The 54,702-nt window shown below is 61.0% G+C and carries 56 protein-coding genes (2 of these 56 running past the window's edge); 19 read left to right on the forward strand and 37 right to left on the reverse strand.

The features are described 5' to 3' along the window. Nucleotides 1-181: the 5' portion of a LysR family transcriptional regulator gene (locus ACNQ62_RS05840; protein ID WP_418094402.1), read on the reverse strand. The gene continues 716 nt to the left of window position 1, outside the view; only the first 181 of its 897 coding nucleotides appear in the window; it begins with the start codon at nt 179-181; the stop codon falls past the left edge of the window. A gap of 212 nt (nt 182-393) precedes the next feature. Here ACNQ62_RS05840 and ACNQ62_RS05845 point away from each other — a divergent pair, with 212 nt between their 5' ends. The 5 genes from ACNQ62_RS05845 to ACNQ62_RS05865 all read left to right on the forward strand — a co-directional run bounded on the left by ACNQ62_RS05845 (nt 394) and on the right by ACNQ62_RS05865 (nt 5,609). Continuing rightward, nucleotides 394-1,893 (forward strand): CoA-acylating methylmalonate-semialdehyde dehydrogenase, encoded by a 1,500-nt coding sequence (locus tag ACNQ62_RS05845; RefSeq protein WP_418094403.1) that lies wholly within the window; start codon nt 394-396, stop codon nt 1,891-1,893. Nucleotides 1,894-2,010: 117 nt separating this feature from the next. Continuing rightward, on the forward strand, nt 2,011-3,153 hold the full coding sequence (locus ACNQ62_RS05850; RefSeq protein ID WP_306284732.1) for an acyl-CoA dehydrogenase family protein: 1,143 nt from the start codon (nt 2,011-2,013) through the stop codon (nt 3,151-3,153). Further along, the gene (locus ACNQ62_RS05855; RefSeq protein WP_418094404.1) at nt 3,150-4,193 is read left to right on the forward strand and encodes an enoyl-CoA hydratase/isomerase family protein; all 1,044 of its coding nucleotides are present in this window, start codon (nt 3,150-3,152) and stop codon (nt 4,191-4,193) included. The genes ACNQ62_RS05850 and ACNQ62_RS05855 overlap by 4 nt, the downstream gene beginning before the upstream one ends. 2 nt (nt 4,194-4,195) lie before the next feature. Next, on the forward strand, nt 4,196-5,071 hold the full coding sequence (gene mmsB, locus ACNQ62_RS05860) for a 3-hydroxyisobutyrate dehydrogenase (protein WP_418094696.1): 876 nt from the start codon (nt 4,196-4,198) through the stop codon (nt 5,069-5,071). Between the two features lie 97 nt (nt 5,072-5,168). Further along, nucleotides 5,169-5,609 (forward strand): hypothetical protein, encoded by a 441-nt coding sequence (locus ACNQ62_RS05865; RefSeq protein WP_418094405.1) that lies wholly within the window; start codon nt 5,169-5,171, stop codon nt 5,607-5,609. 87 nt (nt 5,610-5,696) lie between these two features. Here the strand turns inward: ACNQ62_RS05865 and uvrA are convergent, their stop codons facing one another. From uvrA to ACNQ62_RS05895, 6 genes are all read right to left on the reverse strand, one after another. Then, a complete protein-coding gene (gene uvrA / locus ACNQ62_RS05870; RefSeq protein ID WP_418094406.1) occupies nt 5,697-8,579 on the reverse strand; it encodes an excinuclease ABC subunit UvrA in 2,883 nt (960 codons plus the stop codon). A gap of 189 nt (nt 8,580-8,768) precedes the next feature. After that, entirely contained in the window at nt 8,769-10,163 is a 1,395-nt protein-coding gene (lpdA, locus tag ACNQ62_RS05875; protein ID WP_180827564.1) for a dihydrolipoyl dehydrogenase, read from the reverse strand. A 107-nt stretch (nt 10,164-10,270) separates the two neighbouring features. After that, nucleotides 10,271-10,837 (reverse strand): DUF924 family protein, encoded by a 567-nt coding sequence (locus ACNQ62_RS05880; protein ID WP_243250013.1) that lies wholly within the window; start codon nt 10,835-10,837, stop codon nt 10,271-10,273. 81 nt (nt 10,838-10,918) lie between these two features. Further along, on the reverse strand, nt 10,919-12,181 hold the full coding sequence (locus ACNQ62_RS05885; protein WP_005852959.1) for an MFS transporter: 1,263 nt from the start codon (nt 12,179-12,181) through the stop codon (nt 10,919-10,921). Between the two features lie 74 nt (nt 12,182-12,255). Further along, nucleotides 12,256-13,320 carry a tRNA preQ1(34) S-adenosylmethionine ribosyltransferase-isomerase QueA gene (queA, locus tag ACNQ62_RS05890; protein ID WP_418094407.1) on the reverse strand — a complete coding sequence of 355 codons (1,065 nt, stop codon included), beginning with the start codon at nt 13,318-13,320 and terminating at the stop codon, nt 12,256-12,258. Between the two features lie 9 nt (nt 13,321-13,329). Further along, on the reverse strand, nt 13,330-16,674 hold the full coding sequence (locus tag ACNQ62_RS05895; RefSeq protein ID WP_418094408.1) for a DUF3971 domain-containing protein: 3,345 nt from the start codon (nt 16,672-16,674) through the stop codon (nt 13,330-13,332). 99 nt (nt 16,675-16,773) lie between these two features. Between ACNQ62_RS05895 and ACNQ62_RS05900 the strand changes: the two genes are divergently transcribed. The 4 genes from ACNQ62_RS05900 to ACNQ62_RS05915 all read left to right on the forward strand — a co-directional run bounded on the left by ACNQ62_RS05900 (nt 16,774) and on the right by ACNQ62_RS05915 (nt 20,049). Next, on the forward strand, nt 16,774-17,235 hold the full coding sequence (locus ACNQ62_RS05900; protein ID WP_418094409.1) for a peroxiredoxin: 462 nt from the start codon (nt 16,774-16,776) through the stop codon (nt 17,233-17,235). Next, nucleotides 17,232-18,041 (forward strand): ferritin-like domain-containing protein, encoded by an 810-nt coding sequence (locus ACNQ62_RS05905; protein ID WP_180827559.1) that lies wholly within the window; start codon nt 17,232-17,234, stop codon nt 18,039-18,041. Before ACNQ62_RS05900 ends, ACNQ62_RS05905 begins: the two co-directional genes overlap by 4 nt. A gap of 189 nt (nt 18,042-18,230) precedes the next feature. Beyond that, entirely contained in the window at nt 18,231-19,559 is a 1,329-nt protein-coding gene (locus ACNQ62_RS05910) for a DUF5930 domain-containing protein (RefSeq protein ID WP_418094410.1), read from the forward strand. After that, entirely contained in the window at nt 19,549-20,049 is a 501-nt protein-coding gene (locus tag ACNQ62_RS05915) for a bactofilin family protein (protein ID WP_005852949.1), read from the forward strand. The genes ACNQ62_RS05910 and ACNQ62_RS05915 overlap by 11 nt, the downstream gene beginning before the upstream one ends. 139 nt (nt 20,050-20,188) lie before the next feature. Here ACNQ62_RS05915 and ACNQ62_RS05920 read toward each other — a convergent pair whose 3' ends face one another. Both ACNQ62_RS05920 and ACNQ62_RS05925 read right to left on the reverse strand, forming a co-directional pair. Continuing rightward, nucleotides 20,189-20,743 (reverse strand): peptidylprolyl isomerase, encoded by a 555-nt coding sequence (locus ACNQ62_RS05920; protein ID WP_418094411.1) that lies wholly within the window; start codon nt 20,741-20,743, stop codon nt 20,189-20,191. Beyond that, the gene (locus tag ACNQ62_RS05925) at nt 20,736-21,242 is read right to left on the reverse strand and encodes a peptidylprolyl isomerase (RefSeq protein WP_009826761.1); all 507 of its coding nucleotides are present in this window, start codon (nt 21,240-21,242) and stop codon (nt 20,736-20,738) included. The genes ACNQ62_RS05920 and ACNQ62_RS05925 overlap by 8 nt, the downstream gene beginning before the upstream one ends. 131 nt (nt 21,243-21,373) lie before the next feature. On the opposite strand from ACNQ62_RS05925, the gene ACNQ62_RS05930 reads away from it, so the two are divergent. The 5 genes from ACNQ62_RS05930 to ACNQ62_RS05950 all read left to right on the forward strand — a co-directional run bounded on the left by ACNQ62_RS05930 (nt 21,374) and on the right by ACNQ62_RS05950 (nt 26,993). Further along, on the forward strand, nt 21,374-22,567 hold the full coding sequence (locus ACNQ62_RS05930; protein ID WP_286779998.1) for a phosphoglycerate kinase: 1,194 nt from the start codon (nt 21,374-21,376) through the stop codon (nt 22,565-22,567). 181 nt (nt 22,568-22,748) lie between these two features. Then, complete coding sequence (locus ACNQ62_RS05935; RefSeq protein ID WP_418094412.1) at nt 22,749-23,048, forward strand: FtsB family cell division protein; 300 nt, start codon at nt 22,749-22,751, stop codon at nt 23,046-23,048. A 177-nt stretch (nt 23,049-23,225) separates the two neighbouring features. After that, nucleotides 23,226-24,236: a pyruvate dehydrogenase (acetyl-transferring) E1 component subunit alpha gene (gene pdhA / locus ACNQ62_RS05940; RefSeq protein WP_005852939.1), complete on the forward strand. Its 1,011-nt coding sequence runs from the start codon at nt 23,226-23,228 to the stop codon at nt 24,234-24,236. A gap of 3 nt (nt 24,237-24,239) precedes the next feature. Then, nucleotides 24,240-25,637: a pyruvate dehydrogenase complex E1 component subunit beta gene (locus ACNQ62_RS05945; RefSeq protein WP_074635088.1), complete on the forward strand. Its 1,398-nt coding sequence runs from the start codon at nt 24,240-24,242 to the stop codon at nt 25,635-25,637. 12 nt (nt 25,638-25,649) lie between these two features. Then, nucleotides 25,650-26,993 (forward strand): pyruvate dehydrogenase complex dihydrolipoamide acetyltransferase, encoded by a 1,344-nt coding sequence (locus tag ACNQ62_RS05950; RefSeq protein ID WP_418094413.1) that lies wholly within the window; start codon nt 25,650-25,652, stop codon nt 26,991-26,993. Nucleotides 26,994-27,130: 137 nt separating this feature from the next. Here the strand turns inward: ACNQ62_RS05950 and cysE are convergent, their stop codons facing one another. From cysE to fabD, 24 genes are all read right to left on the reverse strand, one after another. Beyond that, nucleotides 27,131-27,952 carry a serine O-acetyltransferase gene (gene cysE, locus ACNQ62_RS05955; RefSeq protein ID WP_005852922.1) on the reverse strand — a complete coding sequence of 274 codons (822 nt, stop codon included), beginning with the start codon at nt 27,950-27,952 and terminating at the stop codon, nt 27,131-27,133. Nucleotides 27,953-28,036: 84 nt separating this feature from the next. Then, on the reverse strand, nt 28,037-31,969 hold the full coding sequence (locus ACNQ62_RS05960; protein WP_418094414.1) for a baseplate multidomain protein megatron: 3,933 nt from the start codon (nt 31,967-31,969) through the stop codon (nt 28,037-28,039). After that, entirely contained in the window at nt 31,969-32,415 is a 447-nt protein-coding gene (locus ACNQ62_RS05965; protein ID WP_288960676.1) for a peptidase, read from the reverse strand. The genes ACNQ62_RS05960 and ACNQ62_RS05965 overlap by 1 nt, the downstream gene beginning before the upstream one ends. Then, entirely contained in the window at nt 32,412-33,302 is an 891-nt protein-coding gene (locus ACNQ62_RS05970) for a DUF2163 domain-containing protein (protein WP_418094415.1), read from the reverse strand. The genes ACNQ62_RS05965 and ACNQ62_RS05970 overlap by 4 nt, the downstream gene beginning before the upstream one ends. Further along, on the reverse strand, nt 33,299-33,931 hold the full coding sequence (locus tag ACNQ62_RS05975; RefSeq protein ID WP_005852914.1) for a DUF2460 domain-containing protein: 633 nt from the start codon (nt 33,929-33,931) through the stop codon (nt 33,299-33,301). The genes ACNQ62_RS05970 and ACNQ62_RS05975 overlap by 4 nt, the downstream gene beginning before the upstream one ends. A 12-nt stretch (nt 33,932-33,943) precedes the next feature. Then, on the reverse strand, nt 33,944-34,603 hold the full coding sequence (locus ACNQ62_RS05980) for a phage tail tape measure protein (RefSeq protein WP_418094416.1): 660 nt from the start codon (nt 34,601-34,603) through the stop codon (nt 33,944-33,946). Beyond that, the gene (locus tag ACNQ62_RS05985; RefSeq protein ID WP_340270073.1) at nt 34,603-34,836 is read right to left on the reverse strand and encodes a rcc01693 family protein; all 234 of its coding nucleotides are present in this window, start codon (nt 34,834-34,836) and stop codon (nt 34,603-34,605) included. Before ACNQ62_RS05985 ends, ACNQ62_RS05980 begins: the two co-directional genes overlap by 1 nt. Continuing rightward, nucleotides 34,833-35,147, reverse strand: coding sequence for a gene transfer agent family protein (locus ACNQ62_RS05990; RefSeq protein ID WP_009826749.1), 315 nt, complete (start codon nt 35,145-35,147; stop codon nt 34,833-34,835). The genes ACNQ62_RS05985 and ACNQ62_RS05990 overlap by 4 nt, the downstream gene beginning before the upstream one ends. A gap of 2 nt (nt 35,148-35,149) precedes the next feature. Further along, a complete protein-coding gene (locus ACNQ62_RS05995) occupies nt 35,150-35,590 on the reverse strand; it encodes a phage major tail protein, TP901-1 family (RefSeq protein WP_418094417.1) in 441 nt (146 codons plus the stop codon). A 34-nt stretch (nt 35,591-35,624) separates the two neighbouring features. Continuing rightward, nucleotides 35,625-36,035 (reverse strand): DUF3168 domain-containing protein, encoded by a 411-nt coding sequence (locus ACNQ62_RS06000; RefSeq protein WP_418094418.1) that lies wholly within the window; start codon nt 36,033-36,035, stop codon nt 35,625-35,627. Continuing rightward, a complete protein-coding gene (locus ACNQ62_RS06005; RefSeq protein ID WP_418094419.1) occupies nt 36,032-36,370 on the reverse strand; it encodes a head-tail adaptor protein in 339 nt (112 codons plus the stop codon). The genes ACNQ62_RS06000 and ACNQ62_RS06005 overlap by 4 nt, the downstream gene beginning before the upstream one ends. Further along, nucleotides 36,367-36,963: a head-tail connector protein gene (locus tag ACNQ62_RS06010; RefSeq protein WP_317938000.1), complete on the reverse strand. Its 597-nt coding sequence runs from the start codon at nt 36,961-36,963 to the stop codon at nt 36,367-36,369. The genes ACNQ62_RS06005 and ACNQ62_RS06010 overlap by 4 nt, the downstream gene beginning before the upstream one ends. Nucleotides 36,964-37,119: 156 nt before the next feature. Beyond that, the gene (locus tag ACNQ62_RS06015; protein ID WP_418094420.1) at nt 37,120-38,295 is read right to left on the reverse strand and encodes a phage major capsid protein; all 1,176 of its coding nucleotides are present in this window, start codon (nt 38,293-38,295) and stop codon (nt 37,120-37,122) included. Between the two features lie 4 nt (nt 38,296-38,299). Continuing rightward, nucleotides 38,300-38,914, reverse strand: a complete 615-nt coding sequence (locus ACNQ62_RS06020) for an HK97 family phage prohead protease (RefSeq protein WP_081858784.1) — start codon at nt 38,912-38,914, stop codon at nt 38,300-38,302. A gap of 25 nt (nt 38,915-38,939) precedes the next feature. Beyond that, on the reverse strand, nt 38,940-39,164 hold the full coding sequence (locus ACNQ62_RS06025) for a GTA head formation protein, RCAP_rcc01685 family (protein ID WP_005852894.1): 225 nt from the start codon (nt 39,162-39,164) through the stop codon (nt 38,940-38,942). Continuing rightward, nucleotides 39,157-40,332 carry a phage portal protein gene (locus ACNQ62_RS06030; RefSeq protein WP_418094421.1) on the reverse strand — a complete coding sequence of 392 codons (1,176 nt, stop codon included), beginning with the start codon at nt 40,330-40,332 and terminating at the stop codon, nt 39,157-39,159. Before ACNQ62_RS06030 ends, ACNQ62_RS06025 begins: the two co-directional genes overlap by 8 nt. A gap of 148 nt (nt 40,333-40,480) precedes the next feature. After that, nucleotides 40,481-41,707, reverse strand: a complete 1,227-nt coding sequence (locus ACNQ62_RS06035; protein ID WP_418094697.1) for a DNA-packaging protein — start codon at nt 41,705-41,707, stop codon at nt 40,481-40,483. A 52-nt stretch (nt 41,708-41,759) separates the two neighbouring features. Beyond that, nucleotides 41,760-42,104, reverse strand: coding sequence for a hypothetical protein (locus tag ACNQ62_RS06040; RefSeq protein WP_240790778.1), 345 nt, complete (start codon nt 42,102-42,104; stop codon nt 41,760-41,762). A gap of 210 nt (nt 42,105-42,314) precedes the next feature. After that, nucleotides 42,315-43,499, reverse strand: coding sequence for an endolytic transglycosylase MltG (gene mltG / locus ACNQ62_RS06045; protein WP_037962731.1), 1,185 nt, complete (start codon nt 43,497-43,499; stop codon nt 42,315-42,317). Then, entirely contained in the window at nt 43,499-44,758 is a 1,260-nt protein-coding gene (gene fabF, locus ACNQ62_RS06050; protein WP_074635104.1) for a beta-ketoacyl-ACP synthase II, read from the reverse strand. The genes mltG and fabF overlap by 1 nt, the downstream gene beginning before the upstream one ends. Before the next feature lie 87 nt (nt 44,759-44,845). Beyond that, a complete protein-coding gene (locus ACNQ62_RS06055) occupies nt 44,846-45,379 on the reverse strand; it encodes a GNAT family N-acetyltransferase (protein WP_418094422.1) in 534 nt (177 codons plus the stop codon). A gap of 179 nt (nt 45,380-45,558) precedes the next feature. Next, nucleotides 45,559-45,792, reverse strand: coding sequence for an acyl carrier protein (locus ACNQ62_RS06060; protein ID WP_005852881.1), 234 nt, complete (start codon nt 45,790-45,792; stop codon nt 45,559-45,561). Between the two features lie 201 nt (nt 45,793-45,993). Continuing rightward, nucleotides 45,994-46,731 carry a 3-oxoacyl-[acyl-carrier-protein] reductase gene (gene fabG, locus ACNQ62_RS06065; RefSeq protein WP_005852879.1) on the reverse strand — a complete coding sequence of 246 codons (738 nt, stop codon included), beginning with the start codon at nt 46,729-46,731 and terminating at the stop codon, nt 45,994-45,996. 24 nt (nt 46,732-46,755) lie between these two features. Next, complete coding sequence (fabD, locus tag ACNQ62_RS06070) at nt 46,756-47,688, reverse strand: ACP S-malonyltransferase (RefSeq protein ID WP_340243429.1); 933 nt, start codon at nt 47,686-47,688, stop codon at nt 46,756-46,758. A gap of 147 nt (nt 47,689-47,835) precedes the next feature. Between fabD and ACNQ62_RS06075 the strand changes: the two genes are divergently transcribed. Beyond that, nucleotides 47,836-49,047, forward strand: a complete 1,212-nt coding sequence (locus ACNQ62_RS06075; RefSeq protein WP_418094423.1) for a cytochrome b/b6 domain-containing protein — start codon at nt 47,836-47,838, stop codon at nt 49,045-49,047. Between the two features lie 72 nt (nt 49,048-49,119). Here ACNQ62_RS06075 and ACNQ62_RS06080 read toward each other — a convergent pair whose 3' ends face one another. Both ACNQ62_RS06080 and ACNQ62_RS06085 read right to left on the reverse strand, forming a co-directional pair. Beyond that, a complete protein-coding gene (locus tag ACNQ62_RS06080; protein WP_174226624.1) occupies nt 49,120-49,689 on the reverse strand; it encodes a YceI family protein in 570 nt (189 codons plus the stop codon). A gap of 152 nt (nt 49,690-49,841) precedes the next feature. Beyond that, the gene (locus ACNQ62_RS06085; protein WP_304950481.1) at nt 49,842-50,336 is read right to left on the reverse strand and encodes a hypothetical protein; all 495 of its coding nucleotides are present in this window, start codon (nt 50,334-50,336) and stop codon (nt 49,842-49,844) included. A 291-nt stretch (nt 50,337-50,627) separates the two neighbouring features. Between ACNQ62_RS06085 and rpsF the strand changes: the two genes are divergently transcribed. From rpsF to ACNQ62_RS06105, 4 genes are all read left to right on the forward strand, one after another. Next, nucleotides 50,628-50,990 (forward strand): 30S ribosomal protein S6, encoded by a 363-nt coding sequence (gene rpsF / locus ACNQ62_RS06090; RefSeq protein ID WP_005852867.1) that lies wholly within the window; start codon nt 50,628-50,630, stop codon nt 50,988-50,990. Nucleotides 50,991-51,019: 29 nt separating this feature from the next. Continuing rightward, a complete protein-coding gene (gene rpsR / locus ACNQ62_RS06095) occupies nt 51,020-51,247 on the forward strand; it encodes a 30S ribosomal protein S18 (RefSeq protein ID WP_005852865.1) in 228 nt (75 codons plus the stop codon). An 11-nt stretch (nt 51,248-51,258) separates the two neighbouring features. After that, on the forward strand, nt 51,259-51,879 hold the full coding sequence (gene rplI / locus ACNQ62_RS06100) for a 50S ribosomal protein L9 (RefSeq protein ID WP_064216809.1): 621 nt from the start codon (nt 51,259-51,261) through the stop codon (nt 51,877-51,879). Between the two features lie 218 nt (nt 51,880-52,097). Continuing rightward, nucleotides 52,098-52,547: a transglycosylase SLT domain-containing protein gene (locus tag ACNQ62_RS06105; protein WP_005852857.1), complete on the forward strand. Its 450-nt coding sequence runs from the start codon at nt 52,098-52,100 to the stop codon at nt 52,545-52,547. Between the two features lie 47 nt (nt 52,548-52,594). Here the strand turns inward: ACNQ62_RS06105 and ACNQ62_RS06110 are convergent, their stop codons facing one another. Together ACNQ62_RS06110 and tig are read right to left on the reverse strand one after the other, a co-directional pair. Next, nucleotides 52,595-53,251, reverse strand: coding sequence for an FkbM family methyltransferase (locus ACNQ62_RS06110; RefSeq protein WP_418094424.1), 657 nt, complete (start codon nt 53,249-53,251; stop codon nt 52,595-52,597). Nucleotides 53,252-53,442: 191 nt separating this feature from the next. Further along, a protein-coding gene (gene tig, locus ACNQ62_RS06115) for a trigger factor (RefSeq protein ID WP_037943993.1) crosses the window boundary here: on the reverse strand, nt 53,443-54,702 show its 3' portion. It continues 72 nt past the right edge of the window; 1,260 of the gene's 1,332 nt are visible here — the last part of the coding sequence; its start codon lies off the right edge, out of view; the stop codon is at nt 53,443-53,445.

Consider the following 54,702-nt stretch of genomic DNA (forward strand, 5'->3'; position numbering starts at 1 on the left):
CGGTCAGCGCGTAGCCCGAGGGCGATTTCACGAATAATACCGCCTGCATGGTCTTTTCCAGCCGCGCCATGCGTCGCCCCAAGGTCGCTGGGTCCAACCGCAACAGCTTCCCCGCGCCCGATAGGCTCTGCTCGCGCGCGACGGCCAGAAAGAGCCGTAGGTCGTCCCAGTTTCCCATCATCGGCCACGGCTCCCTTCATGCTTCATTTTCTGCACAGACTTCATTTTGCCCGTAAACTCCGGGGACGTCCGAAGGACGGGGGCAGCGCCCCACCCTACCCTTTCAGCCCGCGCGAGGCTTTGCAATAATGCAAAACGATTTTGACGCCATGCCTCTTTTGCTTTGTTTTTTGCAAGCCTAACCTGCCGCCAAACGCACAGAAGGAGCATTCCATGCAAGAGTTGACCCATTACCTGAACGGCGCCCACGTCAAAGGCACGTCAGGCCGCTTTGCCGACGTGTACAACCCCGCAACCGGCGAAGTGCAGGCGAAAGTCCCGCTGGCTGGCGAGTCCGAAATGGATCAGGCCGTGAAATACGCCATGGCCGCGCAACCCGCATGGGCCGCGGTGAACCCCCAGCGTCGGGCGCGGGTCATGATGAAGTTCGTGGACCTGCTGAACCGCGATATGGACAAGCTCGCCGAGGCGCTGAGCCGCGAACACGGCAAGACCCTGCCCGACGCCGCCGGTGACGTGCAGCGCGGTCTGGAAGTGGTGGAATACTGCATCGGCGCGCCCGAGTTGCTGAAAGGCGATTTCACCGACAGCGCGGGCCCCGGCATCGACATGTATTCCATGCGTCAGCCCCTTGGCGTGTCCGCAGGCATCACGCCGTTCAACTTCCCCGCCATGATCCCCATGTGGATGTTCGCCCCCGCCATCGTCTGCGGCAACGCCTTCATCCTCAAACCGTCCGAGCGTGATCCATCCGTGCCCCTGATGCTGGCCGAACTGCTGGAAGAAGCGGGCCTGCCCAAAGGTATCATTCAGGTCGTCAATGGCGACAAGGAAGCGGTTGACGCGATCCTGCATCACCCTGTCATTCAATCGGTGGGCTTTGTCGGCTCAACCCCCATCGCCGAATATATCTACGGCACGGGCTGCGCGAATGGCAAACGCGTCCAATGCTTTGGCGGTGCCAAGAACCACATGATCATCATGCCGGACGCCGACCTGGACCAGGCCGCGGACGCGCTGATCGGCGCGGGCTATGGCGCGGCGGGCGAGCGCTGCATGGCGATCTCGGTCGCTGTGCCTGTGGGCGAGGAAACCGCCGACCGTCTGATCGAAAAGCTGGTGCCGCGCATCGAGAAGCTGAAAGTCGGGCCCTATACTTCGGGCAATGATGTCGATTACGGCCCCGTGGTCACCGCAGCCGCGAAGGCAAACATCGAACGGCTGGTACAAACTGGCGTCGATCAGGGGGCCACGCTGGTTGTCGACGGGCGCGACTTTAAGCTGCAAGGCTACGAGGAAGGCTTCTTTGTCGGCCCGCACCTCTTTGACAACGTCACCCCCGATATGGACATCTACAAGCACGAGATCTTCGGGCCGGTTCTGTCTACCGTCCGCGCCAAAACCTATGAAGAGGCGCTTGGTCTTGCGATGGATCACGAAATGGGCAACGGCACCGCGATCTTTACCCGTGACGGCGACGCCGCGCGTGACTTTGCGGCGCGCGTCAACGTCGGCATGATCGGGATCAACGTGCCGATCCCCGTGCCGCTCGCCTATCACACCTTTGGCGGCTGGAAGAAATCGGTCTTTGGCGACCTGAACCAGCACGGGCCGGATGCGTTCAAATTTTACACACGGACCAAAACCGTGACCTCGCGCTGGCCCTCGGGCATCAAAGAAGGTGGCGAGTTCAACTTCAAGCCGATGGAATAAGCCCCATCCTCGCCCTTCGGCGGCTCCCCCGCCGGAGGGTGCTTGCGCGACGCCCACGTGCATGCTTACAATTAAACACACGTTCAATTCGACCGGTCTTGGGAGGGATCACCGTTTATGGATTTCGCACTTTCAGAAGAGCAAACCGCGATTTTCGACATGGCCTATGGCTTTGGCCAGGAACATATCGCCCCTTTCGCCCAGAAGTGGGAGAAAGACGAAACAATCCCCAAAGACCTTTGGCCTAAGATTGCAGAGCTGGGCTTTGGCGGGCTTTACGTGTCCGAGGATGCGGGCGGATCTGGCCTGACGCGGCTTGATGCGACGCTGGTATTCGAAGCGCTCAGCATGGCTTGCCCGTCGGTCGCGGCCTTTCTGTCGATCCATAACATGTGCGCCAAGATGCTGGACAGCTTTGCCAGTGACGAGCTCAAGTCGCGGATCATGCCCGACATCTTGAGCATGAACACCGTGCTCAGCTACTGCCTGACGGAGCCCGGATCGGGCTCTGACGCGGCGGCGCTCAAGACGAAATGTACCCGCACGAACGAAGGCTACACACTGAACGGCACCAAGGCGTTCATCTCGGGCGGCGGCTATTCCGACGCCTATGTCGCGATGGTGCGCACCTCGGATGAGGGGGCCGCGGGCGTGTCCACTGTCTATGTCGAAGACGGGACCGCAGGGCTTTCCTTTGGCGGGCTAGAGGATAAAATGGGCTGGCGCAGCCAACCCACGTCCCAAGTGCAGTTTGACGATTGCAACATTCCTGCCGGAAATCTGGTGGGTGAAGAGGGAAAAGGTTTCAAATATGCAATGATGGGGCTGGATGGCGGCCGTTTGAACATCGCCGCCTGTTCCTTGGGTGCTGCACAGACCGCGCTGAACGCCACGCTCACCTATATGGGCGAGCGTAAAGCATTCGGCAAACCCATCGACCAGTTTCAGGGTCTGCAATTCCGCCTTGCCGAGATGGAAATCGAACTGCAAGCCGCCCGCGTTTTCCTGCGCCAAGCAGCGTGGAAGCTGGACACGGGCGCGCCGGATGCCACCAAGTTCTGCGCGATGGCCAAGAAGTTCGTGACAGAGGCAGGCAGCAAGGTCGTCGATCAATGTCTGCAACTGCACGGCGGCTATGGCTATCTGGCGGATTACGGCATCGAAAAGCTGGTGCGTGACCTGCGCGTCCACCAGATCCTTGAAGGCACCAACGAAATCATGCGCGTCATCGTGGCGCGGGATATGCTGAAGAACCGATGACCGATATCTCCATCCGTATTTCAGGGCGCGCGGGACGGATCACCCTCACCCGCCCGCAAGCGCTGAACGCCATGACCTACGACATGTGTCTGGCCATTGAAGACGCCTTCGACGCTTGGCAGCATGACCCGAAGGTCGATCTGATCATCCTTGACGCCGAAGGGGATCGTGCCTTTTGCTCGGGTGGTGACATCGCCGAACTTTACGCCACGGGCACCAAGGGCAACTACGCCTACGGGCGCAAGTTCTGGGCGGATGAATACCGGCTGAACGCCAAGATATTCGCCTATACCAAGCCCGTCGTCTCCTTCTTGCAGGGGTTCACCATGGGCGGCGGCGTGGGCATCGGCTGTCATGGCTCGCACCGCGTGGTGGGGGAAAGCAGCCAGATCGCGATGCCGGAATGTGGCATCGGTCTGGTGCCCGATGTGGGCGGCAGCCTGATGCTGGCGCTGGCCCCCGGACGGGTGGGCGAATATCTGGGCACAACCGCGTCACGCATGAAGGGTGAAGATGCCATTTACGCTGGCTTCGCAGACACTTACATCGCAGAGTTAAACTGGCCCGACGTGATAGCCGCGCTTGAGAACTCAGGCGACGTGGCCATTCTGGAAACCGCAAGCACCACGCCGCCCGCCTCTGCACTAGAGGCGCAGGCGGCCGAGATTGACAGCTTGTTTGGCGGCGAAACGCTGGCGGATATCCTCAACGCCCTGCGCGCATCCGACAGCGAATTTGCCGCAGACACGCTCAAGAAGATGCAGCGCAGCAGCCCGTTGGCGATGGCCTGCACGATCGAGATCATCCACCGTCTGCGCGGCCCCTCGCTGAGCATCGAGAAGGCGTTGGATATGGAATACCGATTTACCTTCCGCGCGATGGAGCATGGCGACTTCCTTGAAGGGATCCGCGCGGCGATCATCGACAAGGACCGCAGCCCCAACTGGCAATATGCCGATATGAACGTCCCCCTTGCCGCGACAGCCAAGATGCTGCGCCCGCTGGCCGGGGACGCCCTGACACTGGAGAGAACCACATGAGCATGAAGATCGGATTTATCGGACTGGGCAACATGGGCGCGCCTATGGCGACCAACCTCGCCAAAGCGGGCCACGACGTGGCGGGCTTTGACGTGGCGGGCACCACGGCAGAGGGCGTGCGCGTTGCAGACAGCCTTGAAGCCGCTGTGGCGGGCATGGACGCGGTGATCACAATGCTGCCCAACGGGTCGATCCTGCGGCAAGTGGCGGCGCAGGCGATCCCCCATATGGCGCAGGGCACGCTGTTCATCGACTGTTCCACCGTGGATGTGGAAAGCGCGAAGAACACCGCGCAAGCCGCTGAAGATGCAGGCATAATGTCCGTTGACGCCCCCGTGTCTGGCGGTATCGGCGGGGCATCTGGCGGCACACTGACCTTTATGGCAGGCGGATCGACACAAGCCTTTGACAAGGCCAAGCCCCTGTTCGACATCATGGGGCAAAAGGCGGTGCATTGCGGCGATGCCGGTGCGGGGCAAGCGGCGAAGATTTGCAACAACATGATCCTCGGCGTCACCATGATCGCCACCTGCGAGGCCTTTGCGCTGGCCGATAAACTGGGGCTGGACCGGCAGAAGATGTTCGACGTGGTCAGCACCTCGTCCGGCTATAGCTGGTCGATGAACGCCTACTGCCCTGCCCCCGGTGTTGGCCCCACTTCGCCCGCAGACAATGGCTACACACCGGGCTTCGCGGCGGAGCTGATGCTCAAGGATCTTGGGCTGTCGCAGCAGGCAGCAGAGATGGCAGATGCAGACACCCCGATGGGAGAGCTCGCCCGCGCGCTCTATGCGCAATTCGTCGAGAACGAAGACGGAAACGGCAAGGATTTCTCCGCCATGCTGCCCCGTTTCGAAACCCGCGGCCGCAACGGCTGACAGGAAAAGCAAGCGGGTTCCCGCCGTCTCGTCCCAGCGACGGAAACCCGCGCGCCGTTCGTTTGTTACTGTATCGACACTGTAACGGAGAACGAGCATGAAAACCCTTACCCTCGCCGCATGCGCCTTCGCCGTGCTGGCCTTCAGCCCGGCCGTACAGGCGGCCTCTGCCTCCTATGGCGCGTCGGGGCATTACGACATCGCGGCACCACAGGTGACCTTGGCCAAGCATGATAAGCACGATGACAAAAAGCATCAAAAGCAGCACAAGAAAGCTGTTAAAGAATACAAAAAAGCCATCAAGAAACACGAGAAGCAGCACAGCGACAACGGGCGTCATCTTGCCAAAGGGCATGACAAGCACCACCACGCCAAAGGCGACAAGCTGACGCGCTACGTCGTGATCGAACAGCCCCACCGGCATGGGCTGACCCGCTACAACCGCTATGTTCAGGACGACGGCTATGTCTATGCCGTGGACCCGCAAACCAATGATGTGCTGGCGCTGATCGGTCTGGCATCGCGCCTTCTAAACTAGACTGCGCCGCGAAACCCTAAGATTTCATGAAAAATGCCCCGCCTGAATAGGACGGGGCATTTTTTGTCTACCGCAGTGTTGGCAATGCTATTCGGCAGCAACCTTACGCGGGGCGAGCATCGGCTTGAGGTAATGGCCGGTATAGCTCCCCTCGACCTCGGCAACCTGTTCAGGCGTGCCGGTCGCGACAACCTGCCCGCCGCCATCGCCGCCTTCTGGTCCAATGTCGATGATATGGTCCGCGGTCTTGATGACATCGAGGTTGTGTTCAATGACGACCACAGTATTACCCTGATCCACCAGCTCGTGCAGCACCTCTAGCAGTTTGCGCACGTCTTCAAAGTGCAAACCCGTGGTCGGTTCATCCAGAATATACAACGTCCGGCCCGTAGAGCGTTTGCTGAGCTCTTTCGACAGTTTGACGCGCTGCGCCTCCCCGCCCGACAGCGTCGTCGCCTGCTGACCCACCTTGATGTAGCCCAAGCCCACACGCATCAGTGCATCCATTTTTTCGCGGATGCTGGGGACCGCCTGGAAGAAGCTCTGCGCGTCCTCGACAGTCATATCCAGCACGTCAGCGATGGACTTGCCCTTGAACTTTACCTCAAGCGTTTCGCGGTTATAGCGCTGGCCTTTGCAGGTTTCACATTCGACATAGACATCCGGCAGGAAGTGCATCTCGATCTTGATCACACCGTCGCCCTGACAGGCCTCGCAGCGTCCGCCCTTGACGTTAAAGCTGAAACGCCCGGGCTTGTACCCGCGCGCCTTGGCTTCGGGCAGACCGGCGAACCAGTCGCGGATCGGGGTGAAGGCACCGGTATAGGTCGCCGGGTTCGACCGCGGCGTGCGCCCGATGGCGCGCTGGTCAATGTCGATCACCTTGTCCAGATGCTCCAGCCCCTTGATGGTCTCGCACGGCGCGGGCGTCTGGCGCGCCCCGTTCAGGTTCATCGACGCGGTCTTGAACAAGGTCTCGATCGTCAGGGTCGATTTGCCACCGCCTGACACACCCGTCACGCAGACGAATTTGCCCAATGGATAATCGACCGTGACATTCTGGAGGTTGTTCCCCGTCGCCTTGACCACGCGGATTTTCTTTTTGTTGCCCTTGCGCCGTTTGGCGGGCACCGCGATCTCGCGTTTGCCGGTAAGGTATTGCCCTGTCAGCGAATTCGGATCATTGGCGACCTCTTGCGATGTCCCGTGGCTGACCACCTGCCCGCCGTGCACACCGGCTCCCGGCCCGATATCAAACACATAATCCGCCTCGCGGATCGCTTCTTCGTCGTGTTCAACGACGATGACCGTATTGCCCTGATCCCGCAGGTTTTTCAGCGTCTGGAGCAAGCGGTCATTATCGCGCTGGTGCAAGCCGATCGAGGGTTCGTCAAGCACGTAAAGCACCCCCGTCAGCCCCGACCCGATCTGCGACGCAAGCCGAATACGTTGGCTTTCCCCCCCGCTGAGCGTCCCGCTAGAGCGGGCCAGCGTCAGATACTCCAACCCGACATTGTTGAGGAATCCCAGACGTTCGCGAATTTCCTTGAGGATCGCGCGCGCGATTTCGTTCTTCTGAACGGTCAGATAATCGGGCACTTTGGTGCACCAGTCAAAAGCTTCGCGGATCGACATTTCAACGACTTGTCCCGCATGCAGCAGCGTATCGCTATCGCCATCCGACGGGCCGATCTTGACAGCAAGCGCTTCGGGCCGCAGGCGGTAGCCGTTGCAGGTGCCACAGGGGCGGTTGTTCTGGTAGCGTTCGAATTCTTCGCGGATCCAGTTGCTATCCGTCTCGCGGTAGCGGCGCTCCATATTGGGGATCACCCCTTCGAAAACGCGGCTGACCTCGTACACACGGCCGCCTTCGTCATAGCGGAACTTGATCTCTTCCTTGCCGGAGCCATGCAGGAACACTTGCTGCACCTTCTCGGGCAGGTCTTTCCACCGCGTATTTTCACTAAATTGATAGTGTTTCGCGATGGCTTCGATAGTTTGCTTGAAATACGGGGACTTACCCTTGCGCCACGGGGCCAGCGCACCGTCATAGACCTTGAGGTTCTGGTCCGGCACCACAAGGCGTTCATCAAAAAACAACTCTTTGCCCAGACCATCACAGGACGGACAGGCACCGAAAGGAGCGTTGAATGAAAACAGACGCGGCTCGATCTCGGGGATCGTGAAGCCGCTGACAGGACAGGCGAATTTTTCGCTGAAGGTATGACGCTCGGGCTCGCCCTCGGTCGGGGCGGTTTCCAGCACGGCGATCCCATCGGCCAGATCAAGCGCAGTGCGCAGGGAATCCGCCAAGCGCGTCTCTAGCCCCTCGCGGACCACGATACGGTCGACAACCACGTCGATGTCATGGCGGAATTTCTTGTCCAGCGTGGGCGGCTCGTCCAATTCGTAAAAGTCGCCGTTCACTTTTACCCGCTGAAAGCCCTGCTTGCGCAGCTCATGGAACTCTTTGCGGTACTCGCCCTTCCGGTCACGAATGATCGGGGCCAGCAGATAGGCGCGCGTGCCTTCGGGCATGGTCATCACGCGATCAACCATATCCTGCACCTGCTGCGCCTCGATCGGCTTGCCGGTCGCGGGGGAATAGGGCGTGCCGACGCGCGCAAAAAGCAGGCGCATATAGTCATAGATCTCGGTGACCGTCCCCACGGTAGAGCGGGGGTTTTTCGACGTGGTTTTCTGTTCAATCGAAATCGCTGGCGATAGGCCGCTGATGTGATCCACATCGGGTTTCTGCATCATATCAAGGAATTGCCGCGCATAGGCGCTGAGCGATTCCACATAGCGCCGCTGCCCTTCGGCATAGATCGTATCGAACGCGAGGCTCGATTTACCCGATCCGGAAAGCCCGGTGATCACAACCAGCTTATCGCGCGGAATGTCCACGTCGATGTTCTTTAGATTGTGTTCGCGCGCGCCGCGCACTTCGATGTTCTTTAGCTCAGCCATATCGGACCCCCGTTAACGCTTAGTACATAGGTGCGTGCTACGGATTCTCCAACGAAAAAATAAGAACACAAGGGGAACGACATTATCGCGGCGCATTTTGGGCTACCATTACGACGGCAAACGCCCGGCAACATTGAATTTGTCACCGGGCGTTGCAAAGATCAGGACCCCGCTATGCGCGGGCAAAGGCTACATATGGATAACGCGTCCGTAAGCATCCAGCACGGATTCATGCATCATTTCTGACAAGGTTGGGTGCGGGAAGACGGTGTTCATTAGGTCTTCTTCGGTGGTCTCAAGCTGACGCCCCACGACATAGCCCTGGATCAGCTCGGTCACCTCGGCACCCACCATATGCGCGCCAAGCAATTCGCCTGTTTTAGCGTCAAAGACGGTTTTGATCATCCCCTCGGGCTCGCCAAGGGCAATCGCCTTGCCATTCCCGATGAAGGGGAAGCGACCCACCTTGACGTCAAAGCCAAGCTCTTTCGCCTTGGCTTCCGTATACCCGACGGATGCGACCTGCGGGTGACAATAGGTGCAGCCGGCGATTGATTCCGGTTTGACCGGGTGCGTGTGTTGACCCGCGATCAGTTCGGCGACCATCACCCCCTCGTGCGAGGCTTTATGCGCCAACCAAGGGGCACCGGCGATGTCACCGATGGCATACAGCCCCTCGACGCCGGTCCGGCAATATTCATCGGTCACAACATGGGTCCGATCAATTTTCACGCCCAGATCTTCCAGCCCAAGATCCTCGACATTACCCACGATACCCACGGCGGAGATCACCGTGTCAAACTCATGTTTGGTCACCTTGCCGCCCGTTTCGATATGGGCAGTCACCTTGTCATCAGCGCGGTCCAGTTGTTTAACAACGGCCTTCTGCATGATCTTCATGCCCTGTTTTTCGAACTGCTTTTTCGCGAATTTGCTGATTTCTTCATCCTCGACGGGAAGGATTCGATCCATCACCTCGACAACAGTCGTGTCTGCGCCCAAGGTATTGTAAAAGCTTGCAAATTCGATACCGATCGCGCCAGACCCGATCACCAGCAGCTTTTTCGGCATATGGGGCGGCTGCAAGGCATCCTTGTACATCCACACGCGTTTTCCGTCTGCTTCCAGCCCAGGCAGGTTGCGTGCCCGCGCACCGGTCGCCAGTACGATATTCTTGGCGGTCAGCGTCTCTTCCCCGTCTTTCGACTTAACCGACACTTTACCTTTGCCCGCTAACGTCGCCGCGCCCATGAAGACCGAGACTTTGTTCTTTTTCATCAAATGCCCGATACCGCCGGACAGCTGCCCCGCAACTTTGCGCGACCGTTTGACAACTGCCTCCAGATCATAGCCGATATTGTCTGCCTTCAGGCCAAACTCGCTTGCGCGCTGCATCAGGTGGAATACTTCCGACGACCGCAAAAGCGCTTTGGTCGGGATACAGCCCCAGTTAAGACAAATGCCGCCTAGATGCTCACGCTCTACAATGGCGACCGAAAGCCCCAGTTGCGCCCCCCGGATGGCCGCAACATAGCCCCCCGGCCCCGCACCAATCACGATCAGATCAAAGGATTTCGCAGCCATTATGCAACCTCGCAGCACGTATTGAAATTTAGTTTAGTGGTAAACTATCTCGCGAGCGTCAGCAACTCGGAGAATTCCGATCCACGATCAAACTGCCGGACCCGCACTTACGTGAGTGTCCGCAGGGTATAGGCATACCCCCCGTCGTCAAGATATGCGGTTTCCGCGGCGGTGCTTCGCCGACCCAAGGCGTTGTTGCGATACGGAAATCTGCCGAATTGTCGGATCACCTTTCGATGCGCGCGCGCATGCCGCAGCGTCTCCTCGGCTTCGGGCATACGGTCACAGACCAGCCGCACGCAGTGATCCTGATCGGTCAGACTTTCTGAATGCATGAACGGAAGGTAAAAAAATTGCCGTTCAGGCGACGCAATGAGCCTATCCCATTCGTTGCGCACAGCGGTTTGAGCCGCCCGCAAGGCCCGCAGATCCGTCGAAAACGCCTTCCCCTGCCCGCGAAACATATTGCGCGGAAACTGATCCGCCAGAATGAGATAGGCCAAAGTGCCTTTTGCGTCGGTCAGCCAATGGTCCAACCGATGGGTCCCGATGAGCGACCAGGTGTCCAGAAACTGTGACCGGATCGCGGCATCGAGGTCGTCATCCACCGCATACCATCCCGCAGGCCCAGTTTCCTCCAGCCAGAACCGACGTACGTCCTCAGGCGTTTTCATAGCCTTGCCTCCTTTGACCATAGAAAAGATCAAACTTTTCTAATTTCATTAGACACAAGATGTAACGAATTAGCAAAACGTCTAGGTCGGCTCCGCTTCGGCGGTTTGTTCGCTCTCGATCGCATATTCCTGTGCCAATTCGACCGCAACGGTCGTCGCAGCGGGGTAAATCGGGATGTAGTTACCCGTTTCATCCGCAGGAATGGCCGGGCGTACCGTCGCGCGGTAGGACGCATAGACCGCCAAAGCAAAGAACAGAACCGCCGTGAACAGGTAGAACCCGCCCGGCCCAAGCGCGGTGCCCATCATCCAGCCGGTGATCACCGGACCCAGAATAGCGCCCAACCCGTTAATAAAGATCATCCCGCCGGAGGCGGCGGCCATATCCTCGGGTTCAAGGAAGTCGTTCGTGTGCGCAATAAGAAGCGAATACAAGGGGTTAGACATGCCGCCCACGACAAAGGCGGTCAGCAGCAACACGCTAAAGTTATGCCCCAGCAGCATGCCGATGACAGACCCGATACCCCCAATGATGGAGGTGATCACGATCAAAAGACGGCGGTCCATCCGGTCCGAAACCCAGCCGATTGGATATTGCAAAACCACCGAACCCACAAAAAACGTCGCAACGAAGATCGAAATCTGCGCCACGGTCAGCCCGGCTTCGGCACCGTAAACCGAGGCCATCCCGAACTGCGCCGAAAAGACCCCGCCCAACAAGAACATGCCGACACACCCCAAGGGCGAGAAGCCGGCCAGTTCGCGCAAGCTCATCGGTTTGGTGGTGTCAAATGCGGGCGTCGGGCTGATCGACAGCAAAATTGGCGTCACCGCCACACTGACCAATACCGACGGAATAACGAACAGGACAAAGCCTGAAGGGTCCGCGGTGAGCAAAAGCGCTTGCGCAATAACGATGCCAAAGGTTTGCACGATCATATACAACGACAGCGCCTGCCCCCGGTTTTCGTTCGTCGCGGCGTTGTTGAGCCAGCTTTCCGCTGTCACGTAAACCGCAGAAAAACAAAAGCCGATCAACACGCGGCCCACCGACCAGACAGCGACGTTCGGGAAGGTCGGATACAGGATCATGACAGCCGAGATCATCGACGCCAGCGCCGCAAAGACCCGCACGTGACCGACGCGCCGGATCATACCCGGTGCCATACGTGAGCCGCCCAAAAAGCCCACGAAATATGCCGACATCACGATCGACATTTCGAAGGTCGAAAATGCCTCGATCCCGCCGCGAATCCCCAAGAGCGTACCTTGCATGCCGTTGCCCACCATCAGCAAACACATGCCCAACAAAAGCGCCCATGCGCTGCTCAGTACCTGAAACATCTTACGAATCCTTTAACGCGATCAGCCCCCTCCCTGACGGCGATCCCAAGAGGTGTCACCCCCCCGAACGACATTCAGGCGTTTATTTGCGTCTTTGGAAAGAGCAGCGACGCATCGCCATAGGAGAAAAACCGATAATTCGATTCAATCGCGTGATTGTAAATCTTTTGTATAGTTTTCTGCCCCATCAATGCCGAAACCAGCATCATAAGGGTCGACTTCGGAAGATGGAAATTCGTCATCAACGCGTCTGCGACATTGAATTCAAAACCAGGGGTAATGAAAATATCGGTATCCCCTTCCCAGGGTTGGATATTCCCGGACCGCGCAGCGGTCTCAACCAGCCGCAAGGCAGTGGTCCCAACGGGTATGACCCGCCCGCCAGCAGCTTTGGTGGCGGAGATTTCGGCAGCTGCCTGCGCGCTCACCTGCCCCCACTCGCTGTGCATTTTATGGTCAGCAATGTCATCGACCTTCACAGGCAGAAACGTCCCCGCGCCCACATGCAAGGTGACGTGGCTAAAGCGCACGCCTATCGCCGCGAGCTGATCCAGAAGCGGCTGATCAAAGTGGAGCGACGCCGTAGGCGCGGCCACCGCGCCTGCATTCTTGGCGAAAACGGTTTGATAATCCGTCATGTCCTGCGCGTCTGCCGGACGCTTGCCCGCAATATAGGGCGGCAATGGCATCGCACCGGCATCATTCAGCGCGGCGTCAAAATCGTCGCCGCTGCAGTTGAACCGCAGTCGACCCTGCCCATCCTCGACGCCAATCAAACGTGCAGAAAGATCGGCGCTGAAGACGACAGTCTCGGCAATCTTGAGCTTTTTCAACGGCTTGATCAGTGCAGTCCAATCCGCATCGCCCCGTGGCTCCAGCAAGGTTACTTCGATACGCGCCTGCACCGGACCCTGTGCGCTGTCCCGGTGGCGAAGCCCCGACAACCGCGCCGGAATAACCCTTGTGTCATTCAGCACCAGCCGATCCCCTGGACGCAACCAATCGCTCATATTGGCGACGGTCGTGTCAGTAATATGATCCCCCTGCGCAACGAGCATCTTGGCCGACGTACGGGGGACCGCAGGGCGCGTCGCGATCAAATGCTCGGGCAGTTCAAAATCGAAGTCACTGAGTTTCATACGCGCCCGTTAGCGCCCCTCAAAGCGTTGAGCAACAGGTTTTTGCGGCGCGGGGGTGGCAGCACCCCCGTCCTGCGTGGGCGTCGTGCGTGGAGTGCTGCGAAAAATATCCCGCATCGCACCGGGCACAAACCCCGACAGCGGGTTCACCGAGACAGACGGGCTCTGCACCGTCCCGCCGATAGAGTAGTTGAACCCCAAAAGCCCCTCGCCCTTACGGGTCAGAAAACTGGCTATTCCGTTCAACATATATACAGGAGAGATCACACCCTGCAGCGCCATCTGGCCGGTGTCAGTGGCAAAAACCCCATCCATAGAAATCCCAAGCGACGCCCCCGTCGCGCTGGCTTGGGTCAGGTTGACGCGATTGGAAGACAGGCGAAAATCAGCTTCGACCGTGTCAAAATATATCCCGTCCCCGTTCAACTCGTTGATCAGCCCGACCACGGAAACCGCGTTCACCAGCGCTGCAATCGTCGGGGCGTCCTTGATACGAACGTCTTTAATCTCTGCGTGACCGTCGAAAGCACCGCCCGATCCGGCGGGTACCAGGGTCAACGAAAGCGCGCCGCCGTGGACTTGTTGTGCAATGTTGGCAGACCTCAAAACGCCACCAGCATCGGTTGCCGTCAATTGCACCGCGCTACGGCCATCCTTGGGTACGACGCGACCAGAAACCGGCGCGCCCCCGTTCAAGGCTGCCGTGAACCGTCCATCCAGGCCACGCGCGACGTTAAATTCGCCCTGCATTCCTGTCAGGGCAATCTTATCCGTGACCTGCAATCGATCCAGCGACAACAACATCGGCGGGCTCGCGACCCCGCTGGGCTTGCTTTTTCCGAGCTCCGCCGTGCGCAAATCAAGACGGCCGCCCTTCACCACCACCTGCACCGGGCGACCTGCCCCCTGCCCGATCAGATCCACAGGCACATCCAGCCAAATCCCAACCTGCAATCGGTGAAATTGCAATCTGTCCAACGCACCACTTGGGTGCAATGTGACATTCCCTTGCGCCGACAGCCCCGCGGCGCTGATCTTCAAGGTATCGACGTCTGGAAACGGCCCAAGCCGCCCCGATATCTCCAACGTGCCCGTCTGGGATCGCGCTTTGGTCCAGCCGATCTGTGGAACGGTGATGCTCAAACCCCGCAGATCCGATGTGACAGAAAAATCAGGGGGTTGGCCTTTGACCAGATCCATCGCGAACCACGCCCGCCCTTCACCTGCGATCGTATCAGGGGGCAGCGCGATCTTGAAAGTCTCGAGCGTTTTGGCGTTCAGCGCAATATCCGCCCTGACACTGCTCGCAGCGCCCGGCTTCCCGAAGGGTTGGGACCATTCGCCGTCAAAGGGAACGCCGTCCAATTCGCCCTTGCCCTTGATCGTCAGGCCGCTGTTGGACGCGTTCAACGTCAGCTGGTCGGCGCGCAGCGCGCGATCTTTGACCAGACGGTCGCTTTGGAATTCCGCCAGCGTTCCGTTGATGTCGAAGATCGTCAGCTTCGGGTCAGAGCCTTTTTTCATTGGAAAGGACAAAGTGCCCGCCAACTGGGCCCGTGCATCGACGACGTCAACCGGCAGGTTGGCCTTGTCCATCGCCTGCAACGGGGGCCGGTTCAACAGCGCCAGGACCGAGGTGATGTCCGCATCGGCGCGCAACCGAACGATGCCGGGAGGGCCGTCCTTGACCGTGACATCCGGCATGATGAACGAAGACCCGTTCACCGACACCGGCGTCTCGTCGGGCGGTGTGATCACCCCGGTATCCACGCTGACAACAAAGCGGTTGCGCGAAAGGCTCGCATGACCGCTGCCGTCGGTGATATTCGGCATGGTGCGCAAGAACCGAACCTCGGCCCCCTGAAAATCAAAGTCGAGGTATGCTTGCGGTGCCTCGCCTGGCTTCAAGCGAAAGGCAAGGTCAACATCGCTCAACGCGCCAGCGTAGATATTTTCGTCCACCCATTTGCGGGTCTTTGGCTTGACGTTTTCTGGCCAAAGCTCGAGCAGGCGCGTTGGTTTCAACGCGTTCAACCCAGCTTCCAGTGCAACTTGCCACCCCTGCGGCCCCGCCCGCAAATCCCCCGACAGGTTCAACGTCGTCCCCCCGTCAACGATATCCATACGGCCGACGGACATGTGAAACGGGTTGAAGGTGATTTTGGCGTCCAGGTCGGCACCCTCAATCGAAACTGGGGCGTCATAAATATCGGCGGGGTCAGCCACCAAATCGCGCAGACGAACCTGTGCGACCAGCTCGCTCAATTTACCACTGTCATCGATACCCAGACTTGCGGCCCCCTCGATCCGGCCCGACACCCATTTGCTTTCGACCGAAAGCTCGTCAAAACGCAGCAGACGCTGATCTGGATCATAGCTGAAATAGCTGCGGGCCCCGTCAAAGGGGATCGGCGTAGCACGTTCATTAGGCTGAACCACACCGGCCCCGATCTGCAGCGTCGCGTTCAGCGGCTCGAAGGTGCCGTCCTCGTCAAGGCTGCTGCGCACCGAACCGGAGATAGACGCGCGCAGCACTTTCAACCAAGCAAATGCCGGGTTCTGCACCGCGATGTCGCCCGCGCTCACGCCATCGAAATTGACGCCGAACTGCGACGCGGTATCGCCGATTTTGCTGCTGTAGTTGGCAGAAAGCGTGGCCACATCCGCCCCCCCGCCCAAAACGGCGAGCTCGGCCGTCATCCGCAGGTTATCGCCTTCGCGGTCAAGCAACAGCCGCCCGCCATCGACAGTCCACATCCTGTCGGACTGCAGATCGGTGTAGCGCAAGGTCAGGGCGCGCAGCTCTATCGACCGCAGCCGCGACAGCGCCTTTGTCTCGAACACCGTATCAAGCTGGCCGATCAACTGCGGCATCGTGGCCGCCCGCCGCTCTGCCGGGGCGGTCCCGCTTGCTGCGCTCAGCGCGACGCGGCCATCCTTATCGCGCCGCAGATTGGCCACCACCCCGGACATCGCAATATCGCGCGGCTGCACATCGCCCGCCAGCAGGCCCTGAATGGAAAAACTGGCCCGCACTTCGCGGAAGGCGGCAAAGCTAACCCCTTGGGGGTTGGTGATATTCACGTCCCGCAGCCGAACGCGCGGCCGCCACCCTTCGTCTACGATCAGCACCATCTCTCCAAAGCCGATCCGCGCAAGCGGCATATCTTTGGCAAACCGCTCTTCGATGCGCGTCTCGAGCCATTCCGGCACGACAATGGGGCTGCGGATCATATAGATGGCAACCCCTGCGATGGTGGCGACAATCAGCGAAATAACCAGCAGCGACCATTTGGTGGCTTGCCAAAGTCGTCTCCGCTTGGGGCTGCGGGGGGCTGCGCTGGTGTTGGGCATGGGCGTCCGGTTTTTAGGGCAGCTTGGGGTTTAAGTTTCGCCAAGCCCGACTAGTATGACAGTGCAGACAACGGCTTCCAATACATAAGAAAGTGACCCATGCCAGAGATTTCCCAACCTGCACCAGACTTTACGCTTCCTGTGACGGGGGGTGGCGAAATTTCGCTCTCCGATCTGCGGGGCAAGGCTGTGGTTTTGTATTTCTACACCCGTGACGACACGCCGGGCTGCACCAAGGAGGCCGTAGGCTTCTCCGAACATCTTGAAGCATTTGCCGACGCCGGTGCCGTGGTTTTTGGCGTATCCCGTGACACGATGGCAAAACACGACCGTTTTGCGGCCAAACATGCCCTGACGGTTCCCCTGCTGGCCGATATCGATGGGGCCGTGACCGAAGCCTATGGCGTCTGGGTCGAAAAGAATATGTACGGCAAAAAATCCATGGGGATCGAACGCGCCACCTATCTGATTGATGCGAGCGGCAATATCGCCCGCATCTGGCGCAAGGTGAAAGTCGCCGGTCACGTGGAAGAGGTACTGGACGCGGTGCGCGCCCTATGATCGCGCTGGCCCAAATGGCGGAAAACGTGCTGCGCACTGCGGATGGCCGTGAGAAAACCGCGCTTTCTCACAAGTACGCGGCCGAGTGGCGGGCTGCCCGCGCCGCAGGCGAGGCACCGGAAATCGGCACGTCAAACCCGCCGTTGCGCCCCGCCCGCCCCGACAAGCCAGAACTCTTGTCGCCCCGCGATGTCCCCCACCGCAAGCCCGGATCGCCCGAAGGGCGCATCGCCTTGCTGCACGCCGTGGCCCATATCGAATTGAACGCGGTTGATCTACACTGGGACATTATCGCGCGCTTTACCGATGTCAAAATGCCCATGGGATTTTACGATGATTGGGTCAGCGCCGCCGACGATGAATCCAAACATTTCAATCTGATGTGCGATTGTCTTGAAGCTTTGGGCAGCCACTACGGGGCCTTGCCCGCCCATGCTGGTATGTGGCGCGCTGCCGAGGATACGGTGGATGATTTCATGGGTCGTCTCGCAGTTGTGCCTATGGTGCTTGAGGCGCGCGGGCTGGATGTGACGCCCAATATGATTCAGGTGTTCAAAAGCGCCAAGGCCACGCAGGCCGTCGACGCGCTTGAGGTGATCTACGCCGAAGAGGTCGCGCATGTTGCCTATGGGTCAAAGTGGTTTCACTTCCTGTGCGGGCGTCACGAGCTTGACCCGAAAGAGGCGTTCCACGATCTGGTGCGCACCTATTTCCACGGTGTTCTCAAGCCCCCGTTCAACGAAGAGAAGCGGGCAGAGGCCGGGATTCCACCGGATTTTTACTGGCCCTTGACCGAGAGTGTTTAAAATATTCGCCCTCCAAACCGTTGAATCGGCAATTTATTGCCAAATTTGTCGTTAAACTTTCATTAACCGCCGGTGGGAAAGTCTGAAGGGTTGCCCGACGGACCCCCACTGGCTAAGCACGGCAGGTGACAATCAGCGCGCGGTGGGGGCCTTGCGTGCTGTGACAGGGACGGAACAAGGATACCACGCGTGCGGACAAGGTTTGCGATCAAAATTCATTCGGCGCTTGAACGGTTTTTTCCCGAACGCCGCGTTTTTCTGAAATCCGATACCGACACACGCTTTATCCGCCTGCGCCCCGTTACCCAGCTTTTCGTCTTCACCGGGGCCTCTTTGTTTGTGGCCTGGTCGATCGTCGCCACCGCCGTGATCCTGATGGACAGCATCGGGTCGGGCAATTTTCGCGAACAAGCCAAACGCGACCAACGTACCTATCAGGCGCGGTTGAGCGATCTTTCAGCGCAGCGCAATGGACGCGCGGAAGAGGCCGTCGCCGCGCAGGAACGGTTTAACGCCGCGCTGAAGCAGATTTCGGTCATGCAGTCCGAGCTGCTGCAATCCGAGACGCGCCGCCGCGAGCTTGAGACCGGCATCGAGGTCATTCAAAGCACCCTGCGCGACACGATGAAAGACCGCGAAGCTGCGCGCACCCAGCTCGCCGAACTGGAAGGGGCCGCCGCCGGCGAAGGTAAAGCGACACGCGCCGCCAACGGATCCTCCGCCCCGATTTCCCTGCTGGCAGAGGCGCTTGAGCGTACCGCCGCCGAACGCGATCAGGTGGTGATTGATGCGCAAGACGCGCTGATCCAGGCGGATGAACTGAACCAGAAGCTGGCCTTGATGCGCGAACAGAACGACGCGATTTTCCGCCAGCTTGAAGAGGCGATGACCGTTTCTGTTGCCCCGCTTGATAAAATGTTCCGCAGCGCGGGCATGCCGACCGACCGGATGCTGGCCACCGTGCGCCGTGGTTATTCCGGTCAGGGTGGCCCGCTGATGCCGTTAAGCTTTTCCACACGGGGGGAGGCTCCTTCCCCGGACACACTGCGCGCCAACCGTCTGCTTGGCCAGATGGACAAGCTGAACATGTACCGCATTGCCGCGCAAAAAGCGCCCTTTGCGAACCCGCTGAAATCCTCTTTCCGCTTCAGCAGCCCGTTCGGCTACCGCCGCGATCCCAAGACGGGGGGCCGCCGGATGCACAGCGGGACAGATTTCGCCGCCGGTATGGGCACGCCCATCCACTCCACCGCCGAAGGGGTTGTGACCCACGCGGGCTGGAGCTCTGGCTACGGGCGACTGGTTAAAATCCAACATGAATTCGGGGTCGAGACACGTTACGCACACATGTCTAAATTGCGCGTAAAAGTCGGCCAAAGGGTATCGCGCGGACAGCGGATAGGTGATATGGGAACATCAGGACGGTCTACTGGTGTCCACCTGCATTACGAAGTCCGTGTCGGTGGCAAGGCTGTAAATCCAATGATCTTTATCAAGGCTGCAAACGATGTTTTCTAAAAGCAAAATCAATGATCCCGCTCCTAAGTCCGACGCAGACACGTCCAGCACCGCTGCACCGTCATCTTCTGCACCGGCTGCACCCAAGCAAAGCGAATTCAAGGCCAGCGCGCCCAAGGCAAAACCACCTGCCTCCGTGCTGTCCTCCGATCTGCACATCACCGGCAACCTGAAAACAACCGGCGACATCCAGGTTGAAGGCACCGTGGAAGGCGACATTCGCGCCCACCTGCTGACCATCGGCGAAACCGCGACCATCAAAGGCGAAGTGATCGCCGATGACGTAGTGATCAACGGCCGTATCGTGGGCCGCGTGCGCGGTTTGAAAGTCCGCCTGACATCGACCGCCCGCGTCGAAGGCGACATCATCCACAAGACCATCGCCATCGAATCCGGTGCGCATTTCGAAGGCTCCGTTCAGCGTCAGGACGACCCGCTGAACCCCGGCGCGAAATCCGCCCCTGCACAAAAGCCGAACCCGGCGTCCTGATCGGACAAGGGTGATGAATGTAAAAGGGCGTCGCACTGCTGCGACGCCCTTTTACGTTGTGATATCAAAATCTTCGACTGCGAAGTGCTGCGCGACCAAAGCGGGGCAAAGGCGCAAGCACCCCTGCCCTACGCGATGATTATTCGGTCACCTTGACCTCGACCATACGGTCGGGCGTGCCGATGACAGCGCCGTTGCCGCCGGTCCCACGCTTGATCGCGTCCAGCACGTCCAGCCCTTCGGTCACTTTGCCCACAACGGTATATTGCCCGTTCAGGAAGTGCCCCTGGTCAAACATGATAAAGAACTGCGAGTTCGCGGAATCCGGGCTCTGGCTGCGAGCCATGCCGACGACACCGCGGTCAAAGGGGATGTCCGAGAATTCGGCAGGCAGGTCAGGCAGGTCGGAACCTCCCATGCCCGCGCGGCCTGTGTCCCCACCGGCCTTGCCAAATTCAACGTCACCGGTCTGCGCCATAAACCCGTCGATCACGCGGTGAAACACCACGCCATCGTATGCCCCTGCTTCGGCCAGCTCTTTCAGCCGTGCCACATGCGCGGGGGCCACATCTTCGGCCAGATCGATCTTGATGGTGCCTTGCGCTTCGCCATCCACGGTGATCGCCAGACCATCCGCGAAAGCCGCCCCTGCCAACACGGCAGAGGCAACGCCTGCTGCAATCAGATTACGCATCAGCGGCAACCTTGACGCTGATCATGCGATCAGGGTTCGCTGGCGGCTCGCCACGGGTGATCGCGTCCACATGCTCCATCCCCGAGATGACCTGACCGTAAACGGTGTACTGACCGTTCAGGAAGTCGTTGTCTTTGAAGTTGATGAAGAATTGGCTGTTCGCGCTATCGGGGTTGGCGGAACGCGCGGCACCGATGCTGCCACGGGCGTGCGGCACTTTGGAGAATTCGGCTGGCAGGTTCGGCATGTCCGACCCACCGGTCCCAGCGGCGCGCAGGTTGAAATTGTCTTCCATGTTGCCGTTGGCCACGTCGCCTGTCTGCGCCATGAACCCTTCGATCACGCGGTGAAAGGCCACGTTGTCATATTTACCGGCGCGGGCCAGTTCTTTCATACGCTCTACGTGTTTGGGGGCCACATCTGGCAACAGCTGGATGGTGACAGTGCCGCCCTTCAGTTCCATCAGGATCGTGTTTTCGGGGTCTTTGATCTCGGCCATGCCGGTCTCCTTTAAGAATTTCGTTGGCAATTACCTAGGACGTGCAAGCGCAATTGCCAAGCGGGTCCATTGACCCTGACGGCAATAACGGCAAAACACGACGGGAATTGTGGTTTTACACGAGGGACAAGATGGGCTGGAAAGCATTGGATGACATGGACCTGCGCGGCAAGCGGGTTCTGGTGCGCGTGGATATCAACGTGCCGGTTGAAAACGGCAAGGTAACGGACGACACCCGCATCCAGCGGATCATCCCGACCCTGCGCGACATTCTGGAACAGGGTGGCACCCCTGTGTTGCTGGCGCATTTTGGCCGCCCCAAGGGCAAACGCGTGCAGGATCTGAGCCTGCGTGTTGTCCTCCCCGCGCTAGAGGATGCCCTGGGCCGCAAAGTCGTGCTGGCCGAAACGCTCGAGGCCGCCGAGGCGGGCACCGAAGAGATCAACGCCGCCGATGTATTGCTGCTCGAAAACATCCGTTTCTATCCGGGCGAGACCGAGAACGACCCCGATTTTGCCAAACGTCTGGCCGGTTTGGGCGATATCTATTGCAATGATGCCTTCTCTGCCGCGCACCGCGCCCATGCGTCGACCGAAGGGGTCGCGCGGCTTTTGCCCTCTTGTGCGGGGCGTTTGATGCAGGCCGAGCTTTCGGCGCTGGAAGCCGCGCTGGCCACTCCGAAACGCCCCGTGGGCGCGGTGGTGGGCGGTGCCAAAGTATCGACCAAGATCGAGCTGTTGGAGAACCTCGTGAACCGGCTGGATCTGTTGGTGATCGGGGGCGGCATGGCCAATACGTTTCTGGGCGCACAAGGCGCAGATCTGGGCAAGTCCCTGTCTGAACCCGATTTTTACGACACCGCCAAGGATATTCTGGCACAGGCGGAAAAGGCCGGCTGCCGCGTTTTGCTGCCCGTAGATGGGCTTGTCGCGCGGGAATTCGCCGCCCATGCCGCGCATGAGGTCGCAGCCCTTGGGGCCGATACCGTGCTGGCAGCGGACCAGATGGTACTGGACGCAGGCCCAAAGACGGTTGAACTGGTCAAAGACGCGTTTGACGGCCTGAAAACCCTGATCTGGAACGGCCCCATGGGCGCGTTCGAGATCGCCCCCTTCGACACCGCAACCGTCGCCGCGGCCAAGGCAGCGGCCGCGCTGACACGCGACGGCGCGCTGATCTCTGTGGCGGGTGGTGGCGACACCGTGGCCGCGTTGAACCAGGCAGGTGCGGCGGATGATTTCACCTATATCTCCACCGCGGGCGGTGCCTTCCTTGAATGGATGGAAGGCAAGACCCTCCCCGGCGTCGCCGCGCTGGACGCCTGACCTTATCCCCCGCCAGTCGCGGCGCTGCGATGCGACTGGCGGGAAAGATATGCGACATCCTTGCCCAACCCCCTAAAAAGATGAACATTTTCTTGCCAATCGCAAGACGGGGGATTCCCTTCGCGAATCACCTGTGTCATACTGGGGGAACGTCCACTAAGAGACGATTAAAGGCAGATACATGAACCGCAGCAGCAAACCCGCTTTTGGCACTCTCTTGTTTTTCGCGATCGCCTTCGCGCTGAGCCTCTATTTCGCCTTCGCGGCGATTCAGGGGAACTACGGCCTGTTCCGCCGCGCCGAGATCGTGGCCGAAACTCAGGATCTGCGGGTACAGCTTGCACAGGTGCAGATCGATGTGGCGCGGATGGAGAACCTGACCCATCGTCTGTCTGACGAATATCTTGATCTCGATCTGCTGGACGAACAGACCCGCAAGGTGCTGGGGATGCTCCGCGCCGACGAAATCGTGATCCGCTGATACCCGCGCATCATCCGGCATAATCCCCCGCAGCGTCATAAAAAATTCACGTCCCGCCAGCAGGGTATTGCGTGACCTGTAAATGCCTCTCGCCATCATTGCTCGAATCCGATAAGAGATAGTTTAACGCTAAACTATTTTGCGCGTGCGCGGGACAAACTACGGAGGAATTGCCCCATGGCTGCCCAGAAACCGACGAAAAAGACAAACGCCAGCGCCGAAGAGCTCAAGGCCTATTACCGCGATATGCTGCTGATCCGGCGGTTCGAGGAAAAAGCGGGCCAGCTTTACGGCATGGGGCTGATCGGTGGTTTTTGCCACCTTTATATCGGACAAGAAGCGGTGGTTGTCGGGCTTGAAGCCACGGCCAAGGACGGCGACAGCCGCATCACCACCTACCGCGACCACGGGCATATGCTGGCCTGCGGCATGAACCCCGACGGGGTGATGGCCGAACTCACTGGCCGCGAAGGTGGCTATTCCCGCGGCAAGGGCGGGTCCATGCATATGTTCTCTAAGGAAAAGAAATTCTACGGCGGCCACGGTATCGTGGGCGCGAACGTCCCCCTTGGCGCGGGCATCGCCTTTGCGGACAAGTATAAGGGCAACGACAACGTTACCTTTACCTATTTCGGGGATGGTGCCGCGAACCAGGGTCAGGTCTACGAGACGTTCAACATGGCCGCCCTGTGGAAACTGCCGGTGATTTTCATCATCGAGAACAACCAATATGCCATGGGCACCTCGCAGCAGCGCTCTACCTCCAGCGCTGAAATCTGGGAACGCGGCAAGGCTTTCGGCATCCCCGGCGAAGCGGTGGATGGCATGGATGTGCTGGCGGTCAAGGACGCAGGCGAACGCGCGGTGAAACACTGCCGCTCGGGCGACGGCCCCTATATTCTGGAAATCAAGACATACCGCTACCGCGGGCATTCCATGTCGGATCCGGCCAAATACCGGACCCGCGAAGAAGTGCAGAAAATGCGCGACGAACGCGACCCCATCGAACAGGTGCGCAACATCCTGCTGGAACATAAACACGCCAGCGAGGACGATCTGAAAGCGATCGACAAAGAGATTAAGGAAATCGTTAACGCAAGCGCGGAGTTTGCCAAAGAAAGCCCCGAACCCGCGGCGGAAGAGCTTTGGACAGATATCTACGCAACCGAAGTCCCACAGGAGGCTTGAACCATGGCAATCGAAATTCTCATGCCCGCACTGAGCCCCACAATGGAAGAAGGCACGCTTGCCAAATGGCTGGTCAAAGAGGGCGACACCGTGTCCTCGGGTGACATCATGGCCGAGATCGAAACCGACAAGGCCACGATGGAATTCGAAGCCGTCGACGAAGGCACCATCGGCAAGATCCTGATCGACGCCGGCACCGAAGGCGTCAAGGTCAACACCCCTATTGCCGTGCTGCTGGAAGAAGGCGAAGACGCCTCTGACATTGACAGCGCCTCCAGCGCCGCACCGGCGGAACAGACCAAAGCCGACGACAGCGACGACGCTAAATCCGACAAGGCCCCCGCCGCCGCCAAGCCCGACGCCGAGGCCCCGAAAGCCCCAGAAACCGACACCACCCCCGACTGGCCCGAAGGCACCAAGCTGAAACAGCAGACGGTGCGCGAGGCCCTGCGCGATGCCATGGCCGAAGAAATGCGCCGTGACGAAGATGTGTTCCTGATGGGCGAGGAAGTCGCCGAATACGAAGGTGCCTATAAAATTTCCCAAGGCTTGCTGGACGAATTCGGGGCCAAGCGGATCATCGACACGCCGATCACCGAGCACGGGTTTGCCGGTATCGGTGTGGGTGCTGCCTTTGGCGGGCTGCGCCCCATCGTCGAATTCATGACCTGGAACTTTGCCATGCAGGCGATCGACCACATCCTGAACTCCGCCGCGAAAACGCTTTATATGTCCGGCGGTCAGATGGGCGCGCCAATGGTCTTCCGCGGACCAAACGGTGCCGCTGCCCGCGTCGGCGCGCAGCACAGCCAGGATTACGCCGCGTGGTACATGCAGATCCCCGGCCTCAAGGTGGCGATGCCCTATTCTGCCTCCGATGCCAAAGGCTTGATGAAAACCGCGATCCGCGACCCCAACCCCGTCGTTTTCCTTGAAAATGAAATCATGTACGGCAAATCCTTCGATGTGCCCGATGTCGAGGATTATACCGTCCCCTTCGGCAAGGCCCGCATCTGGCGCGAGGGCACGGATGTCACGATCGTCAGCTTTGGCATCGGCATGACCTATGCGCTGGAAGCCGCTGAAAAGCTGGCCGAAGAAGGCATCGACGCCGAAGTCATCGACCTGCGCACCCTGCGCCCGATGGACACCGCCAGCATCATCAAGTCGGTGATGAAGACCAACCGCCTTGTCACCGTCGAAGAGGGCTGGCCACAAGGCTCCGTCGGGAACTACATCTCAAGCGTGATCATGCAGGAAGCCTTTGACTATCTGGATGCGCCGGTGATCAACTGCACCGGCAAAGATGTGCCCATGCCCTATGCCGCAAACCTCGAAAAACTGGCGCTTGTCACCACGGACGAGGTCATCGCGGCGGTCAAAAAAGTCACCTACAAGTAAGGAGCGGTCCACATGCCCATAGAAATCCTCATGCCCGCCCTCAGCCCCACGATGGAAGAAGGCACGCTGGCGAAATGGCTTGTCTCCGAAGGGGATAGCGTCTCCTCCGGGGATATCCTGTGCGAGATTGAAACCGACAAGGCGACGATGGAATTCGAAGCCGTAGACGAAGGCACCATCGGCAAGATCCTGATCGGTGACGGCAGCGAAGGCGTCAAGGTGAATACCCCCATCGCCGTGCTGCTGGAAGAGGGCGAAGAGGCGTCGGACATTGACAGCGCCTCTGCCCCGGCTGCCAAGGACAGCGCCAAGGAAGATGCTCCCGACCAGGACGCGGCCCCTGAAAAAGGCTACGGCCGCGGCGAAAGCGACGCCAACGACACAGGCACATCCGCCCCCGCCGCGCCCAAGGGCAGTGACGGAAAACGGTTGTTTGTAACACCGCTGGCCCGTCGCATCGCGGCAGACAAAGGCGTGGACCTGACCGAACTCTCCGGCTCTGGCCCGCATGGTCGCATCATCAAAGCAGATGTGGAGGCAGCCTCCGCCGGTAGCACCAAAGCCAAACCGGCCGAAAGCTCGCAAACCGCCAGCGCACCGGCAGCCACAGCGGCCCCTGCCGCCGGCCCTTCCGCCGACGCCGTGATGAAAATCTACGAAGGCCGCGCGTTCGAGGAAATCTCCCTCAACGGCATGCGCAAGACCATCGCCGCGCGCCTGACCGAAGCCAAACAGTCGATCCCGCATTTCTACCTGCGCCGCGACATCGAGCTCGACGCGCTTCTGAAGTTCCGCGGTGAGCTGAACAAACAACTCGAAGCCCGCGACGTGAAGCTGTCGGTCAATGACTTCATCATCAAGGCCTGTGCGCTGGCGCTGCAAACCGTGTCTGACGCCAATGCGGTCTGGGCCGGTGACCGCATCCTCAAGCTCAAGCCCTCGGATGTGGCCGTCGCCGTAGCCATCGAGGGCGGCCTGTTCACGCCAGTGCTGAAAGACGCCGAGATGAAATCGCTCTCGACCCTCTCGACCGAGATGAAAGACCTCGCCACCCGTGCACGCGACCGCAAGCTTGCGCCGCATGAATATCAGGGCGGCAGCTTCGCCATCTCGAACCTCGGCATGTTCGGGATCGACAACTTCGACGCGGTCATCAACCCACCCCATGGCGCGATTTTGGCCGTCGGCGCAGGGGTCAAGAAACCCGTCGTCGGCAAAGATGGGGAGCTCGCCGTCGCCACGGTGATGTCCGTCACCCTCTCGGTCGATCACCGCGTCATCGACGGAGCCTTGGGCGCGCAGCTGCTCAGCGCCATCAAGGACAATCTCGAAAACCCCATGATGATGCTGGCGTAACCCCTCTTCCAAATGGATCCAAATCCTCGGGGGTCCGGGGGCAGACAGCCCCCGGCCTCACAAAAAAAGGCCGGCCCCTATGACGGGTCCGGCCTTTTCACATCTCGACCAAGGCGCGCGGCCTCGATCCCTTAGCATTACATGTTAATATCGCCCTGCGGCCCCAGCATGTGATCCATCAGGACCGACGGCTGATCGCAGCCCGCCTCCCCCACGACCCGCGCAGGGATGCCCGCGACGGTCTTGCAGGGCGGCACGGATTCCAGCACGACAGACCCCGCCGCAATGCGCGAGCAATGTCCGATAGAAATATTACCTAACACTTTCGCCCCCGCGCCGATCAACACGCCGTTGCCAATCTTCGGGTGACGGTCCTGCTCTTCCTTGCCCGTCCCGCCCAAAGTGACCGAGTGCAGCATCGACACGTTGTCGCCCACGACCGCGGTTTCGCCAATCACGACGGAATGGGCATGGTCGATCATGATTCCCTTGCCGATCGTCGCGGCAGGGTGGATATCGACGCCAAAAATCTCGCTCACGCGCATCTGTACGAAATAGGCCAGATCCCGTTTACCTTGTTTCCACAGGTGATGGCCCACACGGTAGGCCTGCACGGCCTGATAGCCTTTGAAATACAGGATCGGTTGCAACAGCCGGTGGCAGGCGGGATCACGCTCGTAAATTGCCACCAGATCGGCACGTGCCGCCTTGATCAGGTCGGGATCACTGGCAAAGGCCTCCTCCACCATCTCATGGACCACCATCATCGACATTTCATTCGAGGCCAGCTTCGCCGCGATACGGTAAGATAGCGCTTTCTCGATGGATTTATGGTGCAGAATCGTAGCGTGGACAAAACCGCCAATCAGCGGCTCATCGCGGACAGCATTCTGTGCTTCCGTCTGGATCTGATCCCAAACCGGATCCACCGTGGCGATATTCGTGCGTGCATTTGCCATAAGACCATCCTTCTTTGTCCCCACGATATAGCAGGTTCCGCCCAAGTGCCAAACGCAAAGCCAAGGGTTTACACGCGCAGTTTATCACAAATTGATCTCGCCAAACAGCTCGGGCCCCGCCCCGTACAGCGCAGAAACCTGCGCAACACTGATCAATGCAGGCCCCGCCGCCCCGTCACCTGCGCGCATTTGGGCGGTATAGGTCCAGCTTGCGCGGTCCACGAGCTGTTCGCGCAGGACAACACCGTTTTGCAGGATACGCAGCTGATATTGCTCGCTTTCCTCAGCCAGTGGCACATCGAAATCCGTCCATTGGTCGCCATTGATCCGCGTCCGGCGTATCCAGCCAAACCGCAACGCCCCCGCCTCTTCTTCTGTTCGCAGGTGGCAGGGCCGATAGGGGCGCAGCCCGTTGCCGTCAAAGCTCTCGGTTTTTTGAACGTAGCTTGGGTCGTTTAGCGGGCGGGCCGCAGGCCCGATGCGATAGGTCTGCGCGATCCGCAACAGGTTCGGGCTCAGCTCGATCTGGCGAGGGACAGAGTTGAGCAGCACAAACTGCGATCCCGCCGGCCAGACATCCGGCATCACCCCATCCGACCCCGCTTGCCCGCGCAATCGGTCGCGCAGAAGATAGGTTTGCGGGGCGATCAGCTCGGCCCGCGCGAACTGGAACACCTCCCACCGGTCGGCAGAGCCGTCGCCGATAGCCGCCAGATTGGCCCCGCCCAGCAGATCGGCCTCATCAACACTCTCTAACACACCGCTGGTCAACATGACCTGCAGCGCCTGCCCGCGATCCACCACACCGGGGCGCGCATGGGCCATGTCGTTTTGCGTGACCCCCATTGTTGCGCGCAAGGGCATCAGGGTGTTCAACCTGAAATTCGTTTCCCCACCAGAGGCATAGACCGCGACGTTACCCGGCCATTGCCGTGCGCTGGCCGCAATATGTGGCGCATGGGGCACCTCGTCACCGCGCAGCAGCGGCAGGTCCAGAAACAGCGCGTTCACCGGTACGGGCGCGACAAAGGGTTTCAACGCGACCAATTCGTCATCGAAGGGCGCGGGGTCATAGACTTCGGGCTCAATCCGCACGGCCTCGATCAAAGACATCTCCCCCATCTCGACGCGATCCACACGGTACAGCGCCTCCCCCTCGCCATCGTCTGGCGGCAAGGCAATCACATCGCCCGCGCCGACATCCATCATCGACGGCGGCAAGGCCAGACGTACCCCTTCGCGTGCCACACGCGCCTCTGTCAGCCAGCGTTCAGCTGTCTGGTGCGCCTCCGCCCGGGTGAGCGCCATATTGAACTCTGACATCGCCACGGCTTGGGTGGCGTCGTCAGGCAAGATCGCCTCTTCCGCGATCACCTCGTGGTCGCCATCCGCCTGCACAAACCGCAAACGCAGACGCCCCGAAAGCGCCGCCTCTGCCTCACGGGACTGTTCGACCGGTGCCTCCAGATCACCCGAAACAGCCAACGTCTCTCTGTTCAGCAGCACGGCATCCAATCCGTCCCGCATGATGAAACGCAACACCCCGTCGCGTTCCACCGCATCAAAGCCATAGCGCAGCATCAACGGCTGCAACGCCGCGCGCGCATCGGCCACCTCGTCCACCACATAGCCGCGGACGTAGCCATACAGCTCAGAGGTATCGAAATCGTTAACGCCAGCACGCCGGCAGATCGCCGCCACGAGCTCGGACAAAGGCAGCGCCGCACTGCGGCCGTTCAGCCAATGCCCACGGGCGTAATTTCGACCATCGCTCCACAGCGCGCGATTATTGGGAAAGAAGGGATAGGGCCGCGTGTCCCAGGCCCAAACAAAGGCGCGGGTCATATCCACCATCGGTCCGCCATAGGCCGCCGAGACCGGATTATGCGCCGGATCCCGCCAATGATCCGCCACGGCACGCAGATATTGCATCTGCATCAACTCATCCCGCGCGCCCGATGAATAGCGCGGCAAACTGCTTTCAGAGCTTTTGAGGTCAAGAAACTTGTTCGGCTGGTTGGTCCCCTTGTCCACCGCCGCGCAGCCGTATTCCGTAAACCAGATGGGCTTGGACCCGGGCAGCCAGCCCGTCGGCTCTGCTGCGCGCGCACCGCCGATACGATTGTGGTGCAGGTTCTCCCACCAGCCGCGCAGATCCTTGTAACGGTAAACCCAAGGCTCCCCATGGGTGCCATCGGTGATCGGCGTACGGCGTTGCGCCGCGCGCGCCTCGGGCGAATGGTAGTACCAGTCAAACCCTTCGCCCCCCGCAACATTACCCGCCAGATAGTCGAGAGCATAAATGCTGTCGCTTTGCTGCGCGTCCAGATGATCTGTACCGTCGCGCCAATCGGACAGCGGCATATAATTGTCGATACCGATGAAATCGATCGTGTCGTCGGCCCACAGCGGATCAAGGTGAAAGAACACATCGCCGCTGCCATCTTGCGGGTGATAGCCGAAATATTCGGACCAATCCGCGGCATAGCTGATCTTGGTGCCCGCGCCCAAAAGCAGCCGCGCCTCTGCGGCCAGCGCGCGAAACGCCTGCACCGCGACAAAGCTGTTCCCCGCCCCGCGGATCTGCGTCAGCCCGCGCATCTCGGTGCCGATGCAAAAGGCCTCTACCCCGCCTGCGGCTTTGCACAGGGCGGCATAATGCAGGATGAACCGCGACATCGACCATTCCTGTGGGCCGGTATAGGTGACCTGATCGCCCGCAACGGTAAAATCCGCCGCCGTGACTGTGCCAAAGAACGCCGCTACCTCGTTATGCGCGCTCAGCGTCCCGTCAGAGCTGCCCGCCCGACCCGGCGCTTTCGCCAGTGTGATCCGCCCCCGCCAAGGCAGCTTGGGCTGGGTACCCGCATCGCTATAGGGATCGGGCAAGGTATTCCCATCAAGCTGGTCCATCAGGATGAACGGGTAGAACATCACCGCCTTGCCCGCCGCCTGAATGGCATGGATCGCCTCGATCACCGCGGCATCTGTGGGGGTGCCGCCATAGACCGGACGGTCGTCCTCGCGGGCGATCACCTCGGCGGTGCCGCGGGTCAGACCGGCCACCTGCCACGGCATGTTTTCGCCCTCGTCCTCGGCGCTTTCCACCTTGGGGCGCAGGCGGCATTCGCCGCAACGCAGATCATCGCCGAACCACGAAACGACCAGCGACGCGGCAGCCAGCCGCGGCAGGTCCTGCGTGGCGTCCTCCAGCGCGGCGGCGAAATCACTGCGCCCATCGGGGGTAGAGACATTGGCGCTCCACCGGCCACCCTGCCCGTCGGTATAATGCACCGGAGTCGTCGCTAACGCGTATTCCCCTGTGCCGGGAATCAGCGCGACACCTTTAACTCCATGGGTCACGCTGATGTCGGCGGCAGGCGCATCCGGTTCCTCTGCGCGCAGCACCTCGAAGGAAAACTGCGGCACGCGGTTGCCAAAGGGCCCCAGCCCGAGGTTCTCCATCACCACATAGGCCGTGCCACAATAGGCCGGCACCGCGTCCGCCCCCTCGATCGCGGCAATCGTCGGGTCGGGCAGTTGATCGCGCGTCCCGCGATAGACCGCCATATTCAGTGCGTGGGCCGAGATTTCCTCCCCATCCGCCCAGATCCGGCCAATGCTGGTGATCTCCCCTTCGCACAGGGCGATGGCGAGGCTGACGCTATAGCTGTATTCCGTCGTCTGCGGGGTCGAGGGCGCGCCCTTGCCACCGCCGCCGCCCGTCACCGTCGTGGTCTCGGCGAAGTCCGAGGCCCAGATCACCTGTCCCCCGACACGCATCCGGCCATAGACCTGCGCAATCGCCGCGCCCTCGCCCGCCTGGGTCAGGCGAAAGCGGTCGACCTTGCCGGTCTCGACCGCCTGCGCCCCTTGCCCCAGCAGCCGCTGGTCGATCACACGGCCAAGGGTCGCCCCCACGGCACGCCCAATGGCGACCGAAGACAAGCCCGCCAATGTGCCCCCGACAGAGCCGCCAATCGCCGCACCTGCGGTTGAAAGAAGTATCGTCGCCATCAGATCGCCTCCGCCGGGAATTCAAATCGCGCCACAATGCGCCTGCGCCACGGCAGGCTCAGCGGGCTTTCCGTCACCCCATGCCCGCTGTAGCCGTGGATAAAGCTAGCCTGCGCGCCGACCTCTGCCGCCACGCCCAGATGTTTCGCCACCGACCCGCTGCGCATGCGGAACAACAGCACGTCACCGGGGGCCTCATCGATCAGGACCTTGGGCGAGAGGTGACGCAGCGCAGCACGCCAAAGCCGCTCGTCCCCCTGTGGTTCTGACCAGTCCATTGAATAGGAAGGGATCGCCTCGGGCTCCTCCCCCACCACCTCGCGCCAGATACCGCGCAACAGGCCAAGGCAGTCACAGCCCGCCCCCTTGCGCGCCGCCTGATGCACGTAGGGCGTGCCGATCCATCCCCGCGCCGCAGCCACCACGGCGGTCCCGCGCGCGCTCATCTCAGCGACCCGCCGGTATTGCTGCCCGAGGATTTCGGCACCGCCATCATCCAATCCGCGCTCGGCACATCAGGAAAGCCCTGAAAGTTCAGCAGGTTGTTGAACTTCAGCCGACAGGTGGTGTGGCGCTTGTCGCAGCCTGCCACCAGTCTCAGCTGTTGCCCGGCGGTGATTGCACCGCGGATCGGCTCCCACAGCTCGACCTCGCGCCGCCCCTCCAGCACCCGGTCGTGTTTGATCATACCCCAAAGCCCCGCCGCAGGGCCGTCCAGCACCTCAAGCCGCCCCCGCGCGAACCATGCGTCGTCAAACCCGTTGATCCCCTCCCAACGGAACACCCGCCCGTCCTCGTGCTCCTGCACGGCGAGTGTCACGGCATAGCCCGCTGTCGCCAGATCAAACCCGCAGGCCGCATCCCCCAGCACCGCGGTGCAGGGCTTCTGAAACACCCGCCCCAAGGGCCGGTTCAATGCCTCGGTCAGCCCGCGCAGCTCTGCGCGAAAGGCACCGCCCGCGCGCTGCATCTCGCCAATCGTGCCGCGAAAGATCATGCAGCGGGCGGTCACATCGGCCCAGTTCACCCGCCAGCAGCGCACTTCCGCCCCGTCAAAGCGCCCCTGCTCGATCTCGTCCTCGCGGATCGCGTCATTGCTCAGCGCGCCCAGCGCCTCTGTGTTATCCACTGACAACCCCGTGCTCTGCGCCAAGGCCCGCGCACTCAGCCCGCTATCCGCACGAAACGCCAACCCGTCGAACCCGAGCGGCTGATCATGGTCGGTAAACGCGAGCGTCACCCCGTCCCGCCGCCGGATTGCCCAGGCCGTGCACAACGTCGTCAGACCCGTGCGCGCATGCGCCAACACCGCGTCCTTGCCCGCCCCGCTCATACCCGCACCTCGATCACAGGCACATCCGGCACCTGCCCCGCCTGAAAGCTGGCAACGCTGACCAGAATGCGATCCGTGTCAAAGCGGACAGGCACGTCGAATTCGAACCCCGCCGACACCTGCATTTCGGGGTCCGGCGCATGGGCGAAACGGATGATGCCCGTGCTCAGATCAACCTCATAGTCGCTCCCCTCTTGCAGGGCGTCCTGCTCTATCCCCACGCGCACTGTACCGGCAACCGGCTTGGTGATCGGCCTGACGTAGCTATGCCCGCCCGAGCTATAGGTCTTGACCAGTTGATAGTCCGTCCGCACACCATCCCCGAAGCCAAGGCTCTGATCCTCGAACGTGACCCCGACCGAAGAGGCACAGGATTTGAAATCCGCCCAATCCTTCCAGCGAAACCCGTACATCTGCCCCATACGTGCCTCGAAGAACCCCGTGAGCGCTTGGACATCGTCGATAGAGCGCATCCCCAGCCCCGCATCATACACACGGCGTGAATGGGCCCAGGGGGTGTTGCGCTCCTCATACCCGTTGGCGAGCGTCACCACATCGGTACGGCGTTGCGGCCCCCCGAGGGATCCAAAGCTCAGGCTAGGTGGAAATCTGACATCGTGAAAATTCATCGGCTTGCTCCCCTAGCGGTTACGGTTGCCAGCGTTCAGCGCGCGGCTCAGCTGAGCGGCGATCTGGCTTTGACTGCGTTGGAATCCCTGCGCATCAGGGGTGGTGATGTTCATGACCACGGTCGTCCCGCCGCTCGCGCCCCCTTTGACACCCAGCTTACCGTCCGGCCCCCGTGCCAAGGGCATGATCGCCTCCGGTCCGGCCTCGCCCATCAGCCCCATCCCCCCGCGCATGCCAAAGCCAGTGGCGGTGCTGACAATCCCCCCTTGAGCAAAGGGCATCACACGTCCCTGAGAAAACGGTGCCCCATCGGCAAAGGGGAGTATTCCCTGCACCAGTGATCCCACACCTTGACTGATCAGCCCGCCGACGTGATCGGACACCGGCTTCATCGCCGCGTTGTAGGTCGTGTTCACCATCGACCGCGCCACGGTGGACAGGGCATCCGACAGTTTCATCCCGTCAAACGCGACACCATCAAAGGCCCTGCGTAATCCACGGCTCAGCCCCTTCTCCAACGTCGCGACATCCTTGCCTGTCGCGGCCAATGCGCTGCGCATACGGCGCAGTTCGGCATCGAAACCGGCCACCAGCGTGGCCGTCGCGCCAAGCGCCTCATTCAACCGCTCTGCGCCATCCTCTAGCCCCTCGAATGTATCATCCTGTGCCATCAGTCTTCCTCTCTCTGCCTATCGGGATAAGCCGCCATCAAGGCTGCCAATCCCTCCCCCAACAGCGGAGCCCGCCCCGCCTCGCTCCCAAGCATCAGTTGCAGCTCTGCCGGGGTGAGCGCCCAGAATGCATCGGGCGTCAGCGACAATCCCCTCAGCCCCGCCCGCAGTAGCGCGGCCCAGTCCATCCCCGGCGCGGTCTCTGCCTTTGTCCTCTCGGGGGGCACGCTCATACCGGCACAACAAAGGCACGCGCCAAAAGCTCTGCGGCGGCCTGAGAAGCGGCCACCGGCCCGCCCTCGATCTCGGCCTGCGCAAGCGTCTCGGCACTTACCTCGGTGCCCCCTGCACGCAGCCCCGCGGCCAACAGCAACAGCACATCCCGACTGCTGAACCGATGCCCCTCGAACCGCTCGACCAAAGCCACCAAAGACGGCTCCTCCAGCGCGTCCTCCAGCTCGGCCAAGGCCCCGAGGGTCAGCCGTGCCACGCGTCGCTGACCATTCACCACCAGCGCCACATCCCCTCGCCACCGGTTCACCATGATCAGACCCCACCCTCGGGCGCGTCTTCCGTATCCGCGGTAAAGCTCAGCTGCCCCGCGGATTGCAGGCTCAGCTCATAGGTCGCCTCCCCATTCAGCGACCCGCCATATTCAATGGCCGCCACCTGGAACGGCCCCTCGATAATGCCGAAGCTGGGGATCACGATCTGGAAATCCGGCGTCAGCCCGTCAAAAAACAACTGCCGTGCTCGTTCATCCGTGCCCGCATCGCGAAACACCCCCGACCCGCTGATTGCAGCAGATCGGACGCCCGCGCCCGCCAGCAGCTCCCGCCAGCCCCCCTCACTGTCAAGCGAGGTCACCTCAACCGGCTCCGCGTTAAAGCTCACCCGCGTCGCACGCAGCCCCGCGATCGTTTCGAACTGACCATCGCTCGTCATGTCCACCTTGACCAAAAGATCTTTGCCCGCTTGAACAGCCATATCCACTCTCCTGTTAGTTTCCTGAAACTTCGGCTCAGCCGTCCTGAACCCGCGCCCTGAACCGCATCTCTATCTGTCGGCGCGCATCCGCCGCGACCTGTCGTGCGACGGCCCGCTCGAACCGCAAGCTCACCAGCCGCCCGCGGCTCAGGCCAAACTGCCCACCGACCAGCGCATCACTCACTGCAGCGGCCACCTGTTTCGCGGGGGTGAACCCCGCATGATGCGTGACGACAAGAACCGTGAACCGATGCTCCGCCCCGCCGCCCGTCCCGTCAGAGGCATCGCGCACCGCTTCGGACCCCAACTGCACATAAAGCGCCGGCACCTCCCCCGCAGGAGCCGCATCAAAAACCGCATCCCCCACCAGTGCCGTGATCTCCTGATCCGTGCTCAACACGCCAAAGACCGCCTGTTGCAGGGCAAACCCCATGCCATAGCTCATACCGCCACCTCCTCATGGGTCAGGCAGGCCAGATACCGTCCTTGTGCGTCCTGCTCGGCCACCGACTGGATCTGATAAACCCGTGTGCCCTCGCGAAAGCGCTGCTGCGGCAAGGGGCGCGCGGGATCGCCCACTGGCGCACCGCGTACCGTCACCACATAGACCCCGGGGCTCAGCGCAATGCCGCCACGCCCCAAACGCCGGCCCCGCCGCGCCGTGACATCCGCCCAGAGATCCCCCACACGCACCCAGCTCCGGCTCTCTCCGCCCGCGCCATCAGGCTGAGGCACCTGCGCCTCCAACACCAGGCGGCGGTTCAACGACAGCCGGCTCATGCGCGTGCCCCCAAGCCGATCCGCAGCGGGCGGTAGCGCTCGATCAGGCTGCTCACCCCAAAGGGCATGCAGCCGTCCCCAAGGCGGGTCTCGTGGCGGTATTCATAGTAATGCGCCGCCAGCATCAGCACGGCCTGCTGCAAATCCGCGGGCACAGCGCCCCAGCTTTCCCCAAGCCCCGCCTCGAACAAGACCTCCACCGACCCTTGCGGCGGAATGAACGGCAGCATCGCCCCTGATGGCTTCAGCAACGGCGCCTGCATATCGCGCACCAACCAATAGCGCTGCGGCTCGATCACCGTCTCCATCGCATCCCGCGCCACCACGGTGACGCTCACGATCTGCCGGACCGGCCCCACGGGCAAAGCCTGCGCCTGCGGGTCCGCCCATTCTTGCACGGTCATGGTAAACAACCGCGAGATCAGCGCCTTACCTGTGCGCGCCTCAATCGCGGCAATGGCGGCGCGCAAAAAGCTCGCCAAAACGGGCTCCTGTACGGTTTCGGTGCCAAAACCGCTGCCCATCCGCAAATGCGCCTTGAACGGCTCCAGCGGCAGATCGGCCTCCGCCACCCCTGTCTCTTCGATCAACATCTCATCGCTCCAAATCTAGCCCGCCAAAGCCCCCCGAACGCGCACCCCGACTGCATCGCTCGGTCGGAGGCAGCAGCTAGGCAATGCACCCGGCGCATCACAGCGCGCCCGGGGGATGGGGCCAGCCACCGCCAGCCCCCTGTTCGACCCCGCGCCTTAGGCGGTGCCGAATTTCAGCAGCTTGATCGCGGCAAAGTCGCTCACGTCGCCGCCCACCCGTTTGGTGGCATAGAACAGCACATGCGGCTTGGCGCTGAAGGGATCGCGCAGGATCCGCAGGTCGGGCCGCTCTGCTACGGTGTAACCGGCGGCAAAATCCCCGAAGGCGACCGAGAATGAATCCGCCGCCACATCGGGCATATCCTCGGCCACCAGCACCGGATAGCCCATCAGCCGCGCGGGCTGGCCCTGCGTCATCCCGTCAGACCACAGGAACCGCCCGTCCAGATCCTTGAGCTTGCGCACAATGCCCGCGGTCTTCGAGCTCATTACAAAACTGGCCTGCGCGCGGTACTGCGCCCCAAGCGCATAGACCAGATCAACCACGGCATCCGCCGTGATCTCGCCAGCGACGCCGGTGGGCACATAGCCCAGATTGCCCCACTCCCAGATCACATTGTCGACCGTGGCATGGGCCAGAAACCCCTTGGGCTTGTCGATCCCGTCCCCGTGGATAAAGGCTGCGGCCTCTGCCCGCGAGAATTTATCGGCGATCCGCCCCGCCAACCACGCTTCGATGTCAAAGGCACTGTCATCCAGCAACCGCTGCGAGGCTTTGGGCAGCGCGCTCAGCTCGTGCAGCGGGATGGTGATCCGGTCGATCTGCGGCGTATCGGTCTCGGACACGGCCCCCGTTTCTGTCGCCCAACCGGCCCCGACATCCGCATGATCCACCAGCACGTCGTAAGAGGTCGCCTCGACCTGCACCACCGACGCAATCGCCCGGATAGAGGCCGTGGCATTCAACACCGATTTCACCCGATCCGAGGTCTGCGGGTCCACCAGATAGCCACCATCCGAATTCACCGCAGCAGACAGCGCCTTGCTCTCCAGCTCAAGCCCGCGCAACCCGTCGTCGTCGCCGTTGCGGATGTAGGCATGCAGCGCCTTCTGATGCGGCGCACCGCTGTCCACAACCCCCGCCAATGGTGTGCGCGCAGGCAAAGTCATCTTTCGATCCAACATAGTCATTCGCTCTTCTGTTTGTTGCAACTTGGTCGTCATCTCGTCCTGAAACCCTGTGAAATCCTGCACAAATCCACCCACCGCGCGGCGCATCTCCTCGACCGCGCCTCGGGGCTCGGTGCCCATGTCATCCTCGTGTCGTTCCATCCGCTTACCCTCCGTTCCGTTTCAAATTCCGCCGCGCCTCGTCAAAGACACCGGCCATGCCGCGCAAGACGTCTCCGATGGCGATAAAATCCCCTTTGGCCGCGATCCGCGCCGTGGGGAGCATGGGAAAGGTCACCAGCGACACCTCCCACAGGTCCAGGGTCTGCAGCACCCGCTGGCCCGCGTCATTCTTGGCCGCCCGCTGCGTGCGATAGCCGATGCTGAGGCCATCAATCGCCCCTGCCTCGATCAAGGCCGCCGCCTCGCGGCCCCGCGCCACACTGTCCAGCAGCCGCCCCTTGACCCAAAGCCCCCGCGCATCCTCGCGCAGCTCGTCCCACACGCCGATGGGCTGTGCCGGATCATGCTGCCACAGCATCTTGATCCGCCGCCCCGCGGCCTGCGCCGCCGCCAGCGAGGCGCCATAAGCCCCCCGTGCCACCAGATCACCACCCTGATCGACCCGCCCGAACAGGCTGGCATAGCCGCTGATCTCGGTGCCGCCCTCCACCACAAGCCCCTCGTCGAAACGCGCGAACTTATGCTCCAACCCAGCACCCATATGGGGCAAACCTCTCCCGTTCTCCGACCCGAGGCCGAAGCGCATGCCATCTTCCATGACACCCTCCCTTTCGTTCAAATTGCTACGGCGCGACCACCAGAAACGACTGTACCGCCTGCGCCAAAATCACCGCGACCACACCATAGACGGTCAACCACAACCGCCGCTCCAGCCGCTCCATCATCTCTTCCAAGCGGTCGAGCCGCTGCAAAAGATTCTCGTGGTGGATCGCGCTCACCCTCTCATGCGCCTGCAACCGCAACCCCGGCGCACATTCAAACCGGTCATATCCCATCTCCTCAACCATCCGCCGCCACCGCTGGCAGCCCCAACAAGGACCGCTTTTCCGCCTGCGTCAGAAAATCCGCCCCCGCCACCCGCGCCCATTGCGCGTCACGCTCCTGCGCCAGGGCGGGCACCTGATCCAGATCGGGCTTCAACGTCACTGCCTCATGGGTGAACCCCGCCAGCCACGCACCAAGTGCGGCCCCAACCCGCGTGGCCAAAGGCAGGACCGTCAGCCGGTAGAACGCCCGATGCGCCTCCTGATAATTGGCATAGGTCGCATCCCCCGCGATCCCCAGCAGCATCGGCGGCACCCCAAAGGCCAGAGCCACTTCCCGCGCCGCCGCCTCCTTGGTGCTGTGAAACTCCATGTCCGAGGGCGAAAACCCCATCGGCTTCCAATCCAACCCGCCTTCCAGCAGCATCGGCCGCCCCGCATTGCGCGCGCCTTGATGGTGGCTCTCCATCTCGCTGACCAGACGGTCATACTGATCATCGCTCAGCTTGCCCTGCCCCTCCGCACCGCGATACACAATCGCCCCCGATGGCCGCGCCGCATTGTCCAGCAAGGCCTTGCTCCAGCGCGAGGCCGCGCCATGCACATCCAAGGCCATCGCCGCCGCCTGCAACGGGCTGAACCCATAATGGTCATCCTGCGGGTGGAAATTCTTGATATGACAGATCGCGGCCGTATCCCCGGCCACGTCAAACCGATGCTTGCGCCCGCCGACGGCATATTCATAGGCCACCGGCCAGCCATCCGCCCCCGGCACCACCGACATGCGATCCGACCGCAAGACATGTAGCTCCACCGGCACGGGCCCCGCGCCAACCGCCTCGATATAGCCGTTGCCCGTTAACAGCAGCTGCGCATAAAGCGCCTCCAGCAGCTCCGCACGCCCCTGCGCCCCATTGGGCCGTGCCACCAGATCCAGCAGCGGATGCGCCTCGAACCGTTGCGCGGCGTCCTGCAACACCAGCGGCAGGGCCGCCGCGGCCTCCGCAATCAGCTTCACCGACCGAAACCCCACAGGGTTGCCGCAGAACCCGCTGCGCGTCAGGCTGACCACATCGCGCGGGCTCCAGGCCACGCGCCCGCTGGTCTGAACCGCAACGACAGGCCCCGTGGCAGAGGCTTTCTTCTCCGCAACCACCTCAACCGCCCCCCGTTTGAGAAAATCAAAAACCATGCCGCTGCTCTCCCTGCTCATTGACCGCCCCATGAAAATCTCACCAATCCCTTAACGCCGCCCGACCAGAGCGAACGCCCCGCCCGCAACAGCGCTTCATTTTGCCCGTTAAACTCTCCCCGAAGGGCCGCTCTCCTCCGCAACGCGCTCACAACCCACGCACCCCGGGCATCCGCCACTGTGCCGCAGGCTCGATCATCAGCTCATGCAGCGCCCAGACCAGCGCATCGACGCGATCAGGCGATCCGCCGCCCTCATAGCCCCGCGCTGTCATCCGGCACATCTGGTCCTCCAGCGCGTCCAACCCCACCACATGCCCCACGCGCCCCTGCTCATAAAGTGCCGCCACAGGCTCCGCCCGCGCGACCTTGCCACGGCTGGCATGGACCGATTTGACCGGCACCAATGGGTCGACCTGACGCAAGACCTCCGCCACCATCTGCCCGCCCTGATTGACCTCGGCGACAAGGCGATCTGCGCCGTACTGCGCCATCGCGCTGATCGCCGCGCGCGCCCATCCCGACGGGGTCGCCCCCTGCACCGTGCAATCGGCCAGCACCACGGCGCGCCAATCCTGCGGCGGGCCTTGGGTCTGCGCGCCCACCACCACGAACCCGCATTCATCCGACCCCGCGCCGGCGGTGGTGGCAGGGTCCAACCCCACGACGATCCGGTCCAACAAGGGCACATCCCGCACCCGCCCGGCCTCGATCCGCTCGGAGGTCCACAGCGCCCCTTCCGCATCAGCCAGCAGCACACCGTCCAGTTCCTGTCGGCCCAACCGCGTCCCGCGATAGCGCGCCCGCACCTCCTCCAAGAAAGAGCCCGCAAGGTTCGCGGCATTCGCCTCTGTCGGGGCATGGGTGGTCACGGTCGACGGCGACGCCAGCAGGTTTTTCAATACGCCGACATTGCGCGGAGTCGTGGTCACACAGACCCGCGGATCCTCCCCCAGCCGCAAGGCGAACTGCAATTGGTCCCACGTCTCTTCCGCCTTCTTCCACTTGGCCAGCTCATCCACCCAGGCCGCGTCAAACTGCGGCCCGCGCAGCCCCTCTGGGTCATGCGCCGTATGCACCGTCGCCACGGCCCCATTGGGCCAGACCAACCGCTTACGCGTCGCCTCCCAATCCGGTCGCCGGTCCGCGGGCGAGCACGCCAATATCCCGCTGTCGCCAAAGATCATCACCTCGCGCACCTGCTCGATGGTCTCTCCCACCAGCGCCACACGGCGACAGCGCCCCGCATCCAAGGGCCGCGACCCTTCGACCTGCGCGCGCACCCATTCCGCCCCCGCGCGCGTCTTGCCCGCACCGCGCCCGCCCATGATCACCCAGGACCGCCAGTCGCCGTCGGGGGGCAGCTGATGCGGCATGGCCCAGAACTCGAACAAAAAAGGGAGAGCCAAAAGCTCTCCCTCCTCCAGGTCATTCAGGAACCGGTCTTGCACCGCAACATCGGCGGAGCCGATCCAGCTTGCACCCGATGTCAGCCCGCGCCCTTTCCATGTCCAGCGCGTATCCCCCTCGGGCAATGCCCGCTTGTCTGTTTCTGCACTCATTCAGATAGGTCTCCACCTTGACGCAGGTCGCCACCATGCCACTGGCCTTACCCAATGCCTTCGACGCTGCTGTTTCGTTTACTTCCTCCCCGGATCGGGCCTGTTCGCGCAGGCTCTCTATCTCGCGGCGCAAATCGCGGATCGCGACCTGCAACGCCTGAAGCTGCTCTTCGCTGGCAGCAATTTCCTGTTCCGGGGTATTCATCGTCATCTTGCTCTTACCTCTCGTTTTGGACCTCCAACCCGAGCAGACACGAAAAAACGGCCACCGGAACTTAATCCGGGGCCGTTTGCCCATGTCTTCTAGCATGGACGTATTTCTATGTCAGAGCGGACGCAAAGTCAAGGAAAACAAGGTTACCGAAACCTTCCAAGCCCTTACGATGGTTAACAAATTCCTAACTTACACCCGCTCTGACGCTTAGTTTCCACCCGTCGACGCATTGCCCGCCGCTTCCGCGCCACGCTCCGCCTCGATCTGGCGCCAGCGTGCGACATTAGCGTTATGCTCTTCCAATGTCTCGGCAAATGCGTGACCGCCGGTGCCATCGGCAACGAAGAAAACATAGTCCTCGCTGGCCGGTTGTGCCGCAGCCATCAGGCTCGCACGTCCGGGGTTCGCAATGGGCGTCGGTGGCAACGCGTCGATGACGTAGGTGTTGAACGGAGTCTCCTTGCGCAGCTCGCTGCGGCGCAGACCACGCCCCAAGACGCCCTGCCCGTTGGTGATCCCGTAGATCACGGTCGGGTCCGTCTGCAGACGCATGCCCTGGTTCAAACGGTTGACGAAAACGCTCGCCACCTGTTCGCGCTCTTCCGGTACGCCGGTTTCCTTCTCGACGATAGAGGCAAGGATCAACAGTTCCTCAGGCGTCTCGACAGGCAGCCCCGGATCGCGAGCCTCCCAGGCTTCAGCCAAACGCTGTTCTTGTGCCGCGGCCATACGCGTCAGGATTTCGGCGCGGTCGTCCCCTTCGGACACCTCATAGCTGTCGGGGGCCAAAGATCCCTCCGAAGGTACCGCCGCGATCTCGCCTGACAGCAGATCAATGGCTTTCAACGCCTCGGCCACCTGCCAGCTTGTCACGCCCTCTGCCATCGCGATGCGGAACCGCGTGTCGGCCTTCGCCTTGGTCTGGGTATAGACCTCTGGCACCTCATCCTCACCGGGGGTGAATTCGGCACGCTCGACGAAACGGCTTGTTGCGGGGTCCAGCTCGCGCACCTGCGTGCTGATGCGGTTCACACCGATGCGGTAGACAACTTCGGTACCGCAGGTGCTTGCCCCGCCGCGTGTCACGGTGTCCACGATCTCTTTCATCGAGGCTTCGGGCTGGATCAGAAAGCTCCCCGCCTTCAGGTCGCGGGTCTTTTCCTCATACTCCGCCCCAAGACGGAAAATCGCAGCCGAGCTTACGGCCTCTTGCGTAGCAAGATCATCGCCCACGGCACGCATGTTCGACCCGCGCTCCACCTGCAGGCAGATCGCCTGCGACAGCGGACCGGGGGCATCATACTGCCCCCGCCCCCACAGGATAATCCCGCCTAACAAAAACAAGCCTAAAATCAGAAACGTAACAGCGTTAGACGCGATATGACGCCACATTAGGATGCTTTCCCGAAGATCACGCTCGCATTGGTGCCACCAAAGCCGAAAGAGTTGCTCAGCGCGACATCAATCTTGCGCTCGACCTTCTTGTTCGGGGCCAGATCGATCTTGGTTTCAACCGCAGGATTGTCGAGGTTGATGGTCGGTGGGGCCACCTGATCGCGGATCGCGAGGATAGAGAAGATCGCCTCGATCGCGCCAGCAGCCCCCAACAGGTGACCTGTCGCGGATTTCGTCGACGACATGGTAACCGTCTCAACCGCGTCGCCCAGCATCCGCTCGACCGCACCCAGTTCGATCACATCAGCCATGGTCGATGTGCCATGCGCGTTGATATAGTCGATGTCTTTTGGCTCCAGCCCGGCACCACGCAGGGCGTTGCGCATGGACCGTTCGGCCCCGTCGCCATCCTCGGCGGGGGCGGTGATGTGATAGGCATCGCCCGACAGACCATACCCCAGCACCTCGGCATAGATCTTGGCACCGCGGGCCTTGGCGTGTTCGTATTCTTCCAGCACGACAATACCCGCGCCCTCGCCCATGACGAAACCGTCACGATCCGCGTCATAGGGGCGGCTTGCCTTGGTGGGGTCGTCGCCCCGCTTGGTGGACAGCGCTTTACAGGCGTTGAAGCCCGCCATGCCGATCTCGCAAATCGCGGCCTCGGCCCCGCCGGCAATCATCACATCCGCGTCGCCATGCTGGATCAGACGGCTTGCGTCACCAATCGCATGGGCACCGGTGGAACAGGCGGTCACAACCGAATGGTTCGGGCCGCGGAATCCATAGCGAATCGACACCTGACCCGAGATCAGGTTGATCAGCGCGCCGGGCACAAAGAACGGGCTTACGCGGCGCGGGCCTTTCTCGTGCATCATCACGGCAGTGTTCGCGATAGAGTTCAGGCCCCCGATGCCCGACCCGATCAAGACGCCGGTGCGTTCCAGATCTTCGCGGTCCGTGGGCATCCAGCCGGAATCCTCGACCGCTTGCTGTGCTGCGGCCATGCCGAACAGGATAAAGGTATCCACTTTGCGCTGTTCTTTCGGCTCCATATACTTGTCGCCGTTAAAGGTACCATCCGTACCGTCGCCAAGCGGCACTTCGCAGGCGTATTGAGTGACCAGCTTGCTGGGATCGAAGCCCGTGATCTTGCCCGCCCCGGACTGACCATCCAAAATTCTGGACCAGCTGGCCTCCACGCCATCGGCCAACGGAGTTACCAATCCCAAACCTGTCACTACTACTCTGCGCATATCCAAGCCCCTTGGTGTTTCTTTGCGTTGACCGGCTATACCTTGCCGAGACCGTAAATTTCAAGACGCGAAGCGCCCAAGCCACGGTCAGACCGGCGGGCCTTTGCGCGTCATCAGACGTATCTTGTCGCCGTCAAGCTCTATGTCGCGCAGCGCGGTATATCCCAAGGTCTCGGCCAGACGCAGCGACGATGCATTCGCCACGGCGATCATGCACACCGTGCGCCCCGTCACCACGCGGTCGAACCAGTCATGCGCCGCGCGCGCGGCTTCCAGCCCCAGCCCCGTGCCCTGCGCTTCGGGGGCCAGCACCCAGCCGGCCTCGGGAAAGGGATCGAAATCGTCGCCAAACCCGCGGGAACCAAAGAAAAACCCGACCTGACCTTCCAGCTCGCGGGTGCCGCGCGACTGGATCGCCCATTGCCCAAACCCGACAATCTGCCAATGGCCCGCATTGCGCAGAAACGCATCCCAGCTTTCGGCCTTGGGTTTGGGCTTGCCGGTAATTTGGGTCACCACGGCGGGCGTGGCCCAGATGTCAGCATAACGGGGGAAGTCTTCGGCCCGCATGGCGCGCAGGGTGAGACGGGCGGTATTGATGGTCGGTACTGATCGCGACATATGGTGAATTACCTTCACGCTTGAATTTCTGTCACCGTCAGTGTCACGCCGCAGCCCGCGCAACACAAGTGACGCGCGGTCCCCCCAAGCAAAAACGGCGCCCTTCCGCTAGGAAGAACGCCGTTCTCTAAATCTCGTGCCGCCGCGACGCCTATGAGGCTGCGGCTGGCGAAAACGTCTTAGGACGCTTCTTTGATGAACTTGACCGCGTCGCCGAAGGTCTGGATGTTCTCGGCTGCGTCATCGGGGATCTCGATGCCGAACTCTTCTTCGAACGCCATAACCAGCTCAACAGTGTCGAGGCTGTCTGCGCCAAGATCGTCGATGAACGATGCGTTCTCAACAACTTTGTCTTCTTCAACACCCAGGTGCTCTACAACGATCTTCTTTACGCGGTCTGCGACGTCGCTCATATTCAGTCCTCATTCATTCGGGCAATCCTGCCCTCTTCTGTTTCCGTCAGAACCTTATGTGGTCCGTATGGATCGTGCCCCGAGGGGCGGCTATGGCCCTTGTTGTCACAAGGTAAGGGGGGCAATCAAGCCTCCCTATGATGGATTCTGCGCCCCATTTAGCACAAGACGCAGATTTGGCAAACGCTTTGCAGCGCAGGGTCACAACATGGCCATGCCGCCGTTCACATGCAAGGTGGTTCCTGTAACATAGGCGGCTTCCGCGCTTGCCAGATAGACAACAGCCGACGCGATTTCGGATGCTTCGCCCATACGGCCCGCAGGGATTTGCCCCATGATTCCCGCCTTTTGGTCGTCGGTCAGCTTGTCCGTCATTGCCGTGGTAATGAAACCGGGGGCGACAGCGTTCACGGTGATCCCGCGGCTGGCAACCTCATAGGCAAGCGATTTGGACATGCCCACCATACCGGCCTTAGACGCGGCATAGTTCGCCTGACCGGGGTTACCGGTGGCCCCGACCACGCTCGAGATATTCACGATCCGGCCCCAACGCGCCTTCATCATCCCGCGCATCACGCCTTTGCACAGCTTGAACGTCGCGGTCAGGTTGACGTTCAGGACCGAATTCCATTCATCATCCGACATGCGCATGAACAGGTTGTCGCGGGTGATGCCGGCGTTATTGACCAGAATATCAACCGATCCCATCGCTTCGGCCGCCTGTTTGGGCAGCGCGTCAACGGCGTCCATATCGCTCAGGTTACAGGGCAGCACATGGGCGCGCTCGCCCAGTTCGGCGGCCAGCGCCTCAAGAGGTTCGGTGCGGGTGCCGGACAGGCCCACGGTCGCGCCACGGGCATGCAGGCTGCGCGCGATTTCCGCGCCGATACCACCCGAAGCCCCGGTGACCAGCGCATTTTTTCCAGTAAGATCAAACATATGTAATTCCTTTCGCAGCCTGTCTCAGGCTGTTTTCACGGCAGCGGCATCGGCAGCGGTGCCAATGTTCACGCAGGTGATTTCCTTGTTGATGCGGCGGATCATGCCGGACAGCGCCTTGCCCGCGCCGATTTCCCAGACCTCGGTCACGCCCTGCGCGCCCATCCATTCAACCGACGACATCCAGCGCACCTGACCGGTGACCTGTTCGATCAGCAGCTTGCGGATCTGTTCGGGATCGGTGACCGCCTCGGCCACCACATTCGCCACAACGGGCACGGCGGGGGCGTTCATTGTCACATCCGCCAGCGCACCGGCCATCTCTTCTGCGGCGGGGGCCATCAGGGCACAGTGGAACGGGGCGGACACAGGCAAAAGCAGCGCGCGCTTGGCACCAGCCGCTTTTGCCAGATCAATCGCGCGTTCCACGGCAGCCTTGCTGCCCGAAACGACATTCTGCGCCGGATCGTTCTGATTGGCGACCTGACAGACCTCGCCCTGTGCGGCCTCTGCGGCGACGGCCTCGGCCTGATCAAAGCTCAGCCCCAGAAGGGCGGCCATAGCGCCCTGCCCCACGGGCACAGCCGCCTGCATCGCGCGCCCCCGGATGCGCAGCAACCGCGCCGTATCGGCAAGCGAGAATGTCCCCGCCGCGCAGAGTGCGGCATATTCACCCAGCGAATGGCCGGCGACATAGGCCGCCTTGTCGACGGTAACGCCTTCGGCCTTCAACGCCGCCATCGCCGCCATTGATGTCGCCATCAAGGCGGGCTGCGCGTTCTGTGTCAGCGTCAGCTCCTCCGCCTCGCCTTCCCAGATCAGTGTCGACAGCTTTTCGCCCAAGGCTTCGTCCACCTCGTCAAACACGGCCTTTGCCGCCGGATAGGCGTCGGCCAGATCGCGGCCCATACCGATGGTTTGCGCGCCTTGGCCCGGATATACGAATGCAATGGTCATAAAGTCCCCCGAATTTGCGTTTCCAGCGCTTTAGCGCGTGGGTGGCCGTCAAACAAGCCTGCACGGCGACTGTGCGCTGATCCGCATTGGTCCCCAAGCCCCGTTGCAGTATGGAGAAACCACCCCATTTCGCGACGGAGCACCCAGATGGCCTTAACCAATACCTCAATCCGCTATGGCGGGGTGACCAAGTTCTTTCACTGGCTCACCGCCCTGCTGATCCTCACCCTGATCGCCCTTGGCCTTTATGCCAGCGATCTGCCCCACGATACGCAAGCGGCGCTGACCCGCAAAGCGTGGCTGTTCTCGCTGCACAAAACACTGGGCGTGACGGTCTTCTTTGTCGCCCTTGCCCGCATCGTCTGGGCCTATACCCAACCCAAACCGGGGCTGCTGAACGCGGATCACCGTCTTGAAAGCTGGCTGGCGGAAACGGTGCATTGGGTGCTCTATGGGTCGCTGGTGATCGTCCCGCTGGCCGGCTGGATCAACCACGCCGCCGCCTCTGGCTTTGCGCCAATCTGGTGGCCGCTGGGGCAGTCGCTGCCGTTTATCCCCAAGAACACAACTGTAGAGCACGCCTTCGGCGCGCTGCACGTCATCTCGGGCAAACTGCTGATCGGCGCGTTGATCCTGCATATCGCTGGCGCGGTGAAGCACCACGTTGTGGACCGCGATTCGACCCTGCGGCGGATGTTGCCGGGCGAAGCCGTCGTCGGCCCGCTGCCTGCGCAGCACCACACTGCCGCGCCGGTGATCACGGCCACTGTGGTCTGGGTCGCCGCGATTGCCGTTGGGCTGGGGCTGGGCCTTGGCTTGGGCCAGCAAAGCGATCAACCCGCCCCGACCGAAACCGCCGCGCTAGAAGATGTCGCCTCTGACTGGCAGGTGCAGGATGGGACCATCGCGCTAGAGGTCACGCAGTTCGGGTCCGTCGTGGCTGGTAGCTTTGCCGATTGGACATCCGCGATCACATTTGACGACACCGTACAATCCGGCAAAGCGGGCGACGTAACGACCACGGTCGCGATCCCGTCGCTGAGCCTCGGGTCGGTGACGGATCAGGCGATGGGGGCCGATTTCTTCAACAGCGAGGCTTTCCCCACCGCGACGTTTCAGGCCGATATCAATGCCACCGCCGACGGCTATGTCGCAGCGGGCAGCCTGACAATCAAGGATCAGACGATGCCGGTCGACCTGCCTTTCACCCTGACGTTGGAGGAGGACACCGCCCGGATGTCAGGCTCCACCACGCTGGACCGCCGCAACTTTGGCATCGGGGAAACCGTGACGGACGAAAGCACGCTGGCCTTTAGCGTCACGGTGAATATCGACCTCACCGCCACACGCGGGCAGTAATCCCGCCCCATAAACGCAAAAACGCCGGGGTCCTGCCCCGGCGTTCTCGTTTCTCAATAAACGGTGGAAAGCTTATTCAGCCTTCATCGCTTCGATAGAGATGTTCACTTGCACTTCGTCGCTGACGAAAGGCGCGAACTGACCAAGGTTGAAATCGGTGCGTGTGACCGTGGTCGTCGCGTCGAAACCGGCCCAAGGCTTCTTGGCCATCGGATGCTCGCCCATCTGGTTCAGCTTTGCATCCAGCACTACGGATTTGGTTACGTCGTTCATGGTCAGATCACCGGTGATCAACGCGGTCTTTTCACCTGTGACCTCGATACCGGTCGATTCAAACGTCACCATGTCGCCATCTTCAGCGCCAAAGAAATCAGCGGTCATGAAGTGTTCTGTGCGAGGCTCCCAGCCGGTGATCATGTCTTTGACCGGGAAAGATACGGAGACAGAGGAGTTCGCGGGCTCTGCCTCGTCCAGCATGATTTCACCGTCAAAACCGCTGAACATCGACGTGGTGGTCGAGAACCCAAGGTGGTTATAGGTAAAAACGATCTGGCTATGGCTTGCGTCCAGCACATATTTCTCGGCGGCGAAAGCAGAGGTGGCACCCAGTGTCAGGGCGGTGGCAAGAAGGACAGACTTCATGGTCATTGGAATACTCCTGTTGGCGTTTGTCTGCACCATACATGAAGCATTTCAGCGTTTCAGCAACCCAGCAGTGTTCAACAGTTAGTGCGCATTGGCGAACAGTCGCGCGTCAGACATGCATAAACACGCACATATCGACCTAGCTACGATCAGATCGCCTGACCCGAGTCGCGCAGGCTAAAGGTCAGGTTATCGACCACGCGGCGCTCTGCGATATGGACATCAACGATGAAATTGCCGCGCCCGTCCCAGAAGTGAAAGTTGCGGCCCACACGCTCCACCCGTCCCAGATCGCCAAAACTGCAGCGTTGCAGCACCCGTTGCGCCCCCATCGTGCGCGGACGCACCAAACGCAGCTCGCGCCGCAGCGTGTCGATCTGGATCTCGGGCAGCGCGGGCTTTTGCCCCGACAGCAAAAGGCTTGCCCCCAACATCACGGACAGCGCCGACAGCCCGACCTTGAGCAGCATCACATCTGACCCAAAGTTCGACCCCGGCGTCAGCCACAACCCCGACGCCGCCAGTACCAAGGCCGCCCCCAGCAACCGCTGGACGCTGCGCACCACCGCCCGAGAGCCATCTACCATCCCGGCCTGTGCCGAAAACTGAAGACTATCCGCCGAGAAATTCGTAACTGCGCCCATTGCTCTGATAAACCTTGCTTAACCGTGTGATCTCCGCTGCAGTTCTCGTATGGGTTCATGACGAAAAAGAGGCGCGACCGTGATCGAAGTGGTACTTTTCAAAGGATCATCCGCTCCAAATCGATAGACGCCCGTGCCATAGCGCCAACGCACCCTTGCCCTGCCTGCAAAACCGTGTATATCGGCCCTTCGTTTTGCATCATCTTTTGAACCGCGCAGACTCTCGTGGTGGGGCCGCAAAACGCAAATGCCCTGCCTATGAAATGCGCCTTGATATAAATAGGAGTGCACATGCCGCTTTATGAGCATGTTATGATTGCGCGTCAGGACTTGTCCAACACGCAAGCAGAAGGCCTTATCGAACATTTTGGCACAGTTTTGGCTGACAACGACGGCAAGCTCGTCGACAGCGAATACTGGGGCGTCAAAACGATGGCCTACAAGATCAACAAAAACCGCAAGGGCCACTATGCCTTCCTGCGTTCGGACGCACCAGCGACCGCCGTACAGGAAATGGAACGCCTGATGCGTTTGCATGATGACGTGATGCGCGTTCTGACCATCAAAGTTGATGAGCACAAAGAGCTGCCATCGGTTCAGATGCAGAAACGTGACGAGCGCCCTGAGCGTGGCGAACGCCGCGAACGTCGTTGATCATCAGCTTGCAATAAAGGACATAAACCATGGCCGCTAAACCATTTTTCCGCCGTCGTAAGGTCTGCCCCTTCTCGGGCGACAACGCACCGGCAATCGATTACAAAGACACACGTCTTCTGCAGCGCTACATCTCTGAGCGCGGCAAAATCGTTCCTTCCCGCATCACCGCAGTCTCCGCGAAAAAGCAGCGTGAATTGGCCCGTGCCATCAAACGCGCCCGCTTCCTCGCCCTGCTGCCCTACGCCGTTAAGTAAGGAGAAAGCACATGCAAGTTATCCTTCTGGAACGTGTGGCCAAACTGGGCCAAATGGGCGAAGTCGTGGACGTAAAGCCCGGCTACGCACGCAACTTCCTGCTGCCCCAAGGCAAAGCGCTGTCGGCTTCCAAAGCCAACATCGAAGCCTTTGAAGGTCAGAAAGCCCAGCTTGAGGCACAAAACCTCGAGACCAAAAAAGAAGCCGAAGCACTGGCCGACAAGCTTAACGGTCAGCAGTTCATCGTCATCCGCTCCGCCTCCGATTCGGGTGCGCTTTATGGTTCGGTTACGACCCGTGACGCGGCAGACGTTGCCACAGCCGAAGGCTTTACCATCGACCGCAAACAGGTCGTTCTGGGCAGCCCGATCAAAGACCTGGGCCTGCATGACGTCACCGTCATCCTGCACCCCGAAGTCGAAGCCACAATTCAGCTGAACGTTGCACGTTCCCCTGAAGAGGCCGAGCTTCAGGCCGCAGGCAAGTCGATCCAGGAACTGGCCGCAGAAGAAGAAGCTGCAGCCGAATTCGAGATCTCTGAACTGTTCGACGATATCGGCTCCGCCGCATCCGACGACGACGATCTGGCAGAAGCTGTCGAGAAAACAGACGAAGACGAAGCGCAAGCTTAAGCCTTCCGATCTGATTCCAAATGAAACGCCGCCGCTGACCTCTCAGCGGCGGCGTTTTTCATTGCGCGATCGGCAATATGCCGCCCTGTGCTAAGCGACCCTCTGCCCATCCGGCGCTGCCCTTGTTGCGCGGTGCCCCCGGCGTTGTAAGCATTTGGCTCCCGTCAACGATGCGAGTCACCCGCATGATCGCCCTCACACGTCGTTCCCTTTGCCAGATGTTGCTTTGCACACCTGCCCTCTCTGCCTGCGCCAGCACCGCGCCAGAGCCCGCCCCCGCGCCCCGCAAGCTGCCGCTCTATCCCAACGAGACGCCCGAGCTGCGCGGGCTGATCAACAAATGGGCCGACCACTACGAAGTCCCCCGCCCGTTGGTCCACCGTCTTGCCATCCGTGAAAGCACCCACCGTCCAGAGGCCCGCAATGGGCCCTACTTCGGCCTGCTGCAAATCCTGCCCGCCACCGCACGCGGCATGGGGTTTCGCGGCGATGCCGGCGATCTTCTCGATCCTGATGTAAACTTGAAATACGGCGTCAAATACCTGCGCGGCGCTTGGCTGCTGTCTGATGGCGATCACGCCACCGCAATCAAATGGTACGCCCGCGGCTATTATTACGAGGCCAAACGGCGCGGTATGCTGGTCGAAACCGGTCTGCGCAAAGGCTGAGCCCCCTAAGGCGCGCCGCGCTGCCCCATGGGCCAGGCGTGCCTCTATCAGATCCAGTCGAGGTTCACCTGTCGCGCAGGGTATTTCGCAGCAAAGGTTTCGCGCAGCGCGCGGAACCTCGGCCTGAGATCCGCGAACTTGCGCTCATGGGTCTCCACGACCAAGCACCTGATCCCCTTGATCAAATCGGCAGCATCCATCGCCTCAAGCAGATCAAGCTCCGCGCCTTCGATGTCCATCTTCACAAAAGCGATCTCGCCGCGTTTATCGATTTCAGCCCTGATAATTTCCAGAAAATTGAGCAATGCGACATCGACATAATTGTCTGCGTCAATCGTACGCCCGCCGTCGACGATTGTGCTTTTGACCGATGCCCCCTTCATATTGTCGTCAAAATTCGCGGCCCGCATCAGCCGCACAGTGCCCGAGCTGGCCCCAACCGCCGCGTTGACAAGACGCACGTTCGCGCGGTCTTTCACAGCCTTCGTGAGCTGTTCAAACGCATAAGGATCGGGTTCATAGCTGATCACCTCGGCGCCTGTGTCGGCCAACAAACGGGTCACGACACCCACATTGGCCCCGCAATCCATTGCCAGATCGCCAGGCTTCAGCATCGCCGTTACCCCCTTGAGAAAGCCCATCGCCTCGGCCTGACGCAGGTTCCGCTTCGCACGCCGGCGGGCTTTGCGCTCCTCCTCGGTCAAGGGTGTCTTTGCTCTCGCGGCGCGGCGCGCCCTGTTACTGGCTTGATCTGACATGTGTCTACCACCCTCCCCTTGATCGGAACTGCCGCGTTACGCTGCACTAAAACGGATCCCACCCTAGCCGTCTAATGAAAAAAGCCGCCCCAATCGGGACGGCTTTGATCTTTGTCATACCGAAAAAGGGGAAAGACTTATTCGTCTTCCAGCTCTTCTACGGCTTTCTGCAGGTCTTCTTTCGACACTTCTTTCTCGTTCAATGTCGCCTGTTCAAACACGTGATCAACGACTTTGTCCTCGAACAAAGGAGCGCGCATCTGCTGTTGCATCTGCTGGTTTTGCTGAACGAATTCAAAAAACTGACGTTCCTGACCAGGGTACTGACGTGCCTGGTTCATGATCGCTTGCGTCATTTCCGCGTCGGTGACCTGAACTTCGGCTTTCTGACCCAGCTCGGCCAGCAGCAGGCCAAGACGCACGCGGCGCTCGGCGAGCTTCTTGTGCTCGTCTGTGGTTTCGATTTCCGGGTGGTCGTGGCCCTGAACATCAGGGTTGTCTTCGTGCCACAGCTGGTGCGCGATCTGGCCTGCTTCGGCTTCGACCAGCGACGGCGGCAGGTCAAAGCTGACCAGCTTGTCCAGCTCGTCCAGCAGACCGCGTTTCATGACAGCGCGCGACGCACCGGCATATTCCGCTTCCAGACGCTCTGCGATCTGGGATTTCAGCGCAGCCAGATCTTCTGCACCGAATTTCTTGGCCAGCTCGTCGTCCACTTTCGCGGCAACAGGCTTTTTCACTTCTTTAACCTTGCACTCGAACACGGCTTCTTTGCCGGCGAGGTGAGGCGCTTGGTAATCTTCCGGAAAGGAGACCGTTACGTCTTTCTCGTCGCCTGCCACAACACCGACCAGCTGCTCTTCGAAACCGGGGATGAAGGAGTTGGAGCCCAGCACCAGCGGGTAATCTTCCGCCGCGCCGCCTTCAAAGGCTTCGCCGTCTACTTTGCCGAGGAAATCGAATGTGATCTGGTCGCCGTCTTCTGCCTTGGCACCCTCTTCGCGGGCTTCAAAGTCCTGTGCGGTCTCTGCCAGATTGGCCAGCGCCTCTTCAACGGCGGCGTCATCGGCTTTGACAACCATTTTTTCCAGCGTGATGGACGACAGGTCGACTTCTGGGATCTCGGGCAGTGCTTCGTAGGTCATGGTGACCTCGACGTCGTCGCCTTCTTTCCAGTCTTCATTCGCCATTTTAACATCGGGCTGCATCGCAGGGCGATCGCCGGACTTTTCAAAATGCTCTTGCATGGCGCCATCAATGCTTTCCTGCATTGCTTCGCCCATAACCTTTTGGCCGAACTGCTTTTTCAGCAGCGCCATTGGGACTTTACCTTTGCGGAAACCCTTCATCTCGACTTCGGGCTGCGCTTCGGCCAGCTTTTCGTTGACCTTGGCCTC

It is taken from the genome of Sulfitobacter sp. SBS6 (assembly GCF_048285585.1).
Lineage (GTDB): Bacteria > Pseudomonadota > Alphaproteobacteria > Rhodobacterales > Rhodobacteraceae > Sulfitobacter > Sulfitobacter pontiacus.

Excerpts from the sequence above, each read along its gene's own strand:
- ACNQ62_RS05895 (WP_418094408.1), bottom strand. The coding sequence starts at position 16,674 with ATGCCCAACACCAGCGCAGCCCCCCGCAGCCCCAAGCGGAGACGACTT.
- ACNQ62_RS05960 (WP_418094414.1), bottom strand. The coding sequence starts at position 31,969 with ATGGCGACGATACTTCTTTCAACCGCAGGTGCGGCGATTGGCGGCTCT.
- ACNQ62_RS05850 (WP_306284732.1), top strand. The coding sequence starts at position 2,011 with ATGGATTTCGCACTTTCAGAAGAGCAAACCGCGATTTTCGACATGGCC.
- ACNQ62_RS06055 (WP_418094422.1), bottom strand. The coding sequence starts at position 45,379 with ATGTCGCGATCAGTACCGACCATCAATACCGCCCGTCTCACCCTGCGC.
- ACNQ62_RS05925 (WP_009826761.1), bottom strand. The coding sequence starts at position 21,242 with ATGGCCGAGATCAAAGACCCCGAAAACACGATCCTGATGGAACTGAAG.
- fabF (WP_074635104.1), bottom strand. The coding sequence starts at position 44,758 with ATGCGCAGAGTAGTAGTGACAGGTTTGGGATTGGTAACTCCGTTGGCC.
- pdhA (WP_005852939.1), top strand. The coding sequence starts at position 23,226 with ATGGCTGCCCAGAAACCGACGAAAAAGACAAACGCCAGCGCCGAAGAG.
- ACNQ62_RS06010 (WP_317938000.1), bottom strand. The coding sequence starts at position 36,963 with ATGTTGATCGAAGAGACAGGGGTGGCGGAGGCCGATCTGCCGCTGGAG.
- rpsF (WP_005852867.1), top strand. The coding sequence starts at position 50,628 with ATGCCGCTTTATGAGCATGTTATGATTGCGCGTCAGGACTTGTCCAAC.
- ACNQ62_RS05970 (WP_418094415.1), bottom strand. The coding sequence starts at position 33,302 with ATGAGCGGGGCGGGCAAGGACGCGGTGTTGGCGCATGCGCGCACGGGT.
- ACNQ62_RS05945 (WP_074635088.1), top strand. The coding sequence starts at position 24,240 with ATGGCAATCGAAATTCTCATGCCCGCACTGAGCCCCACAATGGAAGAA.
- mltG (WP_037962731.1), bottom strand. The coding sequence starts at position 43,499 with ATGTGGCGTCATATCGCGTCTAACGCTGTTACGTTTCTGATTTTAGGC.
- ACNQ62_RS05930 (WP_286779998.1), top strand. The coding sequence starts at position 21,374 with ATGGGCTGGAAAGCATTGGATGACATGGACCTGCGCGGCAAGCGGGTT.
- ACNQ62_RS06085 (WP_304950481.1), bottom strand. The coding sequence starts at position 50,336 with ATGGGCGCAGTTACGAATTTCTCGGCGGATAGTCTTCAGTTTTCGGCA.
- queA (WP_418094407.1), bottom strand. The coding sequence starts at position 13,320 with ATGAAACTCAGTGACTTCGATTTTGAACTGCCCGAGCATTTGATCGCG.
- ACNQ62_RS05920 (WP_418094411.1), bottom strand. The coding sequence starts at position 20,743 with ATGCGTAATCTGATTGCAGCAGGCGTTGCCTCTGCCGTGTTGGCAGGG.
- ACNQ62_RS05865 (WP_418094405.1), top strand. The coding sequence starts at position 5,169 with ATGAAAACCCTTACCCTCGCCGCATGCGCCTTCGCCGTGCTGGCCTTC.
- ACNQ62_RS05885 (WP_005852959.1), bottom strand. The coding sequence starts at position 12,181 with ATGTTTCAGGTACTGAGCAGCGCATGGGCGCTTTTGTTGGGCATGTGT.
- ACNQ62_RS06035 (WP_418094697.1), bottom strand. The coding sequence starts at position 41,707 with ATGCCGCATCAGCTGCCCCCCGACGGCGACTGGCGGTCCTGGGTGATC.
- ACNQ62_RS05985 (WP_340270073.1), bottom strand. The coding sequence starts at position 34,836 with ATGAGCGTGCCCCCCGAGAGGACAAAGGCAGAGACCGCGCCGGGGATG.
- cysE (WP_005852922.1), bottom strand. The coding sequence starts at position 27,952 with ATGGCAAATGCACGCACGAATATCGCCACGGTGGATCCGGTTTGGGAT.
- fabD (WP_340243429.1), bottom strand. The coding sequence starts at position 47,688 with ATGACCATTGCATTCGTATATCCGGGCCAAGGCGCGCAAACCATCGGT.
- rpsR (WP_005852865.1), top strand. The coding sequence starts at position 51,020 with ATGGCCGCTAAACCATTTTTCCGCCGTCGTAAGGTCTGCCCCTTCTCG.
- ACNQ62_RS05905 (WP_180827559.1), top strand. The coding sequence starts at position 17,232 with ATGATCGCGCTGGCCCAAATGGCGGAAAACGTGCTGCGCACTGCGGAT.
- ACNQ62_RS05975 (WP_005852914.1), bottom strand. The coding sequence starts at position 33,931 with ATGAATTTTCACGATGTCAGATTTCCACCTAGCCTGAGCTTTGGATCC.
- mmsB (WP_418094696.1), top strand. The coding sequence starts at position 4,196 with ATGAAGATCGGATTTATCGGACTGGGCAACATGGGCGCGCCTATGGCG.
- ACNQ62_RS06060 (WP_005852881.1), bottom strand. The coding sequence starts at position 45,792 with ATGAGCGACGTCGCAGACCGCGTAAAGAAGATCGTTGTAGAGCACCTG.
- ACNQ62_RS05980 (WP_418094416.1), bottom strand. The coding sequence starts at position 34,603 with ATGGCACAGGATGATACATTCGAGGGGCTAGAGGATGGCGCAGAGCGG.
- ACNQ62_RS06015 (WP_418094420.1), bottom strand. The coding sequence starts at position 38,295 with ATGGAACGACACGAGGATGACATGGGCACCGAGCCCCGAGGCGCGGTC.
- ACNQ62_RS06025 (WP_005852894.1), bottom strand. The coding sequence starts at position 39,164 with ATGGTTGAGGAGATGGGATATGACCGGTTTGAATGTGCGCCGGGGTTG.
- fabG (WP_005852879.1), bottom strand. The coding sequence starts at position 46,731 with ATGTTTGATCTTACTGGAAAAAATGCGCTGGTCACCGGGGCTTCGGGT.
- ACNQ62_RS05950 (WP_418094413.1), top strand. The coding sequence starts at position 25,650 with ATGCCCATAGAAATCCTCATGCCCGCCCTCAGCCCCACGATGGAAGAA.
- ACNQ62_RS05995 (WP_418094417.1), bottom strand. The coding sequence starts at position 35,590 with ATGGCTGTTCAAGCGGGCAAAGATCTTTTGGTCAAGGTGGACATGACG.
- ACNQ62_RS05900 (WP_418094409.1), top strand. The coding sequence starts at position 16,774 with ATGCCAGAGATTTCCCAACCTGCACCAGACTTTACGCTTCCTGTGACG.
- uvrA (WP_418094406.1), bottom strand. The coding sequence starts at position 8,579 with ATGGCTGAGCTAAAGAACATCGAAGTGCGCGGCGCGCGCGAACACAAT.
- ACNQ62_RS06005 (WP_418094419.1), bottom strand. The coding sequence starts at position 36,370 with ATGAGCCGGCTGTCGTTGAACCGCCGCCTGGTGTTGGAGGCGCAGGTG.
- ACNQ62_RS06020 (WP_081858784.1), bottom strand. The coding sequence starts at position 38,914 with ATGGAAGATGGCATGCGCTTCGGCCTCGGGTCGGAGAACGGGAGAGGT.
- ACNQ62_RS06080 (WP_174226624.1), bottom strand. The coding sequence starts at position 49,689 with ATGAAGTCTGTCCTTCTTGCCACCGCCCTGACACTGGGTGCCACCTCT.
- ACNQ62_RS05880 (WP_243250013.1), bottom strand. The coding sequence starts at position 10,837 with ATGAAAACGCCTGAGGACGTACGTCGGTTCTGGCTGGAGGAAACTGGG.
- ACNQ62_RS06075 (WP_418094423.1), top strand. The coding sequence starts at position 47,836 with ATGGCCTTAACCAATACCTCAATCCGCTATGGCGGGGTGACCAAGTTC.
- ACNQ62_RS06040 (WP_240790778.1), bottom strand. The coding sequence starts at position 42,104 with ATGACGATGAATACCCCGGAACAGGAAATTGCTGCCAGCGAAGAGCAG.
- ACNQ62_RS05990 (WP_009826749.1), bottom strand. The coding sequence starts at position 35,147 with ATGGTGAACCGGTGGCGAGGGGATGTGGCGCTGGTGGTGAATGGTCAG.
- ACNQ62_RS05845 (WP_418094403.1), top strand. The coding sequence starts at position 394 with ATGCAAGAGTTGACCCATTACCTGAACGGCGCCCACGTCAAAGGCACG.
- ACNQ62_RS06000 (WP_418094418.1), bottom strand. The coding sequence starts at position 36,035 with ATGAGCTATGGCATGGGGTTTGCCCTGCAACAGGCGGTCTTTGGCGTG.
- ACNQ62_RS06030 (WP_418094421.1), bottom strand. The coding sequence starts at position 40,332 with ATGGTTTTTGATTTTCTCAAACGGGGGGCGGTTGAGGTGGTTGCGGAG.
- ACNQ62_RS05915 (WP_005852949.1), top strand. The coding sequence starts at position 19,549 with ATGTTTTCTAAAAGCAAAATCAATGATCCCGCTCCTAAGTCCGACGCA.
- ACNQ62_RS06105 (WP_005852857.1), top strand. The coding sequence starts at position 52,098 with ATGTTGCTTTGCACACCTGCCCTCTCTGCCTGCGCCAGCACCGCGCCA.
- ACNQ62_RS05855 (WP_418094404.1), top strand. The coding sequence starts at position 3,150 with ATGACCGATATCTCCATCCGTATTTCAGGGCGCGCGGGACGGATCACC.
- ACNQ62_RS05935 (WP_418094412.1), top strand. The coding sequence starts at position 22,749 with ATGAACCGCAGCAGCAAACCCGCTTTTGGCACTCTCTTGTTTTTCGCG.
- rplI (WP_064216809.1), top strand. The coding sequence starts at position 51,259 with ATGCAAGTTATCCTTCTGGAACGTGTGGCCAAACTGGGCCAAATGGGC.
- lpdA (WP_180827564.1), bottom strand. The coding sequence starts at position 10,163 with ATGGCTGCGAAATCCTTTGATCTGATCGTGATTGGTGCGGGGCCGGGG.
- ACNQ62_RS05965 (WP_288960676.1), bottom strand. The coding sequence starts at position 32,415 with ATGAGCGCGCGCGGGACCGCCGTGGTGGCTGCGGCGCGGGGATGGATC.